Origin of the sequence: Synechococcus sp. CS-205 (assembly GCF_025128255.1) — a bacterium.
GTDB lineage: Bacteria > Cyanobacteriota > Cyanobacteriia > PCC-6307 > Cyanobiaceae > Regnicoccus_A.
This window is the reverse complement of sequence record NZ_JAHLZB010000026.1, coordinates 1-48,837: the sequence shown is the minus strand read 5'-3', so window position 1 is coordinate 48,837 and position 48,837 is coordinate 1. Positions and strand designations below refer to the sequence as shown.

Genomic DNA, 48,837 nt, shown 5'->3' with positions numbered 1-48,837 from the left:
GGGGGGCGCGGGCCGGCCAGCGCCTGGAGCGTTTCCTCGCCCCGGGCCACGACCTTCAGCTACTCAACCAGCGCGGGCAGACCCAGATGACCCTGGCGGTCGACGCGTTCCGGATCGAGCGGGATCCTGCCGGGCGGCCCGAGCAGTTCCGTTCCGAGCTGCGCCTGCTCGATGCCGACGGTGAACCGCTGCAGCGCAGCCAGATCAGCGTCAACCATCCCCTGCGCTTCCGGGGAATGACCGTGTACCAAGCCGACTGGTCGCTGGCGGCGATCACCGTGCAACTGGGGCGCAGCCCCTTGCTGCAGCTTCCCTTGCGCAGCCTCCCCGAGTTGGGGGAGCAGGTGTGGGGCCTGGCCCTGCCGACCAGGCCGGACGGCTCAGAGCCCGTGCTGCTGGCCCTCAACAGCGAGATGGGACCGGTTGATGTGTACTCGGCCCAGGCCCAGCTGATCGGCCAGATCACCCCTGGGGGCGAGGCCCTGGAGATCGCTGGTCTCCCCCTGAAGGTGGTGGAAGTCATGCCCGCCAGTGGCCTTCTGCTCAAACGGGATCCTGGGGTCCCCCTGGTCTATGGCGGTTTTGCGATTGCGCTGCTGGGCGGCGGCCTGAGCCTGATCGCCACCCGACAGCTCTGGGCCATTGCCGACACTGATCAAGGCCAGCTGCACGTGGGAGGCCTCTGCAACCGCAACCTCACGGCCCTGGCCAACGAACTGCCGCTGTTGCTCGAGCACCTGCGTTCAGGCGCGGGCCTCAGCAGCTCTGCCGCTGGCCATGGCTGACCCTGATCACGGTGTGAACGTTGCCACGGGGATTGAAATCGGCTTCCAGCTGCATCCAGACCGGCTTGGCGGCGGCCACCAGATCATCAAGGATTCGGTTGGCCACCTCTTCATGGGAGATGCTGCGGTCGCGCCAGCTGTTGACATAGAGCTTGAGGGCCTTGAGTTCGAGCACGCTCGGGCCTGGCTGATAGATCAGGCGCAGCACAGCGAAATCGGGGTAGCCGGAGAACGGACATTTGCAGGTGAACTCCGGCAGCTCGATCGCCACTTCGTAGGCGCGGCCCCGGCGGGGGTTGTCGAAGCAGATCAGCGGTGCCTCCTCGCTGATCACTCGCTCTCCGTAGCGCGGGCTGATGGTGCCCTCCTGGGAATCCATGCCGGCTGCAGCGCGACCGGCGGCAGTGGCGGTGCTGGAACTGGAAGGGGATGACATCGGTGGAAGGAGAAGAGAGGGCGTGGGATCGATGGTAGGAACGCTGAATTCGTGAAGATTGCCGAAGGAAGCCCGGCTTTTGTTCTCGATGGACAGCTGGACTGGCTAGAAGTAGGTTGAAGGACAAAACGTTGGACACGTTTCGGAGAGGTCTTTGGCCCTCCTGTCGGAAGTAGCCCCCGCGAGGCGAAGCAACGCTCCTTCCCACGAAGCGACACCGAGCCCATTCGTCCGGTGAACTCCATCCCTTCGAGGACCCAGTCATGTCCACAGACCAACTTGTCTACCGTGGCGTCCACTACGCCATGCCCCAGCATGAGCAGCTCCCCAGCGTCGAACCGGTGGAGCACGTGTACCGCGGTGTTCACTACCGCGTGCCGCTGAAGCATGAACCTCAGCCTGTCGATGAAACCCTCGATCTTCACTACCGCGGGCACATTTATCACCACCACCGCCAACAGCAGGCCCAGCGCGACCTGCAGGAGGGCTGAGGCCCGCCAGCCTGACAGCCCGTAGCAACAGCTACGTCGAAGCCCTGCGCACTCAGGCCTAATGGCCCCAGTGCGCAGGGTCTTCCTTATGGACCTCCTCCTCGCCAGCAGTCATGGCGGCTTTCGCCTCAAGCCCCAGTCAGCGCTGGGGATGGTCTGGCTGCAGACTCACTTCGACGATGCCGTGTGGTCCCATCTGGCCACCGGCAGGGTTCAGGTGAGTCCAAGCTCCGCTGATCGGCTTTGTCAGGATGCCCTGTCCGCAGGGCTCCGGGTCAACCGCATTCCCAACCTTTCCCTTCCTCTCAGCGATCCTTCCTGAGAAACTTGATCCGAACCATTGGAGACTCCATGAAAAAAGTTGAGGCCATCATTCGCCCTTTCAAGCTTGAAGATGTCAAGGTAGCTTTGGTCAATGCCGGCATCGTTGGCATGACGGTGAGTGAAGTCCGCGGCTTCGGCAGACAGAAAGGCCAGGTGGAGCGCTACCGGGGCTCTGAATTCACGGTGGAGTTCCTGCAGAAACTCAAGCTGGAAGTGGTGGTCGACGACGACCGCGTCGACACCGTGGTGACCGCCATCCAGGATGCAGCCCGCACTGGGGAAATTGGGGATGGAAAGATCTTCATCAGTTCCGTGGGCACGGTGATCCGCATCCGAACCGGCGATCGCGACAGCACCGCGATCTGAGTTCGGCGACCACCCACCGCTTCTGCACCGCCGGCCGGAGATCCAATCGGGTCTCCGGTTTTTTTTGCTCAGCCAGCTTGGTTGTTCTCAGCCACCCAGGAGGGTGCGACTCACCAGGTCACTGATCGAGTCCGGTGTCAACGGGTTCCCGGCCTTCAGGCTGCCTGCCATCGGAGCCTCAGCAGCTGACTCAGGCACCGAGCACAGCCAGAGCAGGTATTCGTGATTGCCGGCGGGGCCGGTGATCGGGGAAGCGATCAGGCCGCAGGGATGCCAGCCAAGCGGTGCGGCGGCGCTGATCACGGCCGTGATGGCATCAGCATGGGCGACGGGATCACGCACCACCCCACCTTTGCCCACCCGCTCGCGACCCACCTCGAACTGGGGTTTCACCAGCAGCACGGCTTCGGCGCCCCTGGGCTGCAGCAGGGCCCGCAGGGCCGGCAGCACCAGGGCCAGGGAGATGAACGAGACGTCGGCCACGGCCAGATCCGGCCAGGGATCCTCGGGGCCGTAAAGCTGCTCGGGGGTGAGGCGGCGCAGGTTGGTGCGCTCGCGCAGCACCACCCGCGGGTCGGTGCGCAGGCTCCAGGCGGTCTGGCCGTAGCCCACATCGATGCCGTAGACCCGCGCGGCGCCGTGCTGGAGCAGGCAGTCGCTGAAGCCGCCGGTGGAGATTCCACCATCCATGCAGACACGGCCCTGAACCTCCAGGGGGAAGGCCTCCAGGGCCGCCACCAGTTTCTCGCCCCCGCGGGAGACGAAGCGAGGTGGATGGCTCACCTCGGGCCTCAACTCCGCCGGCACCTCCTGACCGGGCTTGTCGAGCACCCGATCACCGCTGCGCACCCGTCCGGCACGAATCAGCTGCTGCGCCTGCTGACGGCTGGCGACCAGGCCCAGCGCCACCAGATGCTGATCGAGCCGCTGCTTGCCTGCCATCGGGATCCCGTTGGGGTTGACCCATAGATTGACCAGGACGTTGCCACGCGCTGGCCCTTGATCGAGCGTTACACCCTGCCCGAGATGGGCAGCCTCTGGAGCGAAGAGGCGAAGTTCCAGAGCTGGCTGGAGGTGGAGATCGCCGCCTGCGAGGCCAATGCTCAGCTGGGCCGCGTCCCCCAGGAAGCCATGGCCGCCATCCGGGAGCGGGCACGCTTCGAGGTGCCGCGAATTCTGGAGATCGAGGCGGAAGTGCGCCACGACGTGATCGCCTTCCTGACCAACGTCAATGAACACGTGGGTGAGGCGGGCCGTTACATCCACGTGGGCATGACCAGCTCGGATGTGCTCGACACCGGCCTGGCCCTTCAGCTGAAAGCGTCGGTGGCTGTCCTGCGGCAGGAACTCGATCAGCTGGGGGCCGCCCTGCGCACCCTGGCGGCGGAGCACAAGGACACGGTGATGATCGGCCGCTCCCATGCCATCCATGGAGAGCCGATCACCTTCGGCTTCAAGGTGGCGGGCTGGCTGGCGGAAACGGAGCGCAACCGGGAACGGCTGGAGCGGCTGGCCCAGGTGGTGGCGGTGGGTCAGGTGAGCGGGGCCATGGGCACCTACGCCAACACCGACCCCGAGGTGGAGGCCCTCACCTGCGCCAGCCTGGGCCTGGAGCCCGACACCGCCAGCACCCAGGTGATCGGCCGTGACCGCCACGCCGAATATGTGCAGACACTGGCGCTGGTGGGCACCTCGCTGGAGCGTTTCTCCACCGAGATCCGCAACCTGCAGCGCACCGATGTGCTCGAGGTGGAGGAGAACTTCGCCAAGGGACAGAAGGGAAGCTCGGCGATGCCCCACAAGCGCAACCCGATTCGCAGCGAGCGGATCAGCGGTCTGGCGCGGGTGCTGCGCAGCTACACGATCGCGGCCCTAGAGAACGTGGCCCTCTGGCATGAACGTGACATCAGCCACAGCTCGGTGGAGCGGATGATGCTGCCCGACTGTTCCTGCACGCTGCACTTCATGCTGCGGGAGATGACGGCGGTGGTGAAGGGTCTCGGGGTGTATCCCGAGAACATGAGCCGCAATCTGAACGTGTATGGCGGGGTGGTGTTCAGCCAGCGGGTGCTGCTGGCCCTGGTGGAGAGCGGCCTCAGCCGCGAGGACGCCTACCGGATCGTGCAGCGCCACGCCCACGACGCCTGGAACCGCGAGGGTGGCGACTTCCGCGCGAACCTGGCCTCTGATCCCGAGGTGAGCGCACTCCTGAGCGAGGCCCAGATGGAGGCCTGCTTCTCCACCGATCTGCACCGAGCCCAGCTGGATGTGATCTGGGAGCGGCTGGGGATCTGAGACTGCCGGGTTGGACCTCCACGGCCCCATCGGCAGGGCCCACCGATCAGAGCGACTGACCAGCCGGGCGCTCCATGGCTGGGGTGGCTGAAGCCGATGCCAGCAGATCGATCGACTCCGAAACCGGAAAACGGTTGATCGCCTGGAGTGCCTTGCGGGAGGTGGTGCGCAGCTGCTCGCTGATCGCTTCGGCGTAGGGCACCTGCGCCAGCAGGTCGACGGTACGGCGCAGGATCCGCACCACATCGCCCTCATCGAGGGACGTGTTGGCGATCACGTCATTCCAGCTGGTGCCGCGGGCCCAGGCATGGACCAGTCCCATCAGCTCGGGCTCCCACCAGGCCGGCACCACCACCTGGGCCCGCTCCTGATGGCGCAGCAGCTCCCGGCGCAGGCCGCTCAGGTCGTGCAGGGCCTCCTCCGAGCGCGGCGGGGGAGGGAAGCCGCTCCAGAGATCAGGTCGGTTGACCTCGGTGCTGATGGCTTCAAACACCGCCGCCAGCTCGGCCGGGTTGAGCTCGTCGAGGTGACCGCTCATCAGGGCCAGGCCCAGCCAGAGCTCGTTGTCGCCCCGCAGGGCCGCCACGGTACGGCCCACCTCGGTGGGCTCGAGGCCCTCAGGCCCGGCCAGGGCGCCGAAGGCGCGCAGGATCTCGATCAGGGCCAGGAAGGTGTCCCAGTGGCGATTGGCGCGGTGGTGCAGCAGGCGCTGGCGCTCCTCGATCTCGATGCCCAGTTCCTCCATGCGCCGCCGCTGCTTCTTGAGCTGGCGCCGGTCTCCCCAGCGATGGGCGGGATGCTGCTCCAGCTCCTCCTCCAGCTGCTGCACCAGCTCCGCCTGGCTGCGCACCTCTCCGGCCAGGTCGTACTGGGGGGTGTGCATGTCGTGGCGGCGGGCCATCGACGCCACCGCCAGTGCCAGGCCACCACTGGCGTTGTCGCCATGGCGAATCTCCCCGGCATGCTCCAGCTGGGGTGTCGCGATCGTGTCCACCTGCAGGCAGCTGAGCTCGGCATGGAGGCTCACCACCGCATGGCAAGGGACCAGGATCCAGACGTTCTCGTCGGTGAGGCAGAGCAGCAGGGGGAACTGGCCGGAGCCCTTCTGCTTGGCCACGATCACCGCCGGCGTGACCCGCCCCCGCAGCTGGGGGGCCTTGAGGCTGACCAGGGCACCCTCGCTGGCGAACTGCAGCGCCAGGGTGAGCTCGTGGGCCAGGGTTTCCTCGGCCTGCTGCTGAAGGATGCGCTGGATGCGCCGCTCCTCCCGCAGCCGCTCCCGTTGCTTCTCGTAGACCTCGAAGTCCTCCCAGGGGATGTCGGCGGTGGGGCCCGCCAACTGGGCCAGCTGGGCGCGCAGGCCGGCGATCCTGGATTCGTCCTCAGCCAGATCCAGGGTGGCGAGGTAGCGCCCGAAGCTGCGCTCCACCAGCTGCTGGGCCTTGGTGAGGTCGTAGCGCTGCAGCAGGTTCAGCACCATCCCGTAGCTGGGGGTGAACTGGCTCACGAGCGGGTCGGCAGGGCTGGTGGCCAGCGCCCCGGCCTCACGCACCCCCTCGAAGCGGCTCTGCACCGTGACGACATAGCCCTGCACATCAAGTCCCCTCCGGCCGGCCCGGCCCGCCATCTGCAGGAACTCGCTGCCCATCAGCGGACGGTGGCCCCGCTCGGTGCGCTTGGAGAGCGCCGAGATCACCGTGGTGCGGGCCGGCATGTTGATGCCCGCCGCCAGGGTTTCGGTGGCGAAGACCACCTTGATCAGCCCCTGCTGGAACAGCTCCTCGATCAGTTCCTTCCAGGCCGGCAGGACACCGGCGTGGTGGGCGGCGATGCCGCGGGTGAGGGCCTCGGCGTGGCCGCCATCGCGCACCGCTTCCGGGGTGGCGTCCACGAAGGCTTCAAGCCGCGAGACGATCCTGGCCTGCTCCTGCTCGCTCACCAGGCAGACCCGGCCCAGGTCACGCACGGCCTTGTCACAGCCGCGGCGGCTGAAGATGAAATAGATGGCGGGGAGCATGTCGCGCTCGGCCATCTGGGCCACCACGAAGGGGAGCGGAGCCGCCTCAGGCTGGGGGGGCCTGGGGCTCCGGCCCTTGCGACGTTCGCCCTTGGGGGCCCGCCACACCTTGCAGTTGGGGTGGAGGCCGGTGCCCTGCTCGTTGAGGAGGGGATGCAGGCCCTTGGCGCTGCAGAAACTGAAGGCCAGCGGCACCGGCCGGTGATCACTGATCACCAGCGTGGTGGGCCCGTGCACCCGCTCGATCCAGTCGGTGAGCTGGCCGGCGTTGGCCACCGTGGCCGAGAGGGCCACCAACTGCACCGGAGGCGGGCAGTGGATGATCGATTCCTCCCAGACGGTGCCCCGCTGGGAGTCATTCATGTAGTGGCACTCATCGAGCACCACCGCCTCCACATCGGCAAGGGGATCGTCGCCGCGGTCCACCTCCGCGTAGAGCATGTTGCGGAAGATCTCGGTGGTCATCACCACGATCGGGGCCTCCCGATTCGTGCTCAGATCGCCGGTCATCAGGCCCACGCGCTCGGCGCCGAACTGCTCACGGAAATCGCGCAGTTTCTGGTTGGAGAGTGCCTTGAGCGGCGTGGTGTAGAACACCTTCTGCCCGTGGGCAAGGGCCCGGTGGATGGCGTATTCGCCCACCAGCGTTTTGCCGGAGCCGGTGGGAGCACTCACCACCACCGAATGTCCCTGGTTGAGGGCATCGATCGCCTCCAGCTGGAAGGGATCGAGGGGAAAGGGAAAAAGCTGATCCAGGGCCGGAACATCGACCGGAACCATGGCCCCAATCTCTGTTGGACGCCCCGGAGCCGCCGCCGGATCAGGTGGAGCGTCGGAACCGGCGGTTTGCATCACCCAATCCTATGGGCTGCTCAGCAAGCAGAGTGGGGGCCTGCAACTGCCCTGGCGGTGCTGCCCGCGTGCCCCCTGATCCGCTCGATACGATCCAGCAGGCTCTGAGCCGGGTCCCCGCGGAGCGGAGGCGCGCTCTGCGCACGTTTCGTCCCGGTCCTGAGGCCACCCTGTTGCCTGGCCAGGCTGGCCGGCCAGTGGGCCCCCTGCTGGATCTGGCCAGCAACGACTACCTGGGGCTCAGCGCTCACCCCAGCCTGAAGGCGGCGGCCATGGCCGCGATCAACGGCGAAGGGGTGGGCTCCGGGGGATCAAGGCTCGTGAGCGGCACCCGTCCTTGCCACGACTCCCTCGAGGCGGCCCTGTCCCACTGGCTGGGGCGTGAGCGGGTGCTGCTCTTCCCCAGCGGCTTTCAGGCCAATCTGGCTGCGGTGCTGGCCCTGGCCGATCGCCACAGCGACGTGATCGCCGACCGCCTGATCCACCACTCCCTGCTGGTGGGGATCCAGGCCAGCGGCGCCCGCCTGCGCCGGTTTCGGCACAACGATCTGTCCGACCTGCGGCGCCTGCTGGTGCGGGGAGCCCGCAGCGAGCCGGACCGACGGCGGCTGGTGGTGAGCGAAAGCCTGTTCAGCATGGAAGGCACCAGTCCGGATCTGGCCGGGATCGCCGCGATCTGCCAGGAGTTCGGGGCCCTGCTGCTGGTGGATGAAGCCCACGCCCTGGGGCTGCTGGGCCCGGGGGGGCGCGGGCTGGCCTGGGGCTTGACCGGGGTGAGTCTGGTGAGCGGCACCTTTGGCAAGGCTTTCGGGGCCGGTGGCGCCTTTCTCGCCGCCGATGGCCCCGTGGGCGACTGGTTGCTGCAAAGCTCGGGCGCCTTCCGCTACACCACGGCTCTGGCGCCGCCCCTGGCCGCCGCGGCCCTGACCGCGCTGAGGCTGCTCGAGGCCGATCCAGGCCAGGGCGCCGCTCTGCTCCGGCGGGCGCAGCGCTGGCGGGATGGCCTCGAGGCCGCCGGCTGGCGGCGGCCCCCCGGCGAGGGTCCGGTGCTGCCGTTGCACGTGGGCGACGACGCACTGGCCCTGAGCCTGCAAGGCAGCCTGGAGCAGGCGGGGCTGCTGGGAGTGGCGATCCGGCCACCCACGGTGCCGGAGGGAACCGCGCGCCTGCGTCTGGTGCTGCGCCGCGACCTCCCTAGAGGCAGCCTGAATCGCCTGCTCAATGCTCTGGCCGCCTGGCCAAACGCCGCCTCCCCATGATCCGCCCTTCCCTCGAGCTGATCGCCATGCACGGCTGGGCCGGCGACAGCCGGGCCTGGCGCCCCTGGCAGCAGGCGGCGACACGCCGGGGCTGGAGCTGGCAGAGCGGCGAGCGCGGCTATGGCCAGCTGCCGCCCCACACTCCCCGCTGGTTGGAGCCGTGCGGCCCCAGGGCGGTGATCGTGCATTCCCTCGGGTTGCATCTGCTGCCGGCCCCGGTGCTGGCCGAGGCGGAGGCGGTGGTGCTGCTGGCCAGCTTCGGGCGCTTCATCCCCACCGGACCCGAGGGGCGGCGCTGGCGGCAGGCCCTGCGCGGCATGGACCGGCGCCTGGGGGCCGGCGACACCACCGCCCTGCTCGAGGAGTTTCTGCGGGAGGCCGCCGCTCCCGCGCCGGTGGAGCTGCTGCCGGAAGGGCCCTCGTCGCAGGAGATGCCTGCCGAGGGGGTGGAGAGGCTGCGCCAGGATCTGCTCTTGCTGGAGCAATGCACCGCCGTGCCCTCCGCCTTCCCTGCCGAAGCCCGCACCCTGATCGTTGAGGCCGAGGCCGATCGGATCGTGGCCCCCGAGAGCCGCACGGCTCTGCACCGGGCCCTGCCGGCCGCCGAGCGCTGGGCCCTGACGGGCATCGGCCACAGCCTGCTGGGCAGCGATCTGGTGGAGCCCGTCCTGACCTGGCTGGAGGCCGGCCACTGATGGTTGTGCTCCAGTCACCCCCCTCGATGGCCCAGCGGGTGCGGGCGGCCTTCAGCCGCAGAGCGCGTCACTACGACGCCGCGGCCAGCCTGCAAAAGGCCGTGGCCTGGCGGCTGGCCCGCCACTGCCGCGACCTGACCCTGCCATCCGGCCCCAGGGCCGATCTGGGGGCTGGAACCGGCCTGCTCAGCAGCGCCCTGGAGCAGCAACGCCCCGAGAGCACCCTCTTGCGGCTCGACGCCTGCGCGGCCCTGCTGGAGCAGGGCGAGGCCCCCGGTGCCAGGCTCCTCTGGGACCTCAACCACGGCCTGCCTGAAAGCCTGGGCGGAGCGGCCCTGCTGGTGTCGAGTTTCGCGCTGCACTGGCTGGAGAATCCCGCAGTCAGCCTGCGCCAGTGGTGCGACGCCCTCGGGCCGGGCGGCTGGCTGGCTCTGGCGGTCCCCACCGCCGGCAGCTTCCCCCAGTGGCGCCAGGCGGCCGCCGCCGCAGGCGTTCCCTGCACTGCTCTCGTCCTGCCCGAGGTGCGGCAGCTGCTGGCGGTGGTGGCGCCACGGCTGGACCTGCGACTGGGAGCACCGCTGCGCTTCAGCCAGAACGGCCCCAGCGGCCGGGCCCTGCTGCAGCGCATGCGGGCTGTGGGGGCCGGCACCACCGCAACCCCACCCCTGGGGGTCGGGGCCTGGCGGCGGATTGAGGCCCACTGGGCCGGGGGGCCGGGCGGCAAGCGCCTGAGCTGGGAGGTGCTGATGCTGCTCGGCCGAAAACCTCAGGGCAGGGCAGAGCGATGACCCGTCTGGTGGTCTGCGGCACCGACACCGATGTGGGCAAGACCGTGGTGAGTGCCCTGCTGGTGCAGGGGCTGAACGCCCACTACTGGAAGCCGGTGCAGTGTGGCCTCGAGGAGGGGGGCGACAGCGCCAGGGTCCAGGCCATGCTCGGGCTCACGCCCGCTGAAGCCACCCGTCGCCTCCTGCCGGAGGCCTACCGCTACACCCATCCGGTCTCCCCCCACTGGGCGGGTGAACTGGAGCAGCGGCCGATCGACCCAGAGCTTCTGTGTCTGCCCCAGGTCAGCGGACCCCTGGTGGTGGAGACCGCCGGCGGACTGCTGGTGCCCCTGCGCCTCGACTGTCTCCAGATCGATCAGATCCAGCGCTGGGGCTTGCCGGTGCTGCTGGTGGCCCGCAGTGGCCTGGGCACGCTCAACCACACCCTGCTCTCAGTGGAAGCCCTGCGCCGCCGCCGGATCCCCCTGCTGGGGCTGATTCTCAACGGCCCACCCCACCCCGACAACCCCCGCACCCTCGAGACCCTGAGCGGGGCGCCGGTGCTGGCCTGCCTGCCCCCCCTTCCCCGCCTTGAACCCGGCACCCTGGCCGCTCAATGGCAGGCCAGCGGACTGGCCCGTAGCCTGGCCCGATGACTCGAGGCAATCTGCTGATCAGCGCGTCCGTCGCCCTGCTCTGCGCCGGCATCCTGGTGTTGTTCACCGATGTGGAAATCGGGATGGTGCGCTGGTTCAACTGCGGGCCCTGGGCCACCGAAACGACCCGCCAGGAGAAGTGGTGCCGCTGATGCACCCGGAGGCCATTCCTTGAACTGGCATCCCCATCTCTGGCATCCCACCACCCAGGTGGCCGGGGCCGATCCACCCCTGAGAGCGGTGGCCGGCCGCGGCGCCTTGCTCATGCTCGACGACGGCCGGGAGCTGATCGACGCCATCAGCAGTTGGTGGGTGACCCTGCACGGCCATGGCGAGCCCAGCATCGCCGCGGCTGTAGCCGAGCAGGCCCAGCGTCTGGAGCAGGTGATCTTCGCCAACTTCAGCCATCCCCCAGGGGAGCGGCTAGCCGAGCGGCTCAGTGCCATTTCAGGGCTGGAGCGGCTGTTCTTCTCCGACGACGGCTCCACAGCCGTGGAGGTGGCCCTCAAGATCGCCTGGCAGTGGTGGCGCAACCAGGGCTCCGATCGGCGGCAGCTGATCGCCTTCGAGGGCGCCTATCACGGCGACACCTTCGGGGCCATGGCCCTGGGGGAGCGCTCACTATTCTCGGCCCCCTTCGAGCCGCTGCTCTCCCCGGTGGCCCGGGCCCCCTGGCCCGCCACCTGGTGGGACGATCCCGAGGTGGAGGTGGAAGACAAGGAGGAGCGGGCCCTCGCCCGGCTGGAGCAGCTGCTGGCGGTGCCCACCGCGGCGGTGATCCTCGAACCCCTGGTGCAGGGGGCCAGTGGCATGGCGATGGTGCGGGAGGGTTTCCTGCGCCGGGCAGAGGAGCTGGTGCGCCAGGCCGGCGCCCTGCTGATCGCCGATGAGGTGATGACCGGCTTCGGGCGCACAGGTGACCTGTTCGCCTGCCGACGGGCAGGCATCCGCCCTGATCTGATGGCCCTCTCCAAGGGGCTCACCGGGGGCTTCCTGCCGATGGGAGTCACCCTGGCGAGCGAGCGGATCTACCAGGGCTTCATCAGCGACGATCCCAGCCACACCCTGTACCACGGCCACAGTTTCACGGCCAATCCACTCGGCTGCGCCGCCGCCAACGCCAGCCTGGACCTGCTCCTGCGGCAGCCAGCTCTCCACGGAGGCTTCGAAGCCCGCCACAGGCCCCATCTCCAGGCCCTCCGCTCCCATCCCCTGGTCCATCGGCCGCGGTTGTGCGGCACCATCGCCGCCTTCGACCTGGCCGTGGAACGGCCGGGCTATCTCCACCCCGCCGGCCGCCGGCTGCAGCGTCATGCCCTCGAAGCCGGTGTGTTCCTGCGGCCCCTGGGTCACGTGGTTTACCTCCTGCCGCCGCTCTGCCTCAGCGACAGCCAGCTGGAGCACTGCTACGCCGTGATCCGCTCAGGGCTCGATCAGCTCGCTCAGGGGCCCGCAAGGATCGCCGATTCCACGTCGGCTCGGCTGAGACCGTAGGGGAAGAGGCGCACGGTGACGTTGCCCCCTTGCTCCCAGCTCACCTTGAGCTCCTCCACCTCCAGCTCGATCCGGGCATTCCACGTCGGGCGTCTCATGTCCCAGAGGCAGGGCGTGGCGGGCTCACGGGAGGCGCCGAGGTCCATCAGCCACTGCTCAAGCGCCGGCAGCGGGTGGTTGTACAGAGGCGTCTGGTGGGGGGGCAAGGAACTCATCCCCGGGCAGGCGTTCTAGCGGAACTCCAGTTTGCCGCTCGATGGGACCAATGGTCTGGGATCTCACCAGGGGTTGTGTGACCAGTTCCACCCCGCGCCACCAGGCAAGACCCAACCCCAGCACAAGGCTGAAGAGCAGGGCAAGGGCCAACAGCACCAGGGCGAACCATTCCCCACCCGAGAAGGCCCGACGGACCGGGAGGGGCCGCCGGGCAGGCGCCGGCCCCGAGATCACCGGTGAAGGCGCCTCAGGAGCGGCCGGGCCGTTGAGGGCCCCGATGCGCTGGATCAGTGCCAGGCGCAGCTGACTGTCGTAGGTGGAGCGGCGCTGGGGATCACCCAGCACCAGGTAGGCCTCCTGAAGCCGGCGGAACTGGTCCTGGGCCTCCGCCACCGGCAGGGTTGTCGTGTCGGGGTGGTATCTCTTGCTGAGGGCACGGAAGGCCTGGCGGAGCTCCTGGGGCGTGGCCGTGCTCGGCAGACCGAGCAGGGCATAGAGGGATGGGCCCATGACCGGGTGCTCGCCGCCTGCCACCAACCTCGCGCCATGGTTGGGTGATCCTAGAGAGCTCCTCCATCGGTGCTGCAGGAATGACGGCGCATGCGGCTTCCCGCGATCAACCAGCAGGCCGGGCCTGGGAGGCGACCCCTGCCGATCCGGTGACGGCCGAACTCTGGGACAGCTTGGGCTGGGAGCCCACCCAGGAGCAATTGCAGCTGTTGATGGCCCTGCAGCAGCTCTTGCGTCACTGGAATGCTCGCCTCAACCTCACCCGTCTGGTCAACGGCGACGACTACTGGATCACCCAGGTGTACGACAGTCTCTGGCCCTGGCGTGAACAGCTCAACAGCCCGGGACGGCCGCTGCGCTGCCTCGATGTGGGCACCGGTGGCGGGTTCCCGGGCCTGGCGCTGGCCATCGCCCTGCCCGCCGCCCGCCTCACCCTGGTGGACTCCGTGGGGCGCAAGGCGGAGGCCCTGAAGGCCATGGCCGCCAGCCTGGGCCTCGGCGAACGGGTCGAGGTGCGCTGGGAACGAGCGGAAACCACCGGCCGCACCCCGGCCTGCCGCGGCCGCCAGGACTGGGCCATGGCGCGGGCCGTGGCGGCCGCACCGGTGGTGGCGGAGTATCTGGTGCCTCTGTTGAAAACAACAGGCCGAGCCCTGCTCTATCGCGGCCAATGGGGTCCGGAGGATCTGCTCGGCGTGCAGCAAGCCGCCAAAACCCTGAATGCCGAGGTGGAGCGGGTGGAGCGGGTGCAGCTGCCGGCGGGGAGGGGTGTGCGCCATGCGGTGCTGCTCAGGCCCCTTGGACCCTGCCCCCCCAGCTACCCCCGGGCGGTGGGACTGCCGGCCAAACAGCCCCTGGCCTGAGAGCAATCACGCATCCGCCATCAGACGGCGGGTGCTGGTGCCCCCCAGGCGCTCACGCAGGCCCCGCAGCAGCGAGGGAATCCGCTCGGCCCAGGGGCTGGCCCCCAGCACGGAGAGCAGCTCCGCTTCGCTCACCTCCCGGTCGAGGGCATCGGCATTGGCGCCGGGGAACCAGTGGCTCCCCTGGCCCAGCAGGCCATAGCGGGCACGGGCATAACCCTCGAGATCCCAGGCCTCGAGCAGGTTGTGCAGCCAGAGCAGCACTGGCAGGTTGAGCTCCCCGGGGGTGGCCTCCCAGGAGGGGAGACCATCGTTCCAGCTCTCCAGCCAGTGGGCTCCCAGAGCCTCGAGGCGGGCACCCTCCAGCCGCTTCTGCAGCGGGACCAGCCAACGGTCGGCCTCAGGGAGCAGCGCCGCCGCCTGCAGGTGCAGGTCGAGATCGGCCGGGCCTGCGGCTCCCACGCTGATGGTGTGGATTGACTCCTCGCGCAGACAGAACAGATCGTTGAATTCAATCGGGTGAAGCGGCGCGCAGAGGCCAGAGATCCGCTCGGAGGGGGTATGGAGATGGCCCCCCTTGTCGGTGGGGCTGATCACGAACACGCCCATGTCGTGGCGGCGGGCGGCCGCCAGGGCCGGGCTGTTGTCCTGACGGATGTAGTACCAGTGCAGGTTGATGTAGTCGAAGGCATCGCTGGCGATCGCCTCAAGGATCAGCGGCAGGGGTGCGTGGGTGGAGAAGCCCACATGGCCGATGCGTCCCTGCTCCTGCCAGCGCCGCACCACCTCCAGGCAACCGCCAGGGCGCAGGGTCTGCTCCAGATGCTCGGGCAGGTTGAGGCCATGGATGCCAAGCAGATCAAGCCGATCGACGCGCAGCCGCCGGAAGCTCAGCTCCAGCTCCGCCTCGAACTGGCCTGGATCGTCGTGGGGGGGGACCTTGGTCTGGAGGATGCGCCGGGGGTCGGGCACCTCCCGCAGCAGATCCCCCAGTTGCCGCTCCGAACTGCCGTAATGGCGGGCGGTTTCGATGTGATGGAACCCGCAGGCCACCGCCTTCTCCAGGGTGGCGCGCAGGTTGGCCTGGCTGTCGGCTGTGATCTCCTCCGCGGGCAGATCGCTCCAGCTCTGCTGGTAGCGCATCCCCCCCAGCGACAACACGGGCATGGCCAGCTCTGTCCGCCCGAAGCGACGGCAGGGCAGCGCGTCCGTCAAGGCCGCGGCAAGGTGCGCTGAACCCTGGATTGGCTGGGATAACCCAGAGGCAACAGCTCCTGGGAGCGAAGCCGCTGCTCCAGCTGGGGCACCTCTTCGTAGGGCACCCAGTGGATGCAATCGACCGGACAGGTGTCGATCGCCTCCTGGATGGTTTCAGTGCTGTCACCGTCCTGGCGGATCGCCCGGGAACGCCCCCACTGCGGCTCCACCAGGAAGGTGTTCCCGGCCACATGAGCGCAGTAGCGGCAACCGATGCAGACGGCCTCGTCCACCCAGACCGCCTGCTGACGGAGACTGCCCCCCAGCAGGGGCTCATGGCCGCTGGGTTCCTCCTGGCAGCGGGCAGGAGCTGCGAACGCCAGGGACGGATCGACCTCAGCCATCCCAGCGGGTGACCACCAGCTCGATCGAGCCATCCAGGCTGGAGGTCTGCTCGCTGACCTGGAAGCCTTCCTGGGCGGAAGCGGCCAGGATCGTGCGCAGGGCATAGCGCTGGGTGATCTGGGAGAGAAAGCGCTCCACAGGGATCGGTTGCTTCCAGAGCTCAAGGTCGGTGACGAGCTCGTAGCTTTCGGTTTCGGCATTCCAGCGGAACCCGATGTCACAGCCGTCGTCCCGGGTGAGGGCCACATCGGCGATCACGGTCTGGCCGCGATAGCCCCGCACCGGCCGCTCGCCCTGCTCAGGGTCATGCCCGAGATCGCGGAGAGCCCCCAGCAGGGCCTGCCGGTCGCGCAGTTCTGTTTTGACGGTGCTGAAGTGGGACATCGGAGCGGCCTAAAAGAATCGGTGAATGTCAGGCAGAACGCTGTTGAACGCTCAGGGGGGTTGACACGGCCTGAGCCGCGGCCTGATAGGCCTCGGAGGTGGATCGACGCTGCTGCAGGGAACCAAGCTGCTGCTCGATCCACTCGGTGAGCTGCTCGCAGCCAGAGCCCTGGAGCCCTTCCACGAGCTCCTCGACCCGCCCATCGGTGCGAATGCGGAAGCGGATGGTGGTCTGGGCCATCCAGGCTCACTCAGGTGGTCGAATGTTAACCAGGTTCCCGAACCACTGAGGGGGCCACCTCAACGGATCAGGCCGTCTTCCACCAAGGTCTGAAGACGCTCCAGGACAGCCGGACGCTCCAGTTGCTCCAGGGCCACCCGTGCCTCATCCCGCACCGTGGAATCTCCGTCGTGCAGCATCACCGCCACCAGGGTCTCCACCAGCTCCCCCTGGCGCGGATCCACCAGGTGGTCGTAGAGACGCCCGAGCGACCAGGCACTGTTGCTGCGCACCACGGGCTCCGAATCGATGCGCAGGCTCACGAGCAACTGGGCGGCGGCCTGATCGGCCTTGGCGGCCCCACTGCCGCCCACGTCGGCCAGGGAGCCCGCCGCCCACAGCCGCACGGCCGCGATGTCGTTCTGCAGGGCCCGGATCAGGGGGTTGAGCACGGGGGAGTCGGAGTAATTGCCCAGGCTCCAGGCCACGGCCTTGCGCACGTAGCCGTTGCTGTCGTCCTGCAGCAGGGAGAGCAGCGGAGCCACGGCGCGGGGATCGGGGTTGCGGCCCAGGGCATAGACCGCACTCATCCGCAGGATCGGACAGCTGGCCTCCAGCAGGGGCAGCAGCAGCGGAATCGCCCGGGGATCGCGGTGTTCACAGAAGATGCGCAGCCCCTGCATCCGCTGGTCATGGTCACCGTTGAGCCACTGCAGTCCCAGATCACATTCGGCAGCAATGTCGGCCTCTGCGGGCTCGAGCGCATCAAGGTCTTCAAGTGGATCCCCCAGCAGCTCCTGGGCCAGCTCGCCGGCCAGCAGCTCTGGATCAAAGGCCAGCTCTGCCGGGCCGGAGGGGTAGGGGGGCAGGGATCCGCCGGGATCGGGATTGGGGTGGTCGGTCATGGCCCTCAGCCGATCGGAGCGGGGGCGGCCATGTCACCCGGCAGCCAGATCCTGGCACTCACGGCGAACAGCGCCAGGGCGAACAGCGCCACGATCACCAACGGCAGCAGAACAGTGCGCAGAAAGGAGGTCATCGAAGGGACGCCGCAGGAGTCGTTGGTGTGCCCATCATCTCAACCGAAGCGGCTCAGCGCAGCCGGGCGATCAGGGCTGGTCGGCGCCAGAGCCCCAGGCCGCCCAGCACCGCCGCCACCAGGGCGCCCCAGCCCCAGAGCTGCAGGTGCAGGAGGAACCCGCCGATGGACAGCAGGGCTCCGAACAGTACGGCGCAGCTGAGCACCAGCTTGCTGACCAGATCCAGCAGTGTTTCAGCTGGTTCCACGCCGGTGCGCTGGCGCCAGCGGCGCCAGCCCGGCCCGGCCGGCTGCACCTGAACCACGAAGCGCTCGAGCACCTCGGCTGATTCCGGCGGAGTCGACAACAGCACCACCACCCAGAGCACGGCCGTGAGCAAAGTGGTGACCAGAAGCCTCAGCCCGTAGTCCTCCACGCGCAACAGGGGCACGACGGAGGTGGCCATCCCCACCAGAAAACCCCCGACCATGGCGGCCAACTCGGCCGCGGCATTGATCCGCCACCAGAACCAGCGCAAGACCAGCACCACCCCGGGACCCGTGCCGATGGCGATCACGAGCCGGAACACCGTGCCGATGTTGCTGCTCATCAGCGCCGTGATCACCCCGAGCACCACCAGCAGCACCGAGGCCAGCTGACCCATGATCAGCAGTTCCCGCTGGCTGGCGGCAGGGCGGATGAAGCGTTGATAGAGGTCGTGGGTGAGGTAGCTGGCCCCCCAGTTCACCGCCGTGCTCACGGTGCTCATGAAGGCCGCAACAAGTGAAACCACCACAAGGCCGAGGGCCACCGGTGGCAGCAGCTTCACCGCCAGCAACGGATAGCTCTGCTCCCAGTCGGTCTGGTCAGGCAGCAGCACCACAGCCGCCAGGGCCACCAGGATCCAGGGCCAGCTGCGCAGCAGGTAGTTGACGCCAAGAAAAACCCAGCTGGCCTTGCGGGCCTCCGCCTCGTTGCGGGTGGCCAGCAGACGCTGGATGAACTCGCCGCCGCCGTCGCTGCGCCGGAAGCTCCACCACTGCAGGGCGATGTAGGCACTGAAGGTGCCCACGCTGATGCCGGCCGTGTCGATCCAGCGCAGCCGCCCCTCCTCCACCTGCCAGGGAACCATCGACAGCAGTTCAGGCCGATCGAGGGCCCGGAGGCTGGTGAGCAAGGCGTCCATCCCACCCGCCGCCTGCACGGCAGCCAGCGACACCGCCACGGCACCGGCGAGGGCCAGCACCAGCTGCAGCAGGTCGGTGACCACAACCGCCCAGAGCCCACCGGCCGCGGTGTAGATCAGCACCAGCAGACCGATCCCCCCCAGCAGCCACAACCGCTGCTCCGGGGTGGAGGCCAGGCCGAGGGCCTCGCTCACCTTGGCCATGGCCAGGAAGGCGTAGCCGATGCCGATGCAATTGATCGGCAAAGCGAACAGAAAAGCCTTGATGCCCCGCAGCCAGGCAGCGGTGGCACCGCCGTAGCGCAACTCCGTGAACGCCGCATCGGTGAGCACGCCACTGCGGCGCCAGAGCGGGGCGAAGACCACAGCCATGGCCACATGGGCCACACCGAAACTCCACCATTCCCAGTTGCCCGCCAGGCCACGCACGCCCACCAGTCCGGCCACGTAGAGCGGAGTGTCGACAGAAAAGGTGGTGGCCGCCATCGAGGCCCCGGCCATCCATCCGTTGAGTCGTCGACCCGCCACGAAGTAGTCGTCTTCGGAGTTGTTCCGGCGGGCCAGCCAGAGCCCCACCACCAGGCTCCCCACCAGGTAGGCGATCAGGATCAGCCAGTCGATCAGTTGCACAGGCAGCTCGGGAGAACGGGGGAGCGGCAGAGGCGCTCGGAAGCTGGGGCGATGGGCGACTCAGCCGGAATGGCGGCGCCTGAGCTGACCGCAGGCCGCATCTTCGTCGAGCCCGCGGCTGGCGCGCACGCTCACGGCTCCATGGCGCTCCTGCAAGACCCGCCGGAAGGCCTCGACCCGCTCCGGGCTGGGGCGCTGGAAGTCTTCCTCCTCGATCGGGTTGTAGGGGATCAGGTTCACGTGGCTCTGGAACCCGCGCAACAGGGCCGCGAGGGCCACCGCCTGGCGGGGGTGGTCATTGAGGCCCCCCAGCAGGATGTATTCGAAACTCACGCGCCGGCCGGTGATCTCCACATAGCGGCGGCAGTCGTGGAGCAGCGCCTGAAGGGGATAGGCATGGGCCGTGGGGATCAGCTGCTCGCGCAGGGCCTGGTCAGGGGCGTGCAGGCTCACCGCCAGGGTGAACTGGGCCCGACCGAGCCGCTCGAGGGCCCGTTCGGCCAGGGTGGGCAAGGTGCTGGGCACCCCCACGGTGCTGACCGTGATCCTGCGCTGAGCCATGCCCAGGTCGGTGCAGAGACAGTGAATCGCCGCCAGCACCGAATCGATCGTGAGCAGGGGTTCGCCCATGCCCATGAACACCACATGGCTGGGGCGACGGTCCATCACCTCTCGCACGCTCAGCACCTGATCGACGATTTCGTGAACCGCCAGGGAGCGCTGCAGGCCCCCCTTGCCGGTGGCACAGAAGCGGCAGGCCATGGGGCAGCCCACCTGACTGGACACACAGACCGTGAGGCGATCACGGGAGGGGATGCCCACCGTTTCCAGGGTGAGGCCGTCGGCCGTTCCCAGCAGCAGCTTGGTGGTCCCATCGCTGGCCACACTCCGTCGCAGTTCCCTGGAGCGGCCAAGCGGATCGCCACCGGCTCCGGAGGTTTCATGAGCGAGGCTCTGGCGCCAGGCCTTGGGCAGCACGCTGATCTCGGCCAGGCTGCGGGCACCCTTGGCGTAGATCCAGTCGTGAAGCTGGCGGCCGCGAAAGCCGGGCTGCCCCTGGCTGATGGCCCAGGCTTCCAGCTCACCCAGGCCGAGGCCGAGCAAGGGCACGGCCTGGGGCAGGGGGGCCGCGGTGGTCACGACCAGATCAGCAGGCCATGCCCGAGCCAGCGCTCAACGGCCACCAGGGCGATGAACCCAAGCATGGCCAGACGACCATTGAGCCGTTCGGTATGGGTGTGAAAGCCGAAGCGGGGAAGACGCCGCTTCGGAACCAGCGTGGGTTGCAGCAAGGGAATCAGTCCTCCGTGAGTAGACCCTCTTCCTGCAGACCCTCAACGGCTGCGGGATCGGGGATGAGCTCTTCCTCCAGGCCTTCCTCCTGGGTGGGCCTGGCGAAGGCCGCGAAGGAACTGGCGGCCGCCTCGATGCCCCGCTTGCTGCGGACCGCATCCAGCTCGTCCTCGGAAGGATCCTCCAGCACCGCCTTGGTGACAGGAGCCGCGGCGGGCATCTCCACGGTGTAGTCGGGGCGGAGGTTGGCCATGCGGCGGTAACCGCCGGCCTCCTCGTCGAGGATGTCGGGATGGGGACCGGCCTCCGCGCGGAGTTCCTCCTCGAAGCCACCGAAGCCTGTGCCGGCGGGGATCAGGCGGCCGATGATCACGTTCTCCTTGAGGCCGCGCAACCAGTCACTCTTGCCTTCGATCGCCGCTTCGGTGAGCACCCGGGTGGTCTCCTGGAAGCTGGCGGCGGAGATGAAGCTGTCGGTGTTGAGCGAGGCCTTGGTGATGCCCAGCAGCACCGGGGTGAACTCGGCGGGGGCGCCGCCGGTGATGGCCATCGCCTGGTTGACCTGCTCCACCTGACGCAGCTCGATCAGCTCACCGGGAAGAAGGGTGGTGTCGCCGGCATCCTCGATGCGGACCTTGCTGGTCATCTGACGCACGATCACCTCGATGTGCTTGTCATCGATGGTGACGCCCTGGGATTTGTAGACGTTCTGGACCTCCTGCACCATTCGGAACTGCAGCTTGGAGATGGCTTCCTGGGCCGCCTCCATCGAGGGTTTGCGCCCCCTGAGATCGTCGAAATAGCACTCCAGCAGTTCGTGGGGGTTGATCGGACCATCGGTGAGCATTTCACCGGCCGTCACCTGCTGACCGTCGTTGACCATCACGTTGCGCCCGAGCAGGATCGGGTACTCGGTGCTGACGTCGTCGTGCTCGATCACGGAGACGGTGATCGAGTCGTCGTCGTCGCCCTGCTTGATGTTGACGGTGCCGGATTTGCGGCAGAGCACCGCTGATTCCCGCGGCCGTCGGGCTTCAAGCAGCTCCTCGATGCGGGGGAGACCCTGGACGATATCCCCGGTTTTCTGGCGCTCGAACACCAGCAGCGCCAGGGCATCCCCGCGCTGAACCAGCTCCCCGTCGCGCACGTGCAGCACCGAATCGGGCGAGACCATGTAGGGACGGCCCAGCCGGATGGTGATCACGCTGTCTTCGATGGCCTCGACCTGGCCGCAGCAGGGGGATTCGACGCCGCTGGCAAGGGCCTCGCCATCCACCAGCCGTCGGCCCACGCTCACAGCAGGCTCGGCCCCGGCGGTGTCGAGCGCGATGGTGTCACCCTCGCGCTCGACGATCAGACGCCGCACAGGCTCTCCCTCCACGGGATCGGGCAGCTGAACAACGCCGTCCTCCTTGCAGAGGATCTGGGTGGTGGCGACCACATCGCCACTCTTCACGCTGGTGCCGTCCTCCACCTGCAGCTCGGTGTGGGTGGAGCCGTGGCTGGCGTCGGAGAGGGTGTCGCGGCGGACCAGCAGGGTTTCGAGAATCACCAGCTGCAGGCGCTCGATCGTCTTGGCCCGCTTGTCGGGGACCGCCTCCACATCCACCGTCATCTGAGGGGTGGTGTCGAAGGTGTCGAGGATCAGCTGGGTGCGCAGCAGTTCGACACCCTCCACGGACTTGATCAGTTCACCGTCCTTGAAGGTGAGGCGCTGGGTGGCTTTCAGCCCCATGGAGGGGCCGCCGTTCTGCTTGACGCTGGCCAGCTCGGGCAGGTGCGCCTGATCGGGAATGGGGTATTCCTCGACCGGACGGAGCAGCAGGGCACCACCTTCCGGAGTGTCGACGGCTTCGACAAAGACCATGGCGTCGGGGACCAGCCCCGGGGCGATCTCCTCGCCAGGATTGTGGAGGCGGCCATCTTCGCTGTAGCGGGCGTGGATCTTGCTGTCACTGACAAGATGCAGCGTTCCCGAGCGAACGATGATCTCGCGCAGGATGTCGTTCTTCTGGGTCACGGTCACGATCCCAGCGGTCTGGCTGAAGATGTCCTTGACCACTTCGGTGCCAGCCTCGATCCACTGACCGTCTTCGATCATCAACAGGGAGATGTCCTTGTTGATTTCGTGGGTTTCCTGGGGAATCCAGAGAACGGTGCCTCCTTTGGACACCTCATAGCCGTTCTTGGCGGAGCGGGCCTTCTTGATCGAGAGACCCGGGGCGTACTTGATCAGGCCCCCGGTCTGGGTGCGGAAACGGTCGTCGGCCAGCTCGGCGATCACCTCACCGCTGCCGATCTTGCTGCCCGGCTGGGTCTTGAGCAGGTAGCGGGTGTTGTCCTTGCCCTCCAGGTGCCAGATCTCTCCGGAATGGGTGGACTGCCCGAGCAGCTTGCAGTCCTTGAGGGTGAGGCTGGCGGTGACGATCTGAACTTCGCGGGAGTCGCCGGTGGAATCACGCAGCCGGACGGAACCGCCGTGCTCGCTGACAAGACGGCTCTCAGCCAGCACCTCGCCGGTGGTCACGGGGGTGTTGCCCCTGACCACGGGCTGTGCATTGGGGGGCAGGTTGTAGACATCGCCCGCCAGCACCCAGAGGCGACCCAGGCGCTGGGCCTTGAGGGTGATGTTGCCCTGACGGTCGGTGACCTCCCGGGGCTGGATGACATCCTCGTAGCGCACCTGGCCCGCCAGGTCGCAGATCACATCCTTGGTGGCCTTCTCCACGCTCTTCTTGACCGCGGCGCCCGCGGAAATCTGAGCCAGGACCATGTCGGCGGGCACAGCATCGCCCGTGGCCACAAACAACACGGAGCCGGAGGTGATGTCGAGCCGCTGGATCTTGCCCTTGCCGCTGGGTTTCACCTGAAGGGTGAAGTCGGTTTCAGCGAGCTGAGCCTCAACACCATGGGAGGTGCGGTGAGGCCGCACCCGGGCCTTGGCACCGAATTCGACCGTGCCCTCCACCGAGGAACGAACCACGCCGGTTTCTGCCGTGGACACACCACCCGTGTGGAAGGTGCGCATCGTCAGCTGGGTGCCAGGTTCGCCGATTGACTGGGCGGCGATGATGCCCACCGCTTCGCCCAGATCCACCAGCTCGTTGTGGGCCAGGGCCCAGCCGTAGCACTTGCGGCAGACCGATCGGGCCGCCTCGCAGGTGAGCGGTGAGCGCACCACAACGGTCTTCACACCAGCGGCCTCAATCCGCCTGGAGAGTTCAGGGTCGATCTGCCCGTCGCGGTCGACCAGCTGGGACCCATCGGAGCCCACCACAGGCTCAGCCGCCAGACGTCCCACCAGCTTGGCGAAGAATCGTCCCTTCTCATCAGCATGGATCGGGATGCCGCGGGTGGTGCCGCAGTCGTCCTCACGCACGATCACGTCCTGGGCGACGTCCACCAGGCGACGGGTGAGGTAGCCGGAGTCGGCGGTGCGCAGGGCCGTGTCCACCAGTCCCTTGCGGGCGCCGTAGGAGGAGATCACGTATTCGGTGACCGTGAGCCCCTCGCGGAAGTTGGTGCGGATCGGCAGGTCGATGATCTCCCCCTGGGGGTTGGCCATCAGGCCGCGCATGCCCACCAGCTGACGCACCTGGGACATGTTCCCCCGGGCGCCGGAGTTGGCCATCATCCAGACCGAGTTGAGCGGGTCGTTCTCGTTGAAGTTCTTCTTGACTTCCTCCACCAGCCGTTCATTGGTTTCGGTCCAGGTGTCGATCACCTTGGTGTGCCGCTCCACCTCGGTGATTTCCCCCAGCCGGTAGCGCTCCTCGGTGTCGGTGATCTGCTGCTCGGCTTCCTGGAGCAGACGGGCCTTCTCGAAGGGAATGCGCAGATCTTCCACGGAGATCGAGACCGCGGCCTGGGTGGCGTAGTGGAACCCGAGGTCCTTGAGGTCGTCGGCCATCGAGGCCGTGGCAGCCGTGCCGTGGTGCTTGTAAGACCAGGCCACAAGATTGCGCAGGGCTTTCTTGTCGATCTCCCGGTTGCGGAAACGGGGCGCTTCCTTGCTCAGGGGAGCACGACGGTCCTGGGCGTTGGGCTTGGAGGGGGTGGTGGTCATGTCAGCGAGCGAAAAGGAAGACCGAAAAAGGAAACCTGGAGCACCAGGGGAAGATGACGACGTGCTGCAGAAGGTCAGCTCAGCTGGTAGCCACCGCGTCGATGATCGTTCTGTTCATCACCACACGTCCCACGGTTGTGAGCAGATAACGGGTGATCAGGGCACCGTCTTCATCGAAACGGTCGCGACGGTACTTCCACTGCTCGATGCGCGTGCCGTCGCTGAGGGCCTCCTCATGGACGGGGGCCTCACCCTCGTCATCGTCATCGACCTCGCCGATGAATCGCACCCAGACCCACTCGTGCAGATCGAGGTGATTCTCCTCGAAGGCATTGATCACGTCATTGAGGCCGGCGAAGGTGCGGCTGCGGTCGCCGAAGTCGGGTTTGGATTCCTTGCGATCCACCGCGGTGAGGTAATAGATGCCCAGCACCATGTCCTGGGAGGGGGTGATGATCGGCTCGCCGGTGGCGGGCGAAAGAATGTTGTTGCTGGCCAGCATCAGCATGCGTGCCTCCGTCTGGGCCTCGATCGCCAGAGGCACGTGCACGGCCATCTGGTCACCGTCGAAGTCGGCGTTGAAGGCTGGGCAGACCAGGGGATGGAGCTGAATGGCCCGACCATCCACCAGTTTCGGCTCGAAGGCCTGAATGCCGAGGCGGTGCAGGGTGGGAGCCCGGTTGAGCATGATCGGGTGGCCTTCGATCACCTCCTGAAGCACCTGCATCACCTCATCATCAGCGCGCTGAATCAGCTTCTTGGCGGCCTTGATGTTGTTGACGATGTTCTGGCGGATCAGCCGGTGAATCACAAATGGCTGGAACAGTTCGATGGCCATTTCCTTGGGAAGGCCACACTGGTGCATCTTCAACTTGGGGCCCACCACAATCACGGAACGACCGGAGTAGTCGACCCGCTTGCCGAGGAGGTTCTGGCGGAAGCGGCCCTGTTTGCCCTCGATGATGTCGCTGAGCGACTTGAGCGGCCGGTTGTTGGCGCCCACAACGGTGCGTCCACGGCGGCCGTTGTCGATCAGGGCATCAACCGCCTCCTGCAGCATCCGCTTCTCGTTGCGGACGATGATTTCGGGAGCAAGGATCTCCTGCAGCCGCGCCAGACGGTTGTTGCGGTTGATCACCCGGCGGTAAAGGTCGTTGAGATCGCTGGTGGCGAAACGGCCGCCGTCGAGCTGCACCATCGGGCGGAGATCGGGGGGGATCACCGGGATGGCATCGAGCACCATCCAGTCGGGACGAGCATCGGTGGCGATGAAGTTATCGATCACGCGAAGGCGCTTGATCAGCTTGGCCCGCTTCTGACCCTTGCTGCCGGCGATATCCTCACGCAACTGCTCGGCAATCTCGGTGAGGTTGAGATCTTCGAGCAGACGCTTGAGCGCTTCAGCCCCGATGCCCACCTCAGGCTCATTTTCTATCTCTGAATCTTCCGCATAGATCTGGTCCTCGATCTCCAGCCACTCATCCTCGGTGAGGAGTTGCTTGTAGGTGAGGTCCTTGTGGTCGCCCGGCTCGAGCACCACATAGCAGTTGAAGTAAACAATCTGCTCCACATCCCGCAGGGGCATGTCGAGCAGGATGGCCACATAACTGGGGATTCCCTTCAGGTACCACACGTGGGAAACGGGAGCCGCCAGCTTGATGAAGCCCATGCGATGGCGCCGCACCCTGCTTTCGGTGACCTCAACACCGCAGCGCTCGCAGACGATGCCGCGGTGACGCACCCGCTTGTACTTGCCGCAATGGCACTCCCAGTCTTTGGAAGGTCCGAAGATCTTCTCGCAGAAAAGCCCGTCCATCTCGGGCTTGAGCGTGCGGTAGTTGATCGTTTCGGGCTTGGTGACTTCACCAACCACCTGTCCATTGGGCAGGGTCCGCTGACCCCACTGCATGATCCGCTCCGGCGAGGCCAGGGTGATCTTGACGTAGTCGAAGTAGTTCTCGGTGCGGAGGTTGCTGTTGGTCATGGCCGAAGGGCGCGCGGACGTCGAAAGAAACTGTGAGGCTCAGGAAATGGATTCAATCGTCGTCGTAATCCGCGACGCCGAGGGATTCATAGGTGGGGCGGTTAGGGGTGCTGCGGCGAGGATTGACGTCCTGCATCAGATCAACCTCAGCGCCGTCATCGGTGTAGACAGCGATGTCCAGGCCCAGCGACTGCAATTCGCGCATCAGCACCTTGAAGGACTCCGGTGTACCGGGACGGGGAATCGGCTTGCCCTTGACGATGGCGTTGAGGGCCTCGTTGCGGCCCTGCATGTCGTCGGACTTGACGGTGAGCAGCTCCTGAAGGGTATAGGCGGCCCCATAGGCCTCGAGGGCCCAGACCTCCATCTCGCCCAGGCGCTGTCCACCCTGCTGTGCCTTGCCGCCCAGGGGCTGCTGGGTGACCAGCGAGTAAGGGCCGGTGGAGCGCGCGTGGATCTTGTCGTCCACCAGGTGGACAAGCTTGAGAATGTGGGCGTAGCCAACGGTGACCGGCTGATCAAACGGTTCGCCCGTGCGTCCGTCGATCAACTGGATCTTGCCGGGATTCTCCGGGTCATAGACCCAGTCTTTACCTGGCTCGCTGGCGGCCTCCTCGAGATACTTCTGAACGGTGTTCTTGGAGGTTTCGTTGCCGTGCATCTCATCGAACGGCACCACCTTGACCCGGCAGCCCAGGTGAGACGCTGCCCAGCCCATCAGGCACTCGAACACCTGCCCCACATTCATCCGTGAGGGAACCCCCAGTGGATTGAGGACAATATCGATCGGAGAACCATCCGGCAGATAAGGCATGTCCTCGCGAGGAAGGATGCGACTGATGATGCCCTTGTTGCCATGACGGCCGGCCATCTTGTCGCCGACCTGAATCTTGCGACGCTGGGCCACATAGACCCGCACAACCATGTTCGCCCCCGGCGGCAGCTCATCTCCCTGCTCGCGGGTGTAGATCCGGACATCCACCACCCGGCCGCGCTCGGTGCTGGGAACCCTCAGGGAGTTGTCGCGCACGTCGCGGGCCTTCTCACCAAAGATCGCCCGCAGCAGCTTCTCTTCCGGTGGCTGATCCGACTCGCCCTTGGGCGTGACCTTGCCCACCAGGATGTCTCCGGATTCGACATAGGCACCGATCCGGATGATGCCCATCTCATCGAGGTTCCCCAGGCTCTCTTCAGCCACATTGGGAATCTCGCGCGTGATCTCCTCAGGACCGAGCTTGGTCTGGCGGGCTTCGATCTCATACTTCTCGATGTGCACCGAGGTGTAGAGGTCGTCCTGGACGAGGCGCTCGCTCACCAGGATGGCATCCTCGTAGTTGTAGCCCTCCCAGGGCATGTAGGCAATCAGGACATTCTGGCCCAGAGCGATCTCTCCGCCTTCGCAGGCTGAGCCATTGGCCAGCACCTGACCGGCGATCACCGGATCGCCCTGGCTGACGATCGGTCGCTGGTTGAGGCAGGTGTCCTGGTTGGAGCGCTGGTACTTCTGGAGATGATGAATGTGATCCGTGTCGTGCTCATCGCGGATCACGATCGCTGTGGCATCCACGAAGGTGACGGTGCCATTGACCCGGGTGATTGGAACCATGCCCGAGTCGCGGGCGACCTGGGTTTCCAGACCGGTTCCCACCAGAGGCCGCTCAGGCCGCAGCAGGGGGACGGCCTGACGTTGCATGTTCGAGCCCATCAGAGCCCTGTTGGCGTCGTCGTGCTCGAGGAAGGGGATCAACGAGGTGGCCACGGAGATCACCTGAACAGGTGAGAGCTGGACGTAGTCGACCTGCTCCGGCGGCACCGTCTCGAAGTCCTGGCGGTAGCGGACGGGAATCAGCTCGGCCAGGATGCGACCGTCGGCGTCGGTGGCCACATCGCCTGGCGCGACGCGGCACTCGTCCTCGAGGTCGGCGGAGAGATAGATCGGATCGCCCTGCTTGTGGACGATGCCGTGCTCCACCTTCCAGAAGGGGGTTTCGATGAAACCGTATTCATTGACGCGGGCGTGGGTGGCCAGCGAACCGATCAGGCCGGCATTGGGGCCCTCGGGAGTCTCGATCGGGCAGATGCGCCCGTAGTGGGAGGGGTGAATGTCGCGCACGGCAAAACCAGCCCGCTCGCGGGTGAGGCCGCCTGGGCCCAGGGCACTGATGCGCCGCTTGTGGGTGAGTTCCGCCAGAGGGTTGGTCTGGTCCATGAACTGGCTGAGCTGGCTGGAGCCGAAGAACTCCTTGATCGCCGCCACCAGGGGCTTGGGGTTGACCAGCTGCGCGGGGGTGAGCGATTCGGTCTCACCGACCGTCATGCGCTCCTTGATGATCCGCTCCAGCCGGTTGAGGCCGACCCTGACCTGGTTCTGAAGAAGTTCTCCAACCGAGCGCACCCGTCGGTTGCCGAGGTGATCGATGTCGTCGAGAGAGGCCCCGCCCACATCAAGCTCGAGATTGATCAGGTAATCGATCGTGGAGAGCACATCCTCAGCCGTGAGGGTGCGCACCGCATCGGGGATGGTGAGCCGCAGCTTCTTGTTGATCTTGTAGCGGCCGACGCGGCCGAGGTCGTAGCGCTTCGGATCGAAGAAGCGGCTGTGCAGCAGCTGCTGGCCACCACTTACGGAGGGCGGTTCGCCGGGTCGGAGCTTCTTGTAGAGCTCAAGCAGAGCCTGATCCTCTGATGAGATGCCTTCGTCGTTGGCGGCTTCGATCGACTTGCGGTAGTACTCCGGGTGGCGCAACTTGTCGAGGACATCGTTGTCGGAGAGCCCGATCGCCCGCATCAACACATGGGCGTTGATTTTGCGGGTTTTGTCGACGCGAACGTGGAGCAGATCGTTTTTGTCGGTTTCGAACTTGAGCCAGGCCCCCCGGTTCGGGATCAGGCTGGCGTTGAAGGTTTTGCGCCCGTTTTTATCCTGCTCATCCTTGAAATAGACGCCCGGGCTGCGCACGATCTGGTTGACGATCACCCGCTCAGCACCGTTGATGATAAAGGTGCCGCGCTCGGTCATCAGCGGCAACTCGCCGATGAAGACTTCCTGCTCCTTGATTTCACCGGTTTCTTTGTTGACCAGCCGGCAGGTGACGTACATCTGCGAGGCAAAGGTGGCGTCGCGACGCTTGGCCTCTTCCACATCGTGACGGGGCCGCTTCAGCCGGTACTCCGTGCCCACGAAATGGAGCTCCAGCTTGCCTGTGTAGTCGGTGATCGGGGAAAAGCTGTCGAGCTCCTCAATCAGACCCTTCTCCAGGAACCACTTGAAACTCGCCCGTTGCACCTCGACCAGATCGGGCAGGTAGGTGACGGTCTTGGCGACCTGAATCGCGCTGCTCATGCGGGGACCTGCAGGAACGGGTGAAAAGGTGGATGGGGTGCGAAGGCGGGAACACGCCTCACGCTCAGGGCTGCCGCAAGGACAACCGAAGGCACGGCAGGGCAGCCCCACAGAAATGGGACGGCTCTGCCGTGTTCACGCTGATGAATCTCGAATCGGAGCTGCCGATCTAGACAATGGAGCTTTCAAGCTGCCAGGCCAATAAAACATCATACACTATTGGCTGAGATGGTCTGAGGAAGCCCGAAAAGGCGTACCGCATTTCCTGTGGACTCCGCCGCCACCTGCTCCAGCGGCTGCTGCCTGAGTTCGGCCACACGGCTGGCCACCGCCGCCACGAAAGCCGGTTCGTTGCGCTTCCCCCGCCTGGGAACAGGGGCCAGGAAGGGGCAGTCGGTCTCGATCAGGTAACGATCCGCCGGGACCTGACGGGCACAGGCGTGGGTGTCGAGCGCCTTGTGGAAGGTGACCGTTCCGCTGAAGCTGATGTACAGCCCCAGATCCAGAAAGGCCGCCATCTCCTGAGGAGTGCCGCCCCAGCAGTGCATCACCCCCCGGGGGCAGCGCCCCTCAGCCTGACGCTGGCGCAACTCCTCCAGCATCGGTTCGGCGGCATCCCGGCAATGGACGATCACCGGTAGATCCAGCTCAACCGCCAGATCGAGCTGGGGGCGCAGAACCTCCAACTGGTGCTCGAGGTTGGTGTCACGGAAGAGATCCAGACCCAGCTCCCCGATGGCCACCACCCGCTCGTCATCGAGGGCGGCCCGGCGCAGCACAGCCTGGGTGGTGGCCCCCCAGTGCTCCGTGTCGAGGGGATGCACCCCCACCGAGTAACGAAGCTCGGGGAAGCGATCGGCCAGACGACGGATCGGCGCAATCTGGGAAGGCTCTACACAGGCATGCAGGAGTGCAACCACTCCGGCCTCACGCCAGCGTTCAGCAACCGAATCGAGATCGGCCTCGAAGGTGCTGAACACCACATGGCAGTGGGAATCCACCAGCGCCGAGGGCGCTGGGGCCGCGGAAGGCGAGGGTTTGGCGTGCATCGGGACCGCGCGCCGCTCAGGCGTTGCCGGCAACGGGCTCGATGGCCTGCTTGACGGCTGTGCTCAGACGCGACTTCTGATTGGCTCCGGTGTTGCGGTGGATCACCCCGCGCTTGACGGCCTTGTCGATTTTGCTGTAGGCGGCGTTGAGGCTGGCCTGCACGGCCGTCTTGGTGTCCTCGCCGGGCTCCTGGCTGTAGGCGTTCACGGCCGTGAAGCAGCGCTTCATCAAGGTGCGCACCGCAGCCTTGTAGGTGCGGTTCTGCAGCCAGTTGCGCTCGGCAATCAGGATGCGCTTCTTCGAAGACTTGTTATTGGCCACAGGCGGATTCAGCGCTGATTCAGCAGTTGTCGATCCTACCCTCACAGCCTCACCGGGTGTTCAGCCAGCTCTAGCCTGGGTTGCTGACTCCTCGGCGCCGCTTGCCGCCACCGCCTTCCCCCGTGCCGAACACCCTGAGCAATCCCGCACCAGCCCTGGCCCTCGACGTTCTGAAGGACCTCGATGCGGCCGCGGCCAGGCTCGAGAGGATTGCCGGCCGCACCAGCGGCGCGGCCAGCCTTGAGGAAAGCGCCCGCGTGGAAGCCATCCTCGAGCAGGTCAAACGGCAGGGCGACCATGCCCTTCTGGAGCTGAGCGAGCGGTTCGACGGCATCCGTCCGGATCCCCTGCGCCTGCCCCGCGAGGAGCTGGCCCGCGCCTGGAAGGAGTGTCCCTCCGACCTGCGCAGCGCCCTGGAGCTGGCCCACAGGCGCATCCTCGATTTCCATCAGCGCCAGAAGCCCAGCGACCTTTCGGTGACCGGAGTGCATGGCGAGAAGCTGGGCCGACGGTGGCGTCCCGTGGCCAAAGCGGGCCTCTACATCCCCGGCGGCCGTGCCTCCTACCCCAGCACCGTGCTGATGAACGCGGTCCCCGCGCGGGTGGCCGGAGTCAAACACGTGGTGATGGTGACGCCTCCAGGCCCGCAGGGACAACCTGATCCCACGGTGCTGGCAGCCGCCCACCTCGCCGGGGTCGAGGAGGTCTACCGGGTGGGCGGGGCCCAGGCGATCGGCGCGCTGGCCTACGGCACTGAATCCATCCCGCGCGTGGATGTGATCAGCGGCCCCGGAAATCTCTACGTGACCCTGGCCAAGAAAGCCGTTTATGGCCAGGTGGCGATTGACTCCCTGGCCGGCCCCAGTGAAGTGCTGGTGATCGCCGACCAGAGTGCCGATCCGGATCACGTGGCCGCGGATCTGCTGGCCCAGGCCGAGCACGACCCCATGGCGGCGGCGATCCTGCTCACCACCAGCGCGGCCCTGGCGGAGTCCGTCCCCCGGGCCCTTGAGCAGCAACTGCGCCACCACCCCCGAGCCGAATTGTGCCGGGAAGCTCTGGAAGCCTGGGGGCTGATCGTGGTCTGCCCCTCCCTGGAGGATGCCGCCCGCCTGAGCGACCACTTCGCGCCTGAGCATCTGGAGCTGCTGGTGGAACGGCCTGAGCCCCTGGCGGGGCGCATCGAGAATGCCGGAGCCATCTTCATCGGCGCCTGGAGTCCCGAAGCCGTGGGTGATTACCTGGCCGGGCCCAACCACACCCTGCCCACCTCAGGCACCGCCCGCTTCTCGGGTGCCCTGAGCGTGGAGACTTTCATGCGCCACACCAGCCTGATCGCCTTCAACCGCCAGGCGCTGGAGGCCACAGGACCTGCAGTGATCACCCTGGCCGAGAGCGAAGGGCTCCACAGCCACGCCGATTCGGTGCGTCGCCGGCTCGACTGAGCCGATCAGGCCCGCTCCAGATCCCGCACCCGGGGCTCCCCGTCAACGATCTCGCCCACGAGCACCTGATCGGTGAGCCCCACGAACAAACCATTCTCCAGCACCCCCGGCAGGTTGTTGATGGCCTGCTCCAGGGCCACCGGATCAGCGATGCCGCCGGCCAGCTTGAGATCGAGCACGAGGTTGCCCTGGTCGGTGACCACCGGGCCTGCCTTGCGCACCGCCATGCGCAGCTCCCCAGCGGCGCCCATCGCCTCCAGTTGAGCCTTCACCTGGCGCCAGGCGCCGGGCAGCACCTCCACCGGGAGCAGGAACTCCAGATTGAGGCGCTTCACCAGTTTGCTGGAATCCACGACCACCACGAAGCGATCGGCCCGGCGGGCCACCAGTTTCTCCTGCACGTGGCAGGCACCTCCTCCTTTGATCAACTGGAAGGCGGGGTCGACCTCATCGGCCCCGTCGATCGCCAGGTCGATGCGGGAGACGGCATTGAGGCTCTGCAGGGGGATGCCCAGCTCTGCGGCCAGCACCTCGCCCTGGAATGAGGTGGGCACGCCTGTGATCTCGCTGAGCTCACGCCGCTGCAGGCGGGCGCCGAGTTCACGGATCATCAACGCTGCGGTGGAACCGGAGCCGAGCCCGAGCACCATGCCGTCGCGGATCTGATCGACGGCGGCGGTGGCCACAGCCAGCTTCATCCGGTCCTGCAGCTCGGCCATCGGGTTGAAACAAGGGGTGAGACCGTAGCAAGCAGAAGGCTGAAGGCCTGCGGAATCCAGGTGTCGCCGGGCTGCTCAGGAGGCCCGCGGCAGCGCGGCGGGGCGGATCGAGAGCTGCAGTTCCCGGTTGCCGCGCACCACCTTCAGACGCAGGTCCTCGCCCACCCTGGAGGCCTCGACCCGCTGCAGCAGGGAGGCGGGATCGGCCACGGGCTGATCGGCCGCCGCCACCACCAGGTCGCCACGGCGCAGCCCGGCGTTTTCAGCTGGGCTGCCCTGGAGCACCCGCTGAACCAGGGCACCATCGCGCTCCGGCAACTGCAGCACCGCATCCGGGTCGCGGTTGTTCTCGCGGGCACGGCGGGCCGTGAGCGGCACCAGCTGCAGCCCCAGGTAGGGGTGAACCACATCGGCGCCGGTGCGCAGCTGATCCGCCACGCCCCGGGCCAAGTTGATCGGGATGGCAAAGCCGAGTCCAGCACCCGGACCGGAGCGAACCAGGGTATTGATGCCGATCACATCACCGGCCGCATTGATCAGGGGACCCCCGGAATTGCCCGGGTTGATGGCGGCGTCGGTCTGAATCAGGTCGAGCCGCTTGTCGGCGAAACCAAGGCTGTTGATGTTGCGGTGCAGGCTGCTGACAATGCCGAGGGTGACCGTGCGCTCGAGGCCATAGGGACTGCCCAGGGCGATGGCCCAGTCGCCCACCTCCAGGGATTCGGAATTCCCCAGGGGAGCGGCCTGGAGGCCGCGGGGAGCTTTGATGCGCACCACCGCAAGGTCGGTGACGGGATCAGCACCCACCACGCTGCCATCGAGATGGCGCCCATCAGCCAGGGTGACCTCCACCTGATCGACGCGGTCGACCACATGGGCGTTGGTGAGGACCAGTCCAGCGGCGTCGATCACCACGCCGGAGCCCTGGCCACGCTCGCGGCTGCTGCCGGCGGGGTCGCCGAACAGATCACGCAGCAGCGGATCGAGCATCGCTGGATCGAAGGCCTGACGGGGAACCTCTCGCTCGGTGTCAATGCGAACCACGGCCGGGCTGACCCGGCGGGCTGCCTGGGCCACGAAATTGTGGGCTGGTGCCAACGGAGGTGTCGACGTGTCGGCAACAGCTGCGGCAGCGGCAACGGCAACAGGGGCCGCAGGAGACTCGGGCGTGAGCGCCAGGGCCCGAGCGGGCGCCAGGCTCAGGCTGATCACCAGCAGCAGCGCCAACCAGCAGCTCCGATCGACCCGTGCCCGCCATGAAGAGGGAGCCGGGGGCAGGAGGTGAAAGTTGGTGAAGCTGGCCATGGACACGAGATTAGGTGGCTGAATGGGTCGCCGCCGTCTCCGGACAGGGCGACCAGCGCAGCAACCTGTGGCTCCAGTTGCCATCCCTGTGGAGCTCCAGCAGGCGCCCGCCGGGATCAAGGGGACGCCCCAGAGGGCAGGGTTGCACCGCCTCGAAGGCGCAGAGGGTGGACGGGCAAGCCAGCACGGGAATGGCCGGCTCACCGGCTAGCAGCCCCTGCCAGTGCTGATGGACGTGGCCGCAGAGCACGATCACCGGTGCGCTGGCCTCGGCGAGGACACCGGCCAGCTGGGCCCCATCCCGCAGCCCGATCGCATCGAAGAGCGGGGAGCCGATCGGCAGCGGCGGATGGTGCACCATCACAAGGGTGGGAGCCTGCCGGCGGAGCAGGCACTGACGCAACCAGGCCAGCTGCGGAGCGCCGAGCCAGCCCCCCGTATCGCCGCACCGGTGGCTGGAGAGCAGCAGCAGGCGCCAGGGGCCCATTCGGAGCTCAGCGGGCGCCAGCACGGCCTGACAACCGAGCACCGCCTGCAGCAGGAGCGGGTGATCGTGGTTCCCCGGCAGCAGCGCCAGGGGAAGGCCGGTGGCGGTGAGCAGGGTTCGGAGATGGACGTAGCCACCCCAGCTCTCGTCCTGGCAGAGATCACCGCTGATCAGCAGCAGATCCGGCGGAGCACCAACGGCGTCGAAGGCCTGAAGGAGACTGTGACGCAGTTGCTTGAAGGGAGTACGCCCCCTGTAGCGACCCTGTTGCTGGCGCAGCAGGTGGGGATCGCTGAGCTGCAACACCCTCAGGGGCTCTGAACCGGAGCAGGGAGCCCCTGCATCCGGCTGACTCGGGACCCACTCTTGAAGGGGTCGCAACAGAAGGGGCCACAGATGGGGGCCTTCACACTAAGTTGCCGCAACAGCGCTGCCAGCCCATGGCCTCGATCCCTCCCGGCACCCGTGTGCGATGCGCTCTCTGCCAGGTGGAGATCCAAGGCATGGTGGGCGGAGAGGACCAGGTGCTCTTCAGTCAGGGCGCCCCTGGAACCCGCGCCAAGCTCTGGGCCAGGGTCTGCCAGTACGTCAGGGAACCCCAACGCTGCCTCAACCAGGACCAGGACAAACGGGGCGAGGTCGGCCCCGACGACTTCTACGGCGAAGCCCCCAGCCTGGGCCTGTTCGACGCACCCGGCGGGGCCCAGCCCCCGGCCTGAGCGGGGTCATCCAGACCGGCTTGTAGGGTGAAGGTCATGCCCGGCGGGCATCATCCTGGTTCTCGAGAGCGGCTTTCGGCCGGCCTCGATGGCAGGGGCAGTTCACTGCAGTGGCCGGTCGGGCGTCCGACCCGATTCCACCCCTGCTGGTGCCCCATCCACTGATCCCCGAACTGGAGCGTCTGGTCACCCCGTTGGCGGAGGCTTCCGGCCTCGAGCTGAAGGGGGTCGAGATCCAGGCCCACAGGGTGCCCCTGGCACTGGTGGTCCAGATCCGTCATGCCGATGGTCGGGACGTCAACCTCGATGACTGCGCCGCCTTCAGCGGGGTGCTCGGCGAGGCCATGGAAACGAGCACGCTGATGCCCTCGGCCTATGTTCTGGAGATCAGCAGCCCGGGGATCGGCGAGGAGCTCCTCGAGGACCGTGATTTCCACAGTTTCCGTGGGTTCCCGGTCGCTGTGCGCTTGCGGGATGCCAAAGGCCTGGAGACCACCCGCGAAGGCCTCCTGCTGGAACGGGACGAGGAGCACGTCCAGCTCAACCAGCGCGGCCGCATCCGTCGCCTTTCCCGCGCCGATGTGATCTCCGTCTGCCTGGTCACCCCCAGGGACTGACCCCGTCACTCTCCTCCTCCGCCCCCACCCCCCACCACCGCCCCTTTGACCCGATGGCACTCGTTCTCCTCCCCGGTCTGCAGAACCTGATCGAGGACATCAGTGAGGAGAAGAAGCTTCCGACCCAGGTGGTGGAAGCCGCCTTGCGCGAAGCGCTGCTGAAGGGCTACGAGCGCTACCGCCGAACCCTTTATCTCGGCATCAGCGAAGACCCCTTCGAGGAGGACTACTTCAGCAATTTCGATGTGGCCCTCGACCTCGACGAGGAGGGCTACAGGGTGTTGGCCAGCAAGATCATCGTGGAGGAGGTGGAGAGCGACGACCACCAGATCGCCCTCTCCGAAGTGCAGCAGGTGGCCGAGGACGCCCAGATCGGGGACACCGTGGTGCTGGATGTCACCCCCGAGAAAGACGATTTCGGCCGCATGGCCGCCTCCACCACCAAGCAGGTGCTGGCCCAGAAGCTGCGGGATCAGCAGCGCCGGATGATCCAGGAGGAGTTCGCCGATCTGGAGGATCCTGTGCTCACGGCCCGGGTGATCCGCTTCGAGCGCCAGTCGATCATCATGGCCGTCAGTTCCGGTCTGGGCCGGCCGGAAGTGGAAGCGGAGCTGCCTCGCCGCGACCAGCTCCCCAATGACAACTACCGGGCCAACGCCACCTTCAAGGTGTTCCTCAAGGAGGTGAGCGAGGTGCCCCGCCGCGGACCCCAGCTGTTCGTCTCCCGGGCCAATGCCGGTCTGGTGGTGTACCTGTTCGAGAACGAGGTGCCTGAAATTCAGGAGGGCTCAGTGCGGATCGTGGCGGTCGCCCGTGAAGCCAATCCCCCATCTCGGGCCGTTGGCCCTCGCACCAAGGTGGCCGTCGACAGCGTCGAGCGGGAGGTGGACCCCGTGGGCGCCTGCATCGGAGCCCGCGGCTCCCGGATCCAGCAGGTGGTCAACGAGCTGCGGGGCGAGAAGATCGATGTGATCCGCTGGTCGCCCGATCCGGGTCAGTATCTGGCCAATTCCCTCAGCCCCGCCCGCGTGGAGATGGTGCGCCTGGTGGATCCGGAAGGGCAACACGCCCATGTGCTGGTTCCCCCCGACCAGCTGAGTCTGGCGATCGGCCGTGAAGGCCAGAACGTACGCCTGGCGGCACGTCTCACCGGCTGGAAGATCGACATCAAGAACGCGGCCGAGTACGACCAGGTGAGTGAGGACGCCCGGGCGGCCGAACTGATTGCCCTGCGGGAGGAGGACGAGCGGCAGCAGGCCGAGGCCGAAGCCCGCCTGGCGGTGGAGCAGGCCGCCCGGGCCGAGGAGGATGCCCGCCTGCGTGAGCTGTATCCCCTCCCGGAAGATGAGGAGGGCTACGACAGCTACGACGAAGCTGGGGAACCCGAACCCGAACCCGAACCCGAATCCGAGACCGAGGTGGCCGCGGCGGAGCCGGAGGCCGAAGCCACCGTGGATGTGCGGTGAGCGAGCGCATCGTGCTGCGGCGCTGCGTATCGTGCCGTGAGCTCCGTGACCGCCGTCTGCTCTGTCGGATCATCCGCCAGAACCGTGACGGCGTGGTTCTCGAGGTGGCCTCCCCCAGGGCCATGGGCCGCTCGGCCTATGTCTGCCCCTCCCCCAGCTGCATCGAGGAAGCCAGGCGGCGCAAACGCCTCCAGCGCTCCCTGCGCTGTCCGGTGTCGGATTCCATCTACACGGCACTGGACCAACGGCTGCACGAGTCACGCGCTGCAGCCTCTGAGGCAAGATGAACAGTGGCCGCACCGCGCGTGGGGCCCGGCGGCACCCGGTGCCCCGACCGATCGGAGACCTGAATGACCAGCAGCGGCAAAGTCAGAATTTATGAGCTGTCCCGGGACCTGGGCCTGGAGAACAAGGACGTGCTCGACGCCGCCGAGAAGCTGTCCATTGCGGTCAAGAGCCACAGCAGCTCCATCAGCGATGGCGAGGCCGAGCGCATCCGCAGCCTGATCACCACCCATGGCAACGGTGGCAGGGCCCCGGAGGCTCAGCCCAGCCGGCCCACCCCGGCGGCCGGCGAGCCCGGCAAAGCCATTCTTTCCCTGAAGAAAGCCGCTCCTGCCGCGCCCACCCCACCGGCTGGTGCCAGCGGAGGGGCCAAGCCCTCCATCACCAAGCCTGCAATCGTCAAGCCCCCCATCGCCAAGCCGGTCTCCAGGCCTGAGAGCGTCGCTCAGCCCCCAGCCGCCGGATCAGCGAAGGCCCAGCCGGCGGCCCCCAGAACCTCCCCGCCGAAACCGGCGGCCCCAACACCTCCCGCCCCCCAGGCGCCGGTCGTGAGGAAAGTGGTGCCCCAGGCCAACCGCCAGGCCCCCGGCTCCCCCACCCCAGCCCGGCCCGGGGCGCCAGCCAAACCTGCCCCTGTGAAAGCCCCGGCCAAACCGGTGGGAGCCCCAGCCCGGCCACCGGCCCCTCCGGTGAGCAAGCCCGAGCCGCCCCAGGTTCGCAAGCCGGAATCGGCTGCCCCAACCAGCCCCAGGCCCGCCACCAGTCCCAGGCCCGTGCCCAGGGGGAGTGCGCCTGCCCCCACCCGGCCTGCCACCTCCCAACGCCCCGGCGCCCCGGCGCCCGTCCGCAATCCCGGCGGGTCCGGGGCCGGCCGCCCTCAGCTGGTGGGTCGCCCCCAGTCCGGCCAGCCCGGCAGCAGCAACCGTCCGGCACCACCGTCGGGACGGCCGGCCCTGAGCCAGCGGCCGGCGGGCGCTCCCCAGCGCCCCACCCCCCAGGTGAGCCGTCCCACCCAGGCCCGCAGCCCCCTGGAGCTGGTGGGCAAACCGATCCGACGGGACGCCGCAGGTCCCGGGAGCACCGGCCGCCCCGGAGCCCCCATCCGCCCCGGCATGCCCCAGGGCATGCGCAAACCGGTGGCGCCAGGCGAGCTGATGCAGCTTCAGAAGCCCGGCAACCGCCCAACCGCCGCCCCACCCCGTCGGCCGGAACGTGGCGAAGGAACGGCTGATGCGAACCGGCCGACGGCCACCCCACCGTCAGCGCCGAGGCGCCCGGCATTCCGCACACCCCAGGCCGCCGGGCCGGGGCGTGCACGCCGTCCGGAATGGGACGACAGCGCCAAGCTGGAGGCCCTGCGCAGCAAGTCGCCGCAGAAGCAGCGCCAGAAGGTGCACATCATCGGCGACAACGATGATGCGCTCACCGCCGAAACCGGCGGTTACGCCGGCGAGCACGAGGCGATGGTGCTCCAGGCCAGCCTGGCCCGGCCGGCCAGGCCCCGCACCCGCCCCACCACCCCTGGCGCCAAGCCCGTGGTGGCGATGCGCAAGCGCAAGAAGGAAACCACCCGGCAACGCCAGCGGCGCCGCGCCATGGAACTGCGTGCCGCTCGGGAAGCCAAGGCCACCCGCCCCGAAATGCTGATCGTGCCGGAGGGGAACCTCACGGTGCAGGAGCTTGCCGACCGCCTGGGCGTGGAGAGCTCCGAGATCATCAAATCCCTGTTCTTCAAGGGGATCATCGCCACGGTCACCCAGACCCTCGATCTCTCCACGATCGAAACGGTCTCCGATGAATTCGGGGTGCCCGTCCTCCAGGACGACGTGGAAGAGGCCGCCAAGAAGACGGTCGAGATGATCGAAGACAGCGATCTCGATCACCTGATCCGTCGCCCACCGGTGGTCACGGTGATGGGCCACGTCGACCACGGCAAAACCAGCCTGCTCGATGCGATCCGCAAGACCCGCGTGGCGGCTGGAGAAGCCGGTGGCATCACCCAGCACATCGGGGCCTATCAGGTCACGATCCCCCATGCCGGGGAGGACCGTCGCATCACCTTCCTCGACACCCCGGGCCACGAAGCGTTCACGGCGATGCGGGCCCGTGGCACCAAGGTCACCGATGTGGCCGTGCTGGTGGTGGCCGCCGACGACGGTGTTCGCCCCCAGACCCTGGAGGCCATCAGCCACGCCAGGGCCGCTGAGGTGCCGATCATCGTGGCGATCAACAAGATCGACAAGGAAGGCGCCCAGCCCGAGCGCGTCAAGCAGGAACTCTCCGCCCTGGAACTGGTCGCCGAAGACTGGGGCGGCACCACGGTGATGGTGCCGGTGAGCGCCATCAAGGGCGAGAACATCGACAAACTGCTGGAGATGATCCTGCTGGTGACGGAGGTGGAGGACCTCCAGGCCAATCCGGATCGCATGGCCAAGGGCACCGTGATCGAGGCCCACCTCGACAAGGCCAAGGGGCCTGTGGCCACGCTGCTGATCCAGAACGGCACCCTCAAGGCCAGCGATGTGGTGGCGGCCGGCCCCGTGCTGGGCAAGGTGCGCGCCATGGTCGACGACACCGGCAAGCGCGTGAAGACGGCAGGTCCGTCGGCAGCCGTGGAGGCCCTGGGCTTCAGCGAAGTTCCCACCGCCGGCGACGAATTCGAGGTGTACACCGACGAGAAGACGGCCCGTGCCGTGGTGGGGGATCGGGCCAATGAAGCCCGCGCCACCCGCCTCGCTCAGCAGATGGCGTCCCGCCGTGTGTCGCTGGCCTCGATGTCGGGTCAGGCCAGTGAGGGGGAACTGAAGGAGCTCAACTTGATCCTCAAGGCCGATGTCCAGGGCAGCGTTGAAGCGATCCTGGGCTCACTCGAGCAGCTGCCCCAGGGCGAAGTGCAGGTGCGGGTGTTGCTCTCCGCCCCTGGCGAGATCACCGAAACCGATGTGGACCTGGCTGCTGCCTCCGGCGCGGTGATCGTGGGCTTCAACACCTCGATGGCCTCCGGTGCCAAGCGGGCCGCCGATGCCAACGGCGTCGATGTCCGCGATTACGACGTGATCTACAAGCTCCTGGAAGACATCCAGCTGGCCATGGAGGGCCTGCTGGAGCCGGAGCTGGTGGAGGAGCCCCTCGGCGAAGCCGAAGTGCGGGCCGTGTTCACTATCGGCAAGAGTGCCGTGGCGGGCTGCTATGTCACCAGCGGCAAGCTGCAGCGCAACTGCAAGGTGCGCATCCAGCGCAACAAGCAGGTGGTGTTCGAGGGCGACCTCGATTCCCTGCGTCGCAACAAGGACGACGTCAAGGAGGTGGCCACGGGCTTCGAGTGCGGCATCGGTTGCGATCGCTTTGCCAACTGGCAAGACGGCGATCGCGTCATCGCCTACAAGCTGGTCACCCAACGCCGCACCCTCAGCACCTGATGTGAACCCCCGCAGCGAACCCCTCCTCTGGCTGCAGCTGCTCGCTCTGGCGGCCATCCCGGTGGAGCTGCTGGCCGTGGCCCTGATTCTGGCGGGGGCCGATCCCGGGCCGGTTCCGGCGATCGAGCGGCTGCTGCTCTGGGCCCTCGGAGCCATGCTGCCGGCCGTGCTGCTCTGGCAGCGGCCAGCCGATTGCTGGTCACTGCTGCTCCTGCAAACACCTGCCCGGGGGAGGCGGGAGGGTCAGCGCCGTCTGAGTGCGCTGCAGTCGCCCCTGGCTGTTCGTCTGCTGGCGGCAGGCTGGGGTGTGCTGCTGCTGCCGGTGATCTGGAGCCTCGACGCCCTCTCCGCCCAGATGGCCGCCATCGCTCCCCTGGCGGAGGCCTCACGGCTGGTCACGATGCTGTTGACCCTGCCCGTTCTGGCCGTTCTGGTCTGGCAGGGCCAGCAGCTGCTCCAGGCCAGCTGGTTGCTCAGCCGCGGAGCTGATCTGGTGGCTGAAACTCCCGCGATGACCCTCGAGGCTCTCGCGAAGGAGCGCTTGAGCCTCGGGCTGCCCCTGCTGCTCCCTGATCCCCTCAGCCTGTCCCAGGACAGCCCGCCGCAGGCGGTTGAGAGCAGCTCAGCGGTCGCGCCAGAGGAGCAGGCCAAAGCCGATCAAGGCCCCCAGCTGGATGAGCAGGTCTCCTGAGGCCACCTCTGCGCCTGCGGAGGAGCGCATGGCCATGGCCGCCAGTCCAATTCCTCCTGAGGCCGTCAGGGCAAACCAGAGGGCGCGCCGCAGCCCTTTCCAGGGGGCCTTGGCTTCCGCCATCAACCGTTCCCGCAGGTCAGGGTCCAAGGGAGTCGGCTTCGGCCTGGGCCGGGTGGAAGGCATCAGCCGTGGATCGTGCACAACAGCTCAATGCTAATTTCATTCAGGTGCCGGTGTAGCTCAGTGGTAGAGCAACTGATTCGTAATCAGTAGGTCGTCGGTTCAAGTCCGATCACCGGCTTCAGTCATACCAAGCGTTCTGAGTCAGTCGCACCTGTCTCAGCACCTCCCAAGTCCCAAGCGTACCCACCCGCAGCCACCGGGTGCACACTGGTTGATCCATCGAAACACCATGCCGAGCGCGGATTCGCAGTTCGTCAAGGTCGCCAGCTCCGCAAGAATTGGGCTAGCCGCAAATACGAGACCGATTGCAGAAAAGCCGATTGAGATGAAGCTTTATGCCGAGGATGCTTAGCGCTTGGATGAATTAAAAGATCGCACTGATTTTATCCGTGATCCGGTGCGCAGGGCGCTGCAGGAATCTGGTCCCGCCCAGGGGCTGCTCAGGTGAGCAGCAGCCGGCGCACGGTGGTCCTGGAGCAGCCGAGCCTTGTGGCGATAGTCTCGTTCAACGAAAAAGACCCGTGGACTTCCAGGCACTTCCCGCAGATCTTCAGCAGCTGAGCACAGCGTTGCAACGCCATGGCTTTGAGATTCGCCTGGCGCCCCCACCACGGCGGGGTGCCTACGGAATCTACGAGGCAAAGTCTCGGCGGCTCTGGGTGTCTCCCCTGGCGTTTCAGTTGGGCATCGGACGCCAGGTCTTCATCCATGAAGCCACCCATGCGGTGCAGAGCTGCGGAGGGGCAGGCATGAGGCCGTTGGGAGTTACTGCTCCGCTAAATCCCGTCGTCGAGCGTGAGATCAGTGGGATCCTCTTCAATCGTTATCACCCTGGAAATCGAGTGGTCGAGCGCGAGGCTTTCACCCTTCAAGGGCAACCAGGTGCAGTGCCGTTCCTGATCAACACCATGGGCAAGCGTTGTCGCAGGTAAGGAGCAGAGACCATTGGGCAAGCGCCTCAATCACCAGGGTGGCATCCATCCACTGATCGTGCTTCCAGCCGATAACGAGGCGGCGATACCATGGGGTTGAGGAGCTCTCGAAGATAAAACGCTCCGACGGCTCCTGCCGTTGGGCAACATGGCCACCGCGAACTGGGGTTCCCCCGGTTTTGAGGACAAGTCGGTCAGGGTCACGTCGCTACCGGTTGGTGAATCAGCAAGGTCAACCCCACCCGGAGCTGGATGAGCACTTCAAATGGTCCGAGGAGGCATGGGACTTCGCCAAGCGGTGATGGGACAGAACTGGCGACAGTCGCTACGGCCACCCAGCTGACAGCCCGATTGGCCTTGGAGTAGGAGGTGAGCCCACAGGCCACTCCCGCCCTGCCACGCCCGTCTCCTCCCGATCAGTCCCAGGCCAGCCCGCAACCCACCGAGGTACTGGCGGGCTCGATCGAGCGCGTCACCTTCCACAACGCCGAGAACGGCTTCTGTGTGCTGCGCATCAAGGCACGCGGCCATCGCGACCTGGTGACGGTGGTGGGTCATGCCGCCGAGATCAGCGCCGGCGAGTGGGTGACGATGAGCGGCACCTGGGTGAACAGCCGGGAACACGGCCAGCAGTTCAAGGCCTCCTTCCTGAGGACCTCAGCGCCCACCACCGCCGAGGGCATCGAGAAGTACCTGGGCTCAGGAATGATCCGCGGCATCGGCCCGATCTATGCCAGCAAGCTCGTGGCGGTCTTCGGGGAGGAGGTGTTCGAGGTGATCGAGCAGACCCCGGAGCGCCTGCGGGAGGTGCCGGGCATCGGCCCGGTGCGGGGCCAGCGGATCAGCCAGGCCTGGGCCGATCAGAAGGTGGTGCGCGAGATCATGGTCTTCCTGCACAGCCATGGCGTCGGCACCGCCCGGGCCGTGCGGATCTTCAAGACGTACGGGAACGAGGCCGTGCAGGTGATGGCCGAGAACCCCTACCGCCTGGCGCACGACATCCGCGGCATCGGCTTCCGCACCGCCGATGCGATCGCCACACGGCTGGGTATCGAACCCGAGGCGATGATCCGCCTGCGCGCTGGAATCAGTTACGCCCTGCTGGAGGCCAGTGGTCAGGGGCACTGCGGCCTGCCCACCGCCGAACTGCTCAAGCTGGCCGGTGAGCTGCTGGCGGTGGAGAGCGGCCTGATCCAGAGCGCCCTGGATCTGGAGCTGAGCGAGGGCTCCGTGGTGGCCGAAACCCTGGCCGGAGACGCGGCCATCTTTCTTTCAAACTTGCACCGTGATGAGCGGCGCATCGCGGTTGCACTCCAGGAGCTGGCACAAGGCCGCACGCCCTGGGGAGGCATCGAGGCCAGCAAGGCGATCGCCTGGGTGGAGCAACGTCTTGGCCTTGAGCTGGCCGCCAGCCAGAAGGCTGCGCTGGAGCAGGCGCTGGTGTCCAAGGTTCTGGTGATCACCGGTGGGCCGGGGGTGGGGAAGACCACCTTGATCAACGCCATCCTGCGCATCCTGGCGGCCAAGAAGCTGAGGATTCTGCTCTGCGCCCCCACCGGTCGTGCCGCCAAGCGGATGGCCGAAACCACAGGGCTGGAAGCCAAAACCATCCACCGGTTGCTGGAGTTCGATCCAGCCGCTTTCAGCTTCAAGCGCAAGGCCGAGCTGCCGCTGGAGTGCGATCTGCTGGTGGTGGATGAAACCTCGATGGTGGATGTGCCCCTGATGGCCTCCCTTCTTGACGCCCTCCCACCCGAGGCTGCCTTGCTGCTGGTGGGCGATGTGGACCAGCTGCCCTCGGTGGGACCTGGCCAGGTGCTGGCCGATCTGATCAACAGCAGCGCGCTGCCGGTGGCCCGGCTCACGGAGGTGTTCCGCCAGGCAGCGTCCAGCCGCATCATCACCACAGCCCACGCCATCAATGCCGGCACCATCCCCGATCTGCGTCCTCCGGCTGCTGAGGCCACCACCGACTTCTATTTCCTTCCCGCCGAGACACCCGAGCAAGCGGTGGCCCTGATCCTCAAGGTGGTGGGTGAGCGCATCCCGGCGCGCTTTGGCCTCGACCCGATCGCCCAGGTGCAGGTGCTCTGCCCGATGGCGCGCGGTGGCTGTGGTTCAAGGTCGCTCAACATCGAGCTGCAGCAACTGCTCAACCCCGACCCCACCGAGCAGGTGGAGCGTTTCGGCTGGCGGTTCGCGCCGGCCGACAAGGTGATGCAGGTGGCCAACGACTACGAGAAGGAGGTGTTCAACGGCGATGTCGGCACGGTGGAAACGATCAATGCCGAGGCGAGTGAACTGACGGTGCGCTTTGACGGGCGTGAGGTGACCTACGGCTGGGGTGAACTCGACAACCTTGTTCCCGCCTATGCCTGCACGATCCACAAGAGCCAGGGCAGTGAATACCCCGCCGTGGTGATCCCCCTGCTCACCCTGCACTACGCGATGTTGCAGCGCAATCTGGTGTACACCGGCATCACCCGTGGCAAGCAACTGGTGGTGCTGGTGGGCCAGAAGAAAGCCCTGGCGATGGCGGTGAAGAACCACCTGGGCCGCAGGCGTTACACCAAGTTGGCGGAATGGCTCAGCTGAGCGGTAGCGGTCCAGACGATCGAGCTGCTCTGCCCCAACCCCCCCACCGGGGGCGGCGGGGCGGCCTGGCATGGCTGCCATCGCAGAGCGGGTAGCGGTGGGAGTGACCGCAGCCGCAGAGCTGGTGCACGCCGGCCGGCAGCTCCAGGGGAATCGGTCCTGCCGGAGACGGAGCAGGTTCAGCCATGGCAGTCGCAGCCGCAGCCGGCATGGCAGGGCTCGCCGTTGGGATGTCCCGTGGCGCAGGCGTCGCTGCAGAAGAGCAAGGTGCCGCTGCGGACCGCTGAATCCGCCTGCACCGTGCAGTGACAGCCTGGGCAGGCGCACTGAAGCGCGGTTGGTTTCTCCAGGGTGGTGGTCATGGCCTCTCCTTGTTCAGGGCAGTGGGAACCAGTTTGGCGCCTCCAGAGCTCGGAAGGATCGGCTTGCCTTACCGACAAGGACGGCCAGGGGGGCGATTGATGAATCAGAGGCCTCAAGCGGGGCGCCCTTCTTCATGGAGCCGCTCAGGACCCCAAGACACAGGGGAGAGAGTTCTGTAGGCGCGGGGTGAGAGTGAAGCCGCTGACCTCTCGCCATCCCCATCCTCCATGGCTCCAATCGGTTCTGCTGAGCTGATCCAGGCGCCATGGCTGATCACCCCGTTGCTCGTGGCAGTGGCGGGCCTTCTGGGCTGGGTTGCCTGGCGGCGGCGTCAACACTTTGCGCCCCTGCGGCAGCTGCCTTCGCCACAAGGTCTTCCCCTGCTCGGCAACATTCCAGCGGTGCTCTCTGCCGTGCGCCACAAGCGCTTTTTTCAGCTCCTGCACGCCTGGAGCCAGGTCTATGGACCGGTGTACGTGTATTGGGCTGGAAAGCCCGTGGTCGTGCTCAGCCGGCCTGAACTGATCGAGAACACGATCGTGCAGGGGATGCGCTCCGGCAGCCTGGTCCGCTCCCCCGGAACGCGGCGGGCCTGGAATGACATGCGCGGCCCGATTCTTATCGGCGAGGACGGCCCCGGATGGCAGTGGCGGCGTAGAGCCTGGAATCCCGAATTCACCGCCGCCAGCATCGCCGGCCATCTGCCTCTGCTCCAGCAGGCGAGCGCGCAGGTCTTGGAGTGCATTGAGCAGGCACCGCCCGGGCAGTCCATCGCGCTGGATCCCCTGTTCGTGGAGATGGCCATGCGGGTCATCGCCGCCCTGATGCTGGGCATTCCTGTACAGGAAGGGGGCGCGACACCCGAGGGCCCGCCCCTGGATGTGGCGCGCACCTATGACGCCATGGCCGTGCTGGGTTATCGCTTTCTCCGCCTCGCCACAGGGGAGAGCCGCTGGATGAAGTTCATCCCGACCCGGGCCTCGCGGCAGTACTGGGCAGCCCGCCAGCAGCTGGAGGATCTGCTCGCCCCACGGGTGTCCCTCGCCCTGCGGCTGAGGGACGGTGAAACCGTCGACGAGGCGAGCATCACCCCCCTGTTCCGTCAGTCGCTGCTGGTGCGCATGGCGGCCAAGGAGTCCCGCTACGACCAGGACTCCCTGATTGCTGAGGCCATCGAATTTCTGATCGCCGGCACCGACACCACCGCTCACACTCTCTCCTTCGCCGCAGGATCCCTTGCCCTCCATCCCGACGTACTGGGCCGGGCCAGGCAGGCTGTCGATGAGGCCTGGAAGCGGCATGGTGGCCTGACGCCGCTCTGCATCAGCGAACTGGATGTTGTGCGGGGCGTCATCAAGGAAACGCTCCGCCTGTTTTCGGTGGCCTCGGGATCCACGTCCCTGCAGGTGGTGAAGGAGACCGAGCTGGAAGGGGTCGGCCTGGTTCCGGTCGGAACCACCCTGATCTGGTCGATGTTGGGGGCCGGGCGTGATCCCCAGGCCTACCCCAGGCCGCTGGAGTTCAGGCCGGAACGCTGGCTCCAGGCAGGCCCGGAACGCCAGGAGCCCCCGATGATCGACTTCGGCTCCGGAGCCCACCGCTGCATCGGAGAACATCTGGCGATGCTAGAGGCCACGGTGATGCTGGCCCTGCTGCTTCGGCACTACGACTGGGAGCTGGTCAACGGCCCTGCCTCCCTGGAGAACCAGGCGCAGAACCTGCTGATCTATCCCGCCGACGGCATCCCCGTGCGATTCCGGCGCCGTTCGCTGCAGCCCAAAGGGATGTAGCCAAGGCAAGATTGCATGGCTAGGTCACAGGGCCAACCAAGTGTCCGACGCGCAAGCCCACCGACCTCAGGGTTGTTCGGGTTCCTCGCACTCCACAGAGCGGGAGAGTTCAGCTGGTCCTGGAACGCCTTCGTTCGCAGCTGCTCCAGTTTCTGCTCAGACCCCTCCAGGTTTGCAATGGCCGTGCTCAGGCCCATCTCTGCCTCCTTGGCCTCTCCCACCGTCGAGCTGGGGGTCAGGTCGGCCACCGCGCTGAGCGCTTGACGGACCTCACTGAGCTGGGTGCAGATCTTGGCTTCGGTGTTCTCCTTGCGGGCGGCCATGCCCTGCTGTTGGCAGGCGGTGGTGAGCAGGCCCAGCAGGCCGGCAGCGGCGAGCCGTAAAGAGCGCCTGGGCGCGAAACAGTTCCTCACCAGCAATCAACACTGCCCGGTAGCAGCTTCTCGCCGGTTCGAAGCCTGCGGTGAACCTGGACGCGGATATGGCGCCAAGAAAAAAGCCCCTGCCGAAGCAGGGGCTTTTCGTTGTGGTGATGCAGGTGGCGGGCCCTGGTGACCCACCGGCAGCATCAGCCGATCGCAGGAGCGGTCAGCGCCACGGGAGTGGCTTCAGCAGAAGCCAGGTCCAGCGGGAAGTTGTGCGCATTGCGCTCGTGCATCACTTCCATGCCCAGACCAGCGCGGTTCAGCACATC

Annotated in this window: 46 protein-coding genes, 1 tRNA gene and 1 pseudogene; 22 read left to right on the top strand and 26 right to left on the bottom strand. The window is 66.9% G+C overall.

What is annotated here, in order from left to right; genetic code table 11:
• On the top strand, window positions 1–785 hold a 785-nt coding region (locus KQ297_RS07080; RefSeq protein WP_259738793.1), incomplete at its 5' end, for a cytochrome c biogenesis protein ResB.
• Here the strand turns inward: KQ297_RS07080 and queF are convergent.
• Complete coding sequence (gene queF / locus KQ297_RS07075; RefSeq protein ID WP_259738796.1) at window positions 757–1,164, bottom strand: preQ(1) synthase; 408 nt, start codon at window positions 1,162–1,164, stop codon at window positions 757–759. The genes KQ297_RS07080 and queF overlap by 29 nt on opposite strands.
• A gap of 320 nt (window positions 1,165–1,484) precedes the next feature.
• On the opposite strand from queF, the gene KQ297_RS07070 reads away from it, so the two are divergent.
• Together KQ297_RS07070 and KQ297_RS07065 are read left to right on the top strand one after the other, a co-directional pair.
• Entirely contained in the window at window positions 1,485–1,712 is a 228-nt protein-coding gene (locus KQ297_RS07070; RefSeq protein WP_259738792.1) for a DUF4278 domain-containing protein, read from the top strand.
• A 351-nt stretch (window positions 1,713–2,063) separates the two neighbouring features.
• Window positions 2,064–2,402: a P-II family nitrogen regulator gene (locus KQ297_RS07065; RefSeq protein ID WP_006171995.1), complete on the top strand. Its 339-nt coding sequence runs from the start codon at window positions 2,064–2,066 to the stop codon at window positions 2,400–2,402.
• 87 nt (window positions 2,403–2,489) lie between these two features.
• Here KQ297_RS07065 and KQ297_RS07060 read toward each other — a convergent pair whose 3' ends face one another.
• Window positions 2,490–3,344, bottom strand: a complete 855-nt coding sequence (locus tag KQ297_RS07060) for a TlyA family RNA methyltransferase (protein WP_259738791.1) — start codon at window positions 3,342–3,344, stop codon at window positions 2,490–2,492.
• 57 nt (window positions 3,345–3,401) lie between these two features.
• On the opposite strand from KQ297_RS07060, the gene purB reads away from it, so the two are divergent.
• Window positions 3,402–4,697, top strand: a complete 1,296-nt coding sequence (gene purB, locus KQ297_RS07055) for an adenylosuccinate lyase (RefSeq protein ID WP_259738790.1) — start codon at window positions 3,402–3,404, stop codon at window positions 4,695–4,697.
• A gap of 46 nt (window positions 4,698–4,743) precedes the next feature.
• On the opposite strand, the gene KQ297_RS07050 is transcribed toward purB, so the two are convergent.
• Entirely contained in the window at window positions 4,744–7,494 is a 2,751-nt protein-coding gene (locus KQ297_RS07050; protein ID WP_259738789.1) for an RNA helicase, read from the bottom strand.
• A gap of 140 nt (window positions 7,495–7,634) precedes the next feature.
• On the opposite strand from KQ297_RS07050, the gene KQ297_RS07045 reads away from it, so the two are divergent.
• From KQ297_RS07045 to bioA, 6 genes are read left to right on the top strand one after another with little or no spacing between them, the layout of a single operon-like run.
• On the top strand, window positions 7,635–8,825 hold the full coding sequence (locus tag KQ297_RS07045) for an aminotransferase class I/II-fold pyridoxal phosphate-dependent enzyme (RefSeq protein ID WP_259738788.1): 1,191 nt from the start codon (window positions 7,635–7,637) through the stop codon (window positions 8,823–8,825).
• Window positions 8,822–9,520, top strand: a complete 699-nt coding sequence (locus KQ297_RS07040) for an alpha/beta hydrolase (protein WP_259738787.1) — start codon at window positions 8,822–8,824, stop codon at window positions 9,518–9,520. The genes KQ297_RS07045 and KQ297_RS07040 overlap by 4 nt, the downstream gene beginning before the upstream one ends.
• Complete coding sequence (locus KQ297_RS07035) at window positions 9,520–10,308, top strand: methyltransferase domain-containing protein (protein ID WP_259738786.1); 789 nt, start codon at window positions 9,520–9,522, stop codon at window positions 10,306–10,308. The genes KQ297_RS07040 and KQ297_RS07035 overlap by 1 nt, the downstream gene beginning before the upstream one ends.
• Entirely contained in the window at window positions 10,305–10,943 is a 639-nt protein-coding gene (gene bioD / locus KQ297_RS07030; RefSeq protein ID WP_259738785.1) for a dethiobiotin synthase, read from the top strand. The genes KQ297_RS07035 and bioD overlap by 4 nt, the downstream gene beginning before the upstream one ends.
• Window positions 10,940–11,095, top strand: a complete 156-nt coding sequence (locus KQ297_RS07025) for a hypothetical protein (protein WP_185465109.1) — start codon at window positions 10,940–10,942, stop codon at window positions 11,093–11,095. The genes bioD and KQ297_RS07025 overlap by 4 nt, the downstream gene beginning before the upstream one ends.
• A 19-nt stretch (window positions 11,096–11,114) precedes the next feature.
• Window positions 11,115–12,437 carry an adenosylmethionine--8-amino-7-oxononanoate transaminase gene (gene bioA, locus KQ297_RS07020; protein ID WP_259738784.1) on the top strand — a complete coding sequence of 441 codons (1,323 nt, stop codon included), beginning with the start codon at window positions 11,115–11,117 and terminating at the stop codon, window positions 12,435–12,437.
• On the opposite strand, the gene KQ297_RS07015 is transcribed toward bioA, so the two are convergent.
• The gene (locus KQ297_RS07015; protein ID WP_259738783.1) at window positions 12,386–12,652 is read right to left on the bottom strand and encodes a DUF3143 domain-containing protein; all 267 of its coding nucleotides are present in this window, start codon (window positions 12,650–12,652) and stop codon (window positions 12,386–12,388) included. The genes bioA and KQ297_RS07015 overlap by 52 nt on opposite strands.
• On the bottom strand, window positions 12,594–13,187 hold the full coding sequence (locus KQ297_RS07010; protein WP_259738782.1) for a J domain-containing protein: 594 nt from the start codon (window positions 13,185–13,187) through the stop codon (window positions 12,594–12,596). The genes KQ297_RS07015 and KQ297_RS07010 overlap by 59 nt, the downstream gene beginning before the upstream one ends.
• 56 nt (window positions 13,188–13,243) lie before the next feature.
• Between KQ297_RS07010 and rsmG the strand changes: the two genes are divergently transcribed.
• Window positions 13,244–14,026 (top strand): 16S rRNA (guanine(527)-N(7))-methyltransferase RsmG, encoded by a 783-nt coding sequence (gene rsmG / locus KQ297_RS07005; RefSeq protein WP_259738781.1) that lies wholly within the window; start codon window positions 13,244–13,246, stop codon window positions 14,024–14,026.
• A 6-nt stretch (window positions 14,027–14,032) separates the two neighbouring features.
• Here rsmG and KQ297_RS07000 read toward each other — a convergent pair whose 3' ends face one another.
• The 14 genes from KQ297_RS07000 to rpsT all read right to left on the bottom strand — a co-directional run bounded on the left by KQ297_RS07000 (window position 14,033) and on the right by rpsT (window position 31,124).
• Window positions 14,033–15,193 carry an aldo/keto reductase gene (locus tag KQ297_RS07000; RefSeq protein ID WP_259738795.1) on the bottom strand — a complete coding sequence of 387 codons (1,161 nt, stop codon included), beginning with the start codon at window positions 15,191–15,193 and terminating at the stop codon, window positions 14,033–14,035.
• Between the two features lie 44 nt (window positions 15,194–15,237).
• A complete protein-coding gene (locus tag KQ297_RS06995; RefSeq protein ID WP_259738780.1) occupies window positions 15,238–15,627 on the bottom strand; it encodes a ferredoxin in 390 nt (129 codons plus the stop codon).
• Entirely contained in the window at window positions 15,620–16,012 is a 393-nt protein-coding gene (locus KQ297_RS06990; RefSeq protein WP_185465116.1) for a DUF1257 domain-containing protein, read from the bottom strand. The genes KQ297_RS06995 and KQ297_RS06990 overlap by 8 nt, the downstream gene beginning before the upstream one ends.
• A gap of 28 nt (window positions 16,013–16,040) precedes the next feature.
• A complete protein-coding gene (locus tag KQ297_RS06985) occupies window positions 16,041–16,253 on the bottom strand; it encodes a DUF2997 domain-containing protein (protein WP_259738779.1) in 213 nt (70 codons plus the stop codon).
• Between the two features lie 59 nt (window positions 16,254–16,312).
• A complete protein-coding gene (locus tag KQ297_RS06980) occupies window positions 16,313–17,137 on the bottom strand; it encodes a HEAT repeat domain-containing protein (RefSeq protein ID WP_259738778.1) in 825 nt (274 codons plus the stop codon).
• Between the two features lie 5 nt (window positions 17,138–17,142).
• Window positions 17,143–17,271 (bottom strand): hypothetical protein, encoded by a 129-nt coding sequence (locus tag KQ297_RS06975; protein ID WP_255441343.1) that lies wholly within the window; start codon window positions 17,269–17,271, stop codon window positions 17,143–17,145.
• A gap of 53 nt (window positions 17,272–17,324) precedes the next feature.
• Window positions 17,325–19,067 (bottom strand): sodium:solute symporter family protein, encoded by a 1,743-nt coding sequence (locus tag KQ297_RS06970; protein WP_259738777.1) that lies wholly within the window; start codon window positions 19,065–19,067, stop codon window positions 17,325–17,327.
• A 60-nt stretch (window positions 19,068–19,127) separates the two neighbouring features.
• Window positions 19,128–20,207 carry a 23S rRNA (adenine(2503)-C(2))-methyltransferase RlmN gene (gene rlmN, locus KQ297_RS06965; protein WP_259738776.1) on the bottom strand — a complete coding sequence of 360 codons (1,080 nt, stop codon included), beginning with the start codon at window positions 20,205–20,207 and terminating at the stop codon, window positions 19,128–19,130.
• Window positions 20,204–20,359: a high light inducible protein gene (locus KQ297_RS06960; protein ID WP_185465121.1), complete on the bottom strand. Its 156-nt coding sequence runs from the start codon at window positions 20,357–20,359 to the stop codon at window positions 20,204–20,206. Before KQ297_RS06960 ends, rlmN begins: the two co-directional genes overlap by 4 nt.
• A gap of 5 nt (window positions 20,360–20,364) precedes the next feature.
• Window positions 20,365–24,426, bottom strand: a complete 4,062-nt coding sequence (locus KQ297_RS06955; protein ID WP_259738775.1) for a DNA-directed RNA polymerase subunit beta' — start codon at window positions 24,424–24,426, stop codon at window positions 20,365–20,367.
• A gap of 79 nt (window positions 24,427–24,505) precedes the next feature.
• Window positions 24,506–26,410 carry a DNA-directed RNA polymerase subunit gamma gene (locus tag KQ297_RS06950; RefSeq protein WP_259738774.1) on the bottom strand — a complete coding sequence of 635 codons (1,905 nt, stop codon included), beginning with the start codon at window positions 26,408–26,410 and terminating at the stop codon, window positions 24,506–24,508.
• A gap of 52 nt (window positions 26,411–26,462) precedes the next feature.
• The gene (gene rpoB, locus KQ297_RS06945; RefSeq protein WP_259738773.1) at window positions 26,463–29,753 is read right to left on the bottom strand and encodes a DNA-directed RNA polymerase subunit beta; all 3,291 of its coding nucleotides are present in this window, start codon (window positions 29,751–29,753) and stop codon (window positions 26,463–26,465) included.
• 209 nt (window positions 29,754–29,962) lie between these two features.
• Window positions 29,963–30,802 (bottom strand): TatD family hydrolase, encoded by an 840-nt coding sequence (locus KQ297_RS06940; protein WP_259738772.1) that lies wholly within the window; start codon window positions 30,800–30,802, stop codon window positions 29,963–29,965.
• Window positions 30,803–30,818: 16 nt separating this feature from the next.
• The gene (gene rpsT / locus KQ297_RS06935; RefSeq protein WP_185465126.1) at window positions 30,819–31,124 is read right to left on the bottom strand and encodes a 30S ribosomal protein S20; all 306 of its coding nucleotides are present in this window, start codon (window positions 31,122–31,124) and stop codon (window positions 30,819–30,821) included.
• Window positions 31,125–31,246: 122 nt separating this feature from the next.
• Here rpsT and hisD point away from each other — a divergent pair, with 122 nt between their 5' ends.
• Window positions 31,247–32,569 carry a histidinol dehydrogenase gene (gene hisD / locus KQ297_RS06930; RefSeq protein WP_259738771.1) on the top strand — a complete coding sequence of 441 codons (1,323 nt, stop codon included), beginning with the start codon at window positions 31,247–31,249 and terminating at the stop codon, window positions 32,567–32,569.
• 5 nt (window positions 32,570–32,574) lie between these two features.
• Here the strand turns inward: hisD and rpiA are convergent, their stop codons facing one another.
• The 3 genes from rpiA to KQ297_RS06915 all read right to left on the bottom strand — a co-directional run bounded on the left by rpiA (window position 32,575) and on the right by KQ297_RS06915 (window position 35,392).
• Window positions 32,575–33,288, bottom strand: coding sequence for a ribose-5-phosphate isomerase RpiA (gene rpiA / locus KQ297_RS06925; RefSeq protein WP_259738770.1), 714 nt, complete (start codon window positions 33,286–33,288; stop codon window positions 32,575–32,577).
• A 75-nt stretch (window positions 33,289–33,363) separates the two neighbouring features.
• Window positions 33,364–34,593 (bottom strand): trypsin-like peptidase domain-containing protein, encoded by a 1,230-nt coding sequence (locus tag KQ297_RS06920; protein ID WP_259738769.1) that lies wholly within the window; start codon window positions 34,591–34,593, stop codon window positions 33,364–33,366.
• 10 nt (window positions 34,594–34,603) lie between these two features.
• Complete coding sequence (locus tag KQ297_RS06915) at window positions 34,604–35,392, bottom strand: metallophosphoesterase (protein WP_259738794.1); 789 nt, start codon at window positions 35,390–35,392, stop codon at window positions 34,604–34,606.
• 128 nt (window positions 35,393–35,520) lie between these two features.
• Between KQ297_RS06915 and KQ297_RS06910 the strand changes: the two genes are divergently transcribed.
• From KQ297_RS06910 to KQ297_RS06885, 6 genes are all read left to right on the top strand, one after another.
• Window positions 35,521–35,799: a hypothetical protein gene (locus KQ297_RS06910; protein ID WP_185465128.1), complete on the top strand. Its 279-nt coding sequence runs from the start codon at window positions 35,521–35,523 to the stop codon at window positions 35,797–35,799.
• A 149-nt stretch (window positions 35,800–35,948) separates the two neighbouring features.
• Entirely contained in the window at window positions 35,949–36,416 is a 468-nt protein-coding gene (gene rimP / locus KQ297_RS06905) for a ribosome maturation factor RimP (protein ID WP_185465129.1), read from the top strand.
• 53 nt (window positions 36,417–36,469) lie between these two features.
• Window positions 36,470–37,882, top strand: coding sequence for a transcription termination factor NusA (gene nusA / locus KQ297_RS06900; protein WP_259738768.1), 1,413 nt, complete (start codon window positions 36,470–36,472; stop codon window positions 37,880–37,882).
• The gene (locus tag KQ297_RS06895; protein WP_259738767.1) at window positions 37,879–38,169 is read left to right on the top strand and encodes a YlxR family protein; all 291 of its coding nucleotides are present in this window, start codon (window positions 37,879–37,881) and stop codon (window positions 38,167–38,169) included. The genes nusA and KQ297_RS06895 overlap by 4 nt, the downstream gene beginning before the upstream one ends.
• Window positions 38,170–38,232: 63 nt before the next feature.
• Window positions 38,233–41,586, top strand: coding sequence for a translation initiation factor IF-2 (gene infB / locus KQ297_RS06890; RefSeq protein ID WP_259738766.1), 3,354 nt, complete (start codon window positions 38,233–38,235; stop codon window positions 41,584–41,586).
• Between the two features lies 1 nt (window position 41,587).
• Window positions 41,588–42,277, top strand: coding sequence for a low-complexity tail membrane protein (locus tag KQ297_RS06885; RefSeq protein ID WP_259738765.1), 690 nt, complete (start codon window positions 41,588–41,590; stop codon window positions 42,275–42,277).
• On the opposite strand, the gene KQ297_RS06880 is transcribed toward KQ297_RS06885, so the two are convergent.
• Window positions 42,209–42,463, bottom strand: a complete 255-nt coding sequence (locus tag KQ297_RS06880; protein ID WP_259738764.1) for a DUF3493 domain-containing protein — start codon at window positions 42,461–42,463, stop codon at window positions 42,209–42,211. The two genes, KQ297_RS06885 and KQ297_RS06880, sit on opposite strands and share 69 nt — an antisense overlap.
• A 46-nt stretch (window positions 42,464–42,509) precedes the next feature.
• On the opposite strand from KQ297_RS06880, the gene KQ297_RS06875 reads away from it, so the two are divergent.
• A tRNA-Thr gene (locus tag KQ297_RS06875) sits at window positions 42,510–42,581 on the top strand.
• A gap of 1,183 nt (window positions 42,582–43,764) precedes the next feature.
• On the top strand, window positions 43,765–45,990 hold the full coding sequence (locus KQ297_RS06870) for an ATP-dependent RecD-like DNA helicase (protein WP_259738763.1): 2,226 nt from the start codon (window positions 43,765–43,767) through the stop codon (window positions 45,988–45,990).
• Here KQ297_RS06870 and KQ297_RS12790 read toward each other — a convergent pair.
• Entirely contained in the window at window positions 45,983–46,177 is a 195-nt protein-coding gene (locus KQ297_RS12790; RefSeq protein WP_399251382.1) for a CDGSH iron-sulfur domain-containing protein, read from the bottom strand. The genes KQ297_RS06870 and KQ297_RS12790 overlap by 8 nt on opposite strands.
• Window positions 46,170–46,352: a metallothionein gene (locus KQ297_RS06865; RefSeq protein ID WP_259738762.1), complete on the bottom strand. Its 183-nt coding sequence runs from the start codon at window positions 46,350–46,352 to the stop codon at window positions 46,170–46,172. The genes KQ297_RS12790 and KQ297_RS06865 overlap by 8 nt, the downstream gene beginning before the upstream one ends.
• Window positions 46,353–46,580: 228 nt before the next feature.
• Here KQ297_RS06865 and KQ297_RS06860 point away from each other — a divergent pair, with 228 nt between their 5' ends.
• Both KQ297_RS06860 and KQ297_RS06855 read left to right on the top strand, forming a co-directional pair.
• Complete coding sequence (locus KQ297_RS06860) at window positions 46,581–48,143, top strand: cytochrome P450 (protein ID WP_259738761.1); 1,563 nt, start codon at window positions 46,581–46,583, stop codon at window positions 48,141–48,143.
• Between the two features lie 260 nt (window positions 48,144–48,403).
• Window positions 48,404–48,526 carry a hypothetical protein gene (locus KQ297_RS06855; RefSeq protein ID WP_259738760.1) on the top strand — a complete coding sequence of 41 codons (123 nt, stop codon included), beginning with the start codon at window positions 48,404–48,406 and terminating at the stop codon, window positions 48,524–48,526.
• Between the two features lie 185 nt (window positions 48,527–48,711).
• On the opposite strand, the pseudogene KQ297_RS06850 reads toward KQ297_RS06855, so the two are convergent.
• A pseudogene (locus KQ297_RS06850) lies at window positions 48,712–48,837 on the bottom strand (photosystem II q(b) protein); the annotation flags it as partial.

Excerpts from the sequence above, each read along its gene's own strand:
- KQ297_RS07015 (WP_259738783.1), bottom strand. The coding sequence starts at position 12,652 with ATGAGTTCCTTGCCCCCCCACCAGACGCCTCTGTACAACCACCCGCTG.
- KQ297_RS06995 (WP_259738780.1), bottom strand. The coding sequence starts at position 15,627 with ATGGCTGAGGTCGATCCGTCCCTGGCGTTCGCAGCTCCTGCCCGCTGC.
- KQ297_RS07040 (WP_259738787.1), top strand. The coding sequence starts at position 8,822 with ATGATCCGCCCTTCCCTCGAGCTGATCGCCATGCACGGCTGGGCCGGC.
- rpoB (WP_259738773.1), bottom strand. The coding sequence starts at position 29,753 with ATGAGCAGCGCGATTCAGGTCGCCAAGACCGTCACCTACCTGCCCGAT.
- KQ297_RS06975 (WP_255441343.1), bottom strand. The coding sequence starts at position 17,271 with ATGACCTCCTTTCTGCGCACTGTTCTGCTGCCGTTGGTGATCGTGGCG.
- rpiA (WP_259738770.1), bottom strand. The coding sequence starts at position 33,288 with ATGGCCGAGCTGCAGGACCGGATGAAGCTGGCTGTGGCCACCGCCGCC.
- rsmG (WP_259738781.1), top strand. The coding sequence starts at position 13,244 with ATGACGGCGCATGCGGCTTCCCGCGATCAACCAGCAGGCCGGGCCTGG.
- KQ297_RS06865 (WP_259738762.1), bottom strand. The coding sequence starts at position 46,352 with ATGACCACCACCCTGGAGAAACCAACCGCGCTTCAGTGCGCCTGCCCA.
- KQ297_RS07050 (WP_259738789.1), bottom strand. The coding sequence starts at position 7,494 with ATGGTTCCGGTCGATGTTCCGGCCCTGGATCAGCTTTTTCCCTTTCCC.
- KQ297_RS06920 (WP_259738769.1), bottom strand. The coding sequence starts at position 34,593 with ATGGCCAGCTTCACCAACTTTCACCTCCTGCCCCCGGCTCCCTCTTCA.
- KQ297_RS12790 (WP_399251382.1), bottom strand. The coding sequence starts at position 46,177 with ATGGCTGAACCTGCTCCGTCTCCGGCAGGACCGATTCCCCTGGAGCTG.
- infB (WP_259738766.1), top strand. The coding sequence starts at position 38,233 with ATGACCAGCAGCGGCAAAGTCAGAATTTATGAGCTGTCCCGGGACCTG.
- KQ297_RS06955 (WP_259738775.1), bottom strand. The coding sequence starts at position 24,426 with ATGACCACCACCCCCTCCAAGCCCAACGCCCAGGACCGTCGTGCTCCC.
- KQ297_RS07065 (WP_006171995.1), top strand. The coding sequence starts at position 2,064 with ATGAAAAAAGTTGAGGCCATCATTCGCCCTTTCAAGCTTGAAGATGTC.
- KQ297_RS07000 (WP_259738795.1), bottom strand. The coding sequence starts at position 15,193 with ATGCCCGTGTTGTCGCTGGGGGGGATGCGCTACCAGCAGAGCTGGAGC.
- KQ297_RS06910 (WP_185465128.1), top strand. The coding sequence starts at position 35,521 with ATGGCCTCGATCCCTCCCGGCACCCGTGTGCGATGCGCTCTCTGCCAG.
- KQ297_RS06980 (WP_259738778.1), bottom strand. The coding sequence starts at position 17,137 with ATGACCGACCACCCCAATCCCGATCCCGGCGGATCCCTGCCCCCCTAC.
- KQ297_RS06985 (WP_259738779.1), bottom strand. The coding sequence starts at position 16,253 with ATGGCCCAGACCACCATCCGCTTCCGCATTCGCACCGATGGGCGGGTC.
- KQ297_RS07070 (WP_259738792.1), top strand. The coding sequence starts at position 1,485 with ATGTCCACAGACCAACTTGTCTACCGTGGCGTCCACTACGCCATGCCC.
- KQ297_RS06940 (WP_259738772.1), bottom strand. The coding sequence starts at position 30,802 with ATGCACGCCAAACCCTCGCCTTCCGCGGCCCCAGCGCCCTCGGCGCTG.
- queF (WP_259738796.1), bottom strand. The coding sequence starts at position 1,164 with ATGGATTCCCAGGAGGGCACCATCAGCCCGCGCTACGGAGAGCGAGTG.
- KQ297_RS07035 (WP_259738786.1), top strand. The coding sequence starts at position 9,520 with ATGGTTGTGCTCCAGTCACCCCCCTCGATGGCCCAGCGGGTGCGGGCG.
- KQ297_RS07025 (WP_185465109.1), top strand. The coding sequence starts at position 10,940 with ATGACTCGAGGCAATCTGCTGATCAGCGCGTCCGTCGCCCTGCTCTGC.
- bioD (WP_259738785.1), top strand. The coding sequence starts at position 10,305 with ATGACCCGTCTGGTGGTCTGCGGCACCGACACCGATGTGGGCAAGACC.
- nusA (WP_259738768.1), top strand. The coding sequence starts at position 36,470 with ATGGCACTCGTTCTCCTCCCCGGTCTGCAGAACCTGATCGAGGACATC.
- KQ297_RS07060 (WP_259738791.1), bottom strand. The coding sequence starts at position 3,344 with ATGGCAGGCAAGCAGCGGCTCGATCAGCATCTGGTGGCGCTGGGCCTG.
- KQ297_RS06880 (WP_259738764.1), bottom strand. The coding sequence starts at position 42,463 with ATGCCTTCCACCCGGCCCAGGCCGAAGCCGACTCCCTTGGACCCTGAC.
- KQ297_RS06990 (WP_185465116.1), bottom strand. The coding sequence starts at position 16,012 with ATGTCCCACTTCAGCACCGTCAAAACAGAACTGCGCGACCGGCAGGCC.
- KQ297_RS06950 (WP_259738774.1), bottom strand. The coding sequence starts at position 26,410 with ATGACCAACAGCAACCTCCGCACCGAGAACTACTTCGACTACGTCAAG.
- KQ297_RS06860 (WP_259738761.1), top strand. The coding sequence starts at position 46,581 with ATGGCTCCAATCGGTTCTGCTGAGCTGATCCAGGCGCCATGGCTGATC.